The sequence below is a fragment of the Rhodococcus sp. OK519 genome (genome assembly GCF_003051005.1).
GTDB lineage: Bacteria > Actinomycetota > Actinomycetes > Mycobacteriales > Mycobacteriaceae > Prescottella.
Map to the genome: position 1 here is coordinate 57672 of NZ_QAOW01000009.1, position 57671 is coordinate 115342.

At 65.7% G+C, this 57671-nt stretch carries 47 protein-coding genes, 1 tRNA gene and 1 pseudogene (2 of these 49 cut by a window edge); 27 read left to right on the plus strand and 22 right to left on the minus strand.

The window, feature by feature from the left end:
* Positions 1–5842, minus strand: the start of a protein-coding gene (locus C8K36_RS20320) for a non-ribosomal peptide synthetase (protein WP_258195515.1). Its footprint begins 12941 nt before the window's first position; the window shows 5842 of its 18783 coding nt (coding positions 1–5842); the start codon lies at positions 5840–5842; the stop codon falls past the left edge of the window.
* 197 nt (positions 5843–6039) lie between these two features.
* Here C8K36_RS20320 and C8K36_RS20325 point away from each other — a divergent pair, with 197 nt between their 5' ends.
* Positions 6040–7887, plus strand: coding sequence for a DUF4012 domain-containing protein (locus C8K36_RS20325; protein ID WP_420910918.1), 1848 nt, complete (start codon positions 6040–6042; stop codon positions 7885–7887).
* 182 nt (positions 7888–8069) lie between these two features.
* Positions 8070–9036 (plus strand): annotated as a pseudogene (locus C8K36_RS20330) (IS481 family transposase).
* 23 nt (positions 9037–9059) lie between these two features.
* Here C8K36_RS20330 and C8K36_RS20335 read toward each other — a convergent pair.
* From C8K36_RS20335 to dcd, 9 genes are all read right to left on the minus strand, one after another.
* The gene (locus tag C8K36_RS20335) at positions 9060–10379 is read right to left on the minus strand and encodes a UDP-glucose dehydrogenase family protein (protein ID WP_107986346.1); all 1320 of its coding nucleotides are present in this window, start codon (positions 10377–10379) and stop codon (positions 9060–9062) included.
* Positions 10380–10487: 108 nt separating this feature from the next.
* The gene (locus C8K36_RS20340) at positions 10488–11726 is read right to left on the minus strand and encodes a polysaccharide pyruvyl transferase family protein (protein ID WP_146176514.1); all 1239 of its coding nucleotides are present in this window, start codon (positions 11724–11726) and stop codon (positions 10488–10490) included.
* Positions 11719–12846: a hypothetical protein gene (locus C8K36_RS20345; RefSeq protein WP_146176515.1), complete on the minus strand. Its 1128-nt coding sequence runs from the start codon at positions 12844–12846 to the stop codon at positions 11719–11721. The genes C8K36_RS20340 and C8K36_RS20345 overlap by 8 nt, the downstream gene beginning before the upstream one ends.
* A 137-nt stretch (positions 12847–12983) precedes the next feature.
* Positions 12984–14360 carry a hypothetical protein gene (locus C8K36_RS24605; RefSeq protein ID WP_146176516.1) on the minus strand — a complete coding sequence of 459 codons (1377 nt, stop codon included), beginning with the start codon at positions 14358–14360 and terminating at the stop codon, positions 12984–12986.
* A complete protein-coding gene (locus C8K36_RS20350) occupies positions 14357–15394 on the minus strand; it encodes a nitroreductase family protein (protein WP_107986350.1) in 1038 nt (345 codons plus the stop codon). Before C8K36_RS20350 ends, C8K36_RS24605 begins: the two co-directional genes overlap by 4 nt.
* Positions 15387–16247, minus strand: a complete 861-nt coding sequence (locus C8K36_RS20355; RefSeq protein WP_181319652.1) for a glycosyltransferase — start codon at positions 16245–16247, stop codon at positions 15387–15389. Before C8K36_RS20355 ends, C8K36_RS20350 begins: the two co-directional genes overlap by 8 nt.
* Before the next feature lie 127 nt (positions 16248–16374).
* Positions 16375–17292, minus strand: a complete 918-nt coding sequence (locus C8K36_RS20360) for a glycosyltransferase (RefSeq protein WP_258195517.1) — start codon at positions 17290–17292, stop codon at positions 16375–16377.
* A 194-nt stretch (positions 17293–17486) separates the two neighbouring features.
* Positions 17487–18977, minus strand: coding sequence for a sugar transferase (locus tag C8K36_RS20365; protein ID WP_420910919.1), 1491 nt, complete (start codon positions 18975–18977; stop codon positions 17487–17489).
* Between the two features lie 773 nt (positions 18978–19750).
* Entirely contained in the window at positions 19751–20338 is a 588-nt protein-coding gene (gene dcd / locus C8K36_RS20370; RefSeq protein WP_107986356.1) for a dCTP deaminase, read from the minus strand.
* Positions 20339–20484: 146 nt separating this feature from the next.
* Between dcd and C8K36_RS20375 the strand changes: the two genes are divergently transcribed.
* The 3 genes from C8K36_RS20375 (at position 20485) to C8K36_RS25265 (ending at position 21903) form a co-directional block, all read left to right on the plus strand.
* Positions 20485–20555 (plus strand) — tRNA-Gly (locus C8K36_RS20375).
* A gap of 679 nt (positions 20556–21234) precedes the next feature.
* Complete coding sequence (locus tag C8K36_RS24905; RefSeq protein ID WP_181319653.1) at positions 21235–21405, plus strand: hypothetical protein; 171 nt, start codon at positions 21235–21237, stop codon at positions 21403–21405.
* A gap of 372 nt (positions 21406–21777) precedes the next feature.
* Entirely contained in the window at positions 21778–21903 is a 126-nt protein-coding gene (locus C8K36_RS25265; RefSeq protein ID WP_258195518.1) for a hypothetical protein, read from the plus strand.
* 381 nt (positions 21904–22284) lie between these two features.
* On the opposite strand, the gene C8K36_RS25270 is transcribed toward C8K36_RS25265, so the two are convergent.
* The 3 genes from C8K36_RS25270 to C8K36_RS24910 all read right to left on the minus strand — a co-directional run bounded on the left by C8K36_RS25270 (position 22285) and on the right by C8K36_RS24910 (position 24739).
* Positions 22285–22413, minus strand: coding sequence for a hypothetical protein (locus tag C8K36_RS25270; RefSeq protein WP_258195519.1), 129 nt, complete (start codon positions 22411–22413; stop codon positions 22285–22287).
* A gap of 358 nt (positions 22414–22771) precedes the next feature.
* The gene (locus C8K36_RS20385; protein ID WP_258195520.1) at positions 22772–23896 is read right to left on the minus strand and encodes a serine hydrolase domain-containing protein; all 1125 of its coding nucleotides are present in this window, start codon (positions 23894–23896) and stop codon (positions 22772–22774) included.
* Between the two features lie 660 nt (positions 23897–24556).
* On the minus strand, positions 24557–24739 hold the full coding sequence (locus C8K36_RS24910) for a hypothetical protein (protein ID WP_181319654.1): 183 nt from the start codon (positions 24737–24739) through the stop codon (positions 24557–24559).
* A 208-nt stretch (positions 24740–24947) separates the two neighbouring features.
* Between C8K36_RS24910 and C8K36_RS20395 the strand changes: the two genes are divergently transcribed.
* On the plus strand, positions 24948–26237 hold the full coding sequence (locus tag C8K36_RS20395; RefSeq protein ID WP_146176517.1) for a PucR family transcriptional regulator: 1290 nt from the start codon (positions 24948–24950) through the stop codon (positions 26235–26237).
* 82 nt (positions 26238–26319) lie between these two features.
* On the opposite strand, the gene C8K36_RS20400 is transcribed toward C8K36_RS20395, so the two are convergent.
* The 3 genes from C8K36_RS20400 to C8K36_RS20410 all read right to left on the minus strand — a co-directional run bounded on the left by C8K36_RS20400 (position 26320) and on the right by C8K36_RS20410 (position 29327).
* Positions 26320–27120, minus strand: a complete 801-nt coding sequence (locus C8K36_RS20400) for a hypothetical protein (RefSeq protein WP_107986360.1) — start codon at positions 27118–27120, stop codon at positions 26320–26322.
* 177 nt (positions 27121–27297) lie between these two features.
* Positions 27298–28593: a S1 family peptidase gene (locus tag C8K36_RS20405; RefSeq protein ID WP_107986630.1), complete on the minus strand. Its 1296-nt coding sequence runs from the start codon at positions 28591–28593 to the stop codon at positions 27298–27300.
* Positions 28594–28727: 134 nt separating this feature from the next.
* The gene (locus tag C8K36_RS20410; RefSeq protein WP_420910915.1) at positions 28728–29327 is read right to left on the minus strand and encodes a TetR/AcrR family transcriptional regulator; all 600 of its coding nucleotides are present in this window, start codon (positions 29325–29327) and stop codon (positions 28728–28730) included.
* Positions 29328–29405: 78 nt separating this feature from the next.
* On the opposite strand from C8K36_RS20410, the gene C8K36_RS25490 reads away from it, so the two are divergent.
* From C8K36_RS25490 to C8K36_RS20455, 12 genes are all read left to right on the plus strand, one after another.
* Positions 29406–29492 (plus strand): putative leader peptide, encoded by an 87-nt coding sequence (locus tag C8K36_RS25490; protein WP_420910920.1) that lies wholly within the window; start codon positions 29406–29408, stop codon positions 29490–29492.
* A gap of 152 nt (positions 29493–29644) precedes the next feature.
* On the plus strand, positions 29645–30184 hold the full coding sequence (locus C8K36_RS20415) for a DUF4242 domain-containing protein (RefSeq protein WP_107986364.1): 540 nt from the start codon (positions 29645–29647) through the stop codon (positions 30182–30184).
* Between the two features lie 7 nt (positions 30185–30191).
* Entirely contained in the window at positions 30192–31241 is a 1050-nt protein-coding gene (locus C8K36_RS20420) for an acyl-CoA dehydrogenase family protein (protein ID WP_107986366.1), read from the plus strand.
* Positions 31217–31957: an ABC transporter ATP-binding protein gene (locus tag C8K36_RS20425; protein WP_107986368.1), complete on the plus strand. Its 741-nt coding sequence runs from the start codon at positions 31217–31219 to the stop codon at positions 31955–31957. Before C8K36_RS20420 ends, C8K36_RS20425 begins: the two co-directional genes overlap by 25 nt.
* 29 nt (positions 31958–31986) lie before the next feature.
* The gene (locus C8K36_RS20430; RefSeq protein ID WP_181319666.1) at positions 31987–33132 is read left to right on the plus strand and encodes an ABC transporter substrate-binding protein; all 1146 of its coding nucleotides are present in this window, start codon (positions 31987–31989) and stop codon (positions 33130–33132) included.
* The gene (locus tag C8K36_RS20435; protein WP_107986372.1) at positions 33129–33941 is read left to right on the plus strand and encodes an ABC transporter permease; all 813 of its coding nucleotides are present in this window, start codon (positions 33129–33131) and stop codon (positions 33939–33941) included. The genes C8K36_RS20430 and C8K36_RS20435 overlap by 4 nt, the downstream gene beginning before the upstream one ends.
* Before the next feature lie 203 nt (positions 33942–34144).
* A complete protein-coding gene (locus C8K36_RS20440; RefSeq protein ID WP_107986374.1) occupies positions 34145–34447 on the plus strand; it encodes a hypothetical protein in 303 nt (100 codons plus the stop codon).
* 57 nt (positions 34448–34504) lie between these two features.
* Positions 34505–34672: a hypothetical protein gene (locus C8K36_RS24915; RefSeq protein ID WP_181319655.1), complete on the plus strand. Its 168-nt coding sequence runs from the start codon at positions 34505–34507 to the stop codon at positions 34670–34672.
* A 201-nt stretch (positions 34673–34873) separates the two neighbouring features.
* A complete protein-coding gene (locus tag C8K36_RS20445) occupies positions 34874–36280 on the plus strand; it encodes a WS/DGAT/MGAT family O-acyltransferase (RefSeq protein ID WP_107986376.1) in 1407 nt (468 codons plus the stop codon).
* A 473-nt stretch (positions 36281–36753) separates the two neighbouring features.
* The gene (locus C8K36_RS20450; protein WP_107986378.1) at positions 36754–38940 is read left to right on the plus strand and encodes an acyltransferase family protein; all 2187 of its coding nucleotides are present in this window, start codon (positions 36754–36756) and stop codon (positions 38938–38940) included.
* A gap of 258 nt (positions 38941–39198) precedes the next feature.
* On the plus strand, positions 39199–39354 hold the full coding sequence (locus C8K36_RS24920; protein WP_181319656.1) for a hypothetical protein: 156 nt from the start codon (positions 39199–39201) through the stop codon (positions 39352–39354).
* 350 nt (positions 39355–39704) lie between these two features.
* The gene (locus C8K36_RS20455) at positions 39705–40097 is read left to right on the plus strand and encodes an acyltransferase (protein WP_107986380.1); all 393 of its coding nucleotides are present in this window, start codon (positions 39705–39707) and stop codon (positions 40095–40097) included.
* A gap of 138 nt (positions 40098–40235) precedes the next feature.
* On the opposite strand, the gene C8K36_RS20460 is transcribed toward C8K36_RS20455, so the two are convergent.
* Both C8K36_RS20460 and C8K36_RS20465 read right to left on the minus strand, forming a co-directional pair.
* Positions 40236–40661: a hypothetical protein gene (locus C8K36_RS20460; RefSeq protein WP_107986382.1), complete on the minus strand. Its 426-nt coding sequence runs from the start codon at positions 40659–40661 to the stop codon at positions 40236–40238.
* 13 nt (positions 40662–40674) lie between these two features.
* The gene (locus C8K36_RS20465; protein ID WP_181319657.1) at positions 40675–41838 is read right to left on the minus strand and encodes a CotH kinase family protein; all 1164 of its coding nucleotides are present in this window, start codon (positions 41836–41838) and stop codon (positions 40675–40677) included.
* A 922-nt stretch (positions 41839–42760) separates the two neighbouring features.
* Between C8K36_RS20465 and C8K36_RS20475 the strand changes: the two genes are divergently transcribed.
* Positions 42761–42994 (plus strand): hypothetical protein, encoded by a 234-nt coding sequence (locus C8K36_RS20475; protein WP_107986388.1) that lies wholly within the window; start codon positions 42761–42763, stop codon positions 42992–42994.
* Between the two features lie 224 nt (positions 42995–43218).
* Here the strand turns inward: C8K36_RS20475 and C8K36_RS20480 are convergent, their stop codons facing one another.
* Positions 43219–44202 (minus strand): GmrSD restriction endonuclease domain-containing protein, encoded by a 984-nt coding sequence (locus C8K36_RS20480; RefSeq protein ID WP_107986390.1) that lies wholly within the window; start codon positions 44200–44202, stop codon positions 43219–43221.
* Between the two features lie 163 nt (positions 44203–44365).
* Here C8K36_RS20480 and C8K36_RS20485 point away from each other — a divergent pair, with 163 nt between their 5' ends.
* Positions 44366–45310, plus strand: coding sequence for an aldo/keto reductase (locus C8K36_RS20485; RefSeq protein WP_107986392.1), 945 nt, complete (start codon positions 44366–44368; stop codon positions 45308–45310).
* A gap of 78 nt (positions 45311–45388) precedes the next feature.
* On the opposite strand, the gene C8K36_RS20490 is transcribed toward C8K36_RS20485, so the two are convergent.
* Entirely contained in the window at positions 45389–46405 is a 1017-nt protein-coding gene (locus tag C8K36_RS20490; RefSeq protein WP_107986394.1) for a beta-ketoacyl-ACP synthase III, read from the minus strand.
* 428 nt (positions 46406–46833) lie between these two features.
* Between C8K36_RS20490 and C8K36_RS20495 the strand changes: the two genes are divergently transcribed.
* The 7 genes from C8K36_RS20495 (at position 46834) to C8K36_RS20525 (ending at position 55252) form a co-directional block, all read left to right on the plus strand.
* Positions 46834–47913 (plus strand): DUF4185 domain-containing protein, encoded by a 1080-nt coding sequence (locus C8K36_RS20495; protein ID WP_258195521.1) that lies wholly within the window; start codon positions 46834–46836, stop codon positions 47911–47913.
* 76 nt (positions 47914–47989) lie between these two features.
* Entirely contained in the window at positions 47990–48424 is a 435-nt protein-coding gene (locus C8K36_RS20500; RefSeq protein ID WP_107986632.1) for a nuclear transport factor 2 family protein, read from the plus strand.
* A gap of 151 nt (positions 48425–48575) precedes the next feature.
* Positions 48576–49181 (plus strand): class I SAM-dependent methyltransferase, encoded by a 606-nt coding sequence (locus tag C8K36_RS20505; protein WP_107986398.1) that lies wholly within the window; start codon positions 48576–48578, stop codon positions 49179–49181.
* Between the two features lie 105 nt (positions 49182–49286).
* The gene (locus tag C8K36_RS20510) at positions 49287–51122 is read left to right on the plus strand and encodes an acyl-CoA dehydrogenase (RefSeq protein WP_107986400.1); all 1836 of its coding nucleotides are present in this window, start codon (positions 49287–49289) and stop codon (positions 51120–51122) included.
* 108 nt (positions 51123–51230) lie between these two features.
* Complete coding sequence (locus C8K36_RS20515; RefSeq protein WP_107986402.1) at positions 51231–52439, plus strand: oxygenase MpaB family protein; 1209 nt, start codon at positions 51231–51233, stop codon at positions 52437–52439.
* A gap of 213 nt (positions 52440–52652) precedes the next feature.
* Positions 52653–53357 (plus strand): hypothetical protein, encoded by a 705-nt coding sequence (locus C8K36_RS20520; protein ID WP_107986634.1) that lies wholly within the window; start codon positions 52653–52655, stop codon positions 53355–53357.
* Positions 53358–53359: 2 nt separating this feature from the next.
* Positions 53360–55252, plus strand: a complete 1893-nt coding sequence (locus tag C8K36_RS20525) for a YhgE/Pip domain-containing protein (protein WP_107986404.1) — start codon at positions 53360–53362, stop codon at positions 55250–55252.
* A gap of 36 nt (positions 55253–55288) precedes the next feature.
* Here the strand turns inward: C8K36_RS20525 and C8K36_RS20530 are convergent, their stop codons facing one another.
* A complete protein-coding gene (locus C8K36_RS20530; RefSeq protein ID WP_107986406.1) occupies positions 55289–57346 on the minus strand; it encodes a VanW family protein in 2058 nt (685 codons plus the stop codon).
* A 286-nt stretch (positions 57347–57632) separates the two neighbouring features.
* Positions 57633–57671: the 3' end of an acetyl-CoA C-acetyltransferase gene (locus C8K36_RS20535; protein ID WP_107986636.1), read on the minus strand. 1299 nt of this gene lie beyond the right edge of the window; only the last 39 of its 1338 coding nucleotides appear in the window; its start codon lies beyond the right edge, outside the window; its stop codon occupies positions 57633–57635.

Genomic DNA, 57671 nt, shown 5'->3' on the forward strand with positions numbered 1-57671 from the left:
CACGAAGCGCCGTGCCGTCGGGCGCGGGGAGAGCGGGGAGCGGCAGCGCGGACCGGTGGACCTTGCCGGCCGAGGTGAGCGGTACCTCGCCGAGCACGGTGACAGTGGCCGGAACCAGATAACGCGGTAGCCGTTCGGAGGCGTGGCGGCGTACGTCGTCGGCGTCGAGCGCGGTGCGGCCGTGGACGTAGGCGGCCAGGCCGTCACCGTGTGCGAGCACGACCGCGGTGTCCACCCCGGGATGAGTGGCGAGCACCGCCTCCACCTCGCCGGGTTCCACGCGGAATCCGCGGATCTGGACCTGATTGTCGTCCCGCGCAACGAATTCCAGTTGCCCGTCACCGCGACGACGCACCAGGTCGCCGGTGCGGTACATGCGTCCGGTTCCGAGCACCGAGGCCACGAATCGCTCCGCGGAGTGCCCGGCCCGCCCCAGGTAGCCCTGGGCCAGGCCCGGCCCGGCGAGGTACAACTCGCCCACCACCCCGTCCGCCACCGGGCGCAAGGTGGTGTCCAGGACCGCCGCGATCGTGCCGTCGACGGGGTCGCCGATCGGCAGCACCCCGGCACCGCCGAACGGACGGCTGATGGTCGCGACGACCGTCGTCTCGGTGGGGCCGTACAAGTTCAGCACCGTGCGCCCGCCCCCACCCCAGCGCTCCGCGAGGTCAGCCGACCAGGCCTCGCCGCCGAACCCGACCACCTGGAGCGCGTCGAGCCCGCTCGGGTCCAGCTGAGCCGGGACGGCGGGGGTCGAGAACCAGTGTGTGATGTGTCGGGCCCGAATGAGTTCCGCGAGTTCGTCACCGTAGGTGTCGGGCGGCGCGATCACCAGAGTGGCACCGGAACCGAGTGCCAGCAGGTACTCGAGGACCGCGCCGTCGAATGCCGGCGAGGCCGCATGCAGGACCCTGGAATCGGTGTCGACGGCGAAGCTGCGGCGCAGGGCCTGCGTGATTGCGGCCAGGCCGCGGTGCGGGACGACGACGCCCTTGGGGGTGCCGGTGGAGCCGGACGTGAAGATGACGTAGGCCGGGTTGTCCGGGTGTGGGATGGTCGGCGCCGCAACGGGTCCGGCGCCGAGCTCGGCGAGGGGATCGACACGAAGCACGCCTGGGGGGAGGTCGACGTCCGCCTCCGCCACCACGAGACGCACCCCGGCGTCGGCGAGAATCGCGTGCAACCGGGCCGCGGGCTGGCCGGGGTCCACAGGGACGAAGGCGGCGCCGGTGTACGAGACGGCCAGGACCGCCGTGACGGACTCCACCGACCGGGGCACCAGCACACCCACGAAACTCGCCGGACCGACACCGAGGGCGGTCAACCGGGCGGCCAGCGCCACGACCCGCGGACGGATGTCGATCTCCCGGCCCTGTGCGTCGACCACCCGCAGAGGTCCCGCCGTGATCTCCGGCAGCGTCATGACATCCGTGATCGCCCGTGGGCTGGGCGGTGGCGGAGTCCCGGCGACGAGGTCGGCGACGCTGGCCCCGGGATCAACACAGGCCACCTGCAGAGCACGGTGCAGGAGCGTCCGCCAGCCGGCCACGGTGGCGCGGTCGAACAGCGCCGTGTCGTACGTCAGGTGTCCGGTGAGCCCGGCGCCCGGCACCTCCCGGATCGTGAGCTCGAGCGGGAAACGAGCTTGCGCGACAGGCAGTTCCCGACCGGCCACCACGAGGTCGGGGAGCTCGACGTCGGGATCGGTGAAGCTCTCGTATCCGATCATCAGCTGTAGTGGCGACTCGCCCAGCCCCACCGCGTCGAGGATTTGCTCGAACGGTGTCTCGGCGTGTGCGAACGCGTCCACGTCGGCGGTGCGCACCGCAGCGACCAGATCGCCGAAGTTCTGTCCGCCGTGCACGGAGACACGCAGCGCGACGGTGCTGACGAACATGCCGACGAGAGCGTCGAGGGCAGGGTCGCTGCGGCCCGACGTGGCGGCACCCACGACGGTGTCGGGGTGACCGGTGACCGCGGCCACGACCGTGGCGACGGCTGCGTGCAGGACCATGAAGGTGGTCGCGTCATGGTCGCGTGCGAGGCGATCGAGCGCGTCGCGAGTGGTGGTGTCGACGTCGAAGCTCACCCGGGCCGGGATTCCCGAGGCCCGGGTCCGTGGTCGTGCGACGGGCAGTGCCGGGATGTCGGCGACTCCCGCGAGAGTGCGGCGCCAGTATCGAAGTTCGTGGTCGCCGATGGTCCCGCCGGCCGAATCCGAGGCGGGCGCGCGCAGCACCGCGTGGTGCCAGCGCGCGTAGTCGGTGTACTGCAGCGGGAGCGTTTCCCACCCGGGCGCCTGCCCCGCTCGTCGGGCGACATAGGCAGCGGTCAGATCCCGCAACAACGGGTGGAACGACAGCCCGTCCATCGCGATGTGGTGCGCGACGACGACGAGCACGTGGTGGTCGAGGGCGCGGCGGTGGAGTCTGAACCGCACCACCTGCCCGGACCCGAGATCGAACGGTGCGGCCACAAACGCGGCGGCGTCCCCGTCCGACGCATCTTCCGATTCCATGTGCACCACAGTCAGTTCGGGAAGCACATCAGCGGCGGGCAACACTACCTGGCAAGGGCCATCGCGACCATCACGGATTGCAGTGCGCAGCGCCGAATGTCGGGTCAGGGCGTCGCGCAGGGCCTCCTCCAGGGCGGCCACCGAGAGCGGGCCGCGAAGGTCGACGGCGAACGGTACGTGGTATGCCGAGCTTGCGATCCAGGCCCGGCTGTGCAGCCACAGACGGTACTGCGCGGGCGCGAGCGGTCCGTCGCCGGTTCCGGACCCGTCGAGGGCGGGGCGGACGCCGCGGCCGATCGCTACCGCGGCGAGGTCGGCGACGGTCCGCTGCATGAACACGTCCCGCACTTGCACCTGTCGGCCCAACCCGGCGGAGATCCGGGCCGCCAGCTGGGTGGCCGTGAGTGAGTTGCCGCCGAGGGCGAAGAAGTCCGCGTACGCATCGACGTGGTCGACCCCGACGACCTCGCGGACGGCATCCGCAACCAGCAATTCGACGGGACCGTGCGGAGCGCGCCCATGACCGGTGTCCTCAGACGTGGGCAGACCGGCGAGCGCGACGCGGTCGACCTTGCCGGACGGCGTCAACGGCAACACGTCGCACACCACCACCGTGTCGGGGATCATGTGGTGCGGCAGCCGCGTGGCGAGCCAGTCACGCACCGAACCCGGGGCCGGGACGGCCCCCTGCAGGTACGCGACCAGTCGATCGCCGACGAGTACTACTGCAGCCGAGTCGATTCCCGGGTGTTCGGCGAGCGTGTGCTCGATGTCCCCCAGCTCGATCCGGACGCCACGGATCTGCACCTGCCGATCCGTCCGGCCCACGTACCCGAGTTGACCGTCGAAGCCCCAGCGCGCCAGGTCGCCGGTGCGGTACATGCGGCCGGGACCGAAGACCGACGCTACGAACCGTTCCGCGGTGAGCGCCGGCCGGCCCGTGTACCCACGCGCCAATGCCGGTCCGGCGACGTACAGTTCGCCCACCACTCCGTACGGCACCGGACGCAGCCGACGGTCCAGCACCGCCACGGCCGTCCCGTCGACGGGACGGCCGATCGGTACCGCCGCGGCGCCGTCCAAGCCGGCAGCGTCGAGCGGCTCCCCAAGCGTCGCGAGGATCGTCGTCTCGGTGGGCCCGTACGCGTTGATCAGGGTGCGGCCCTGCGCCCAGCGCGCGGCCACGGCCGGCGGCAGCACGTCGCCCCCCGAGTCGAGCATCGTCAGCGCAGGCAGCGCTTCCGACGGGGTGGCCGCGAGAACGGCCGGGGCCGAGACGAAATGCGTGATCGACTCGGCTGCGAGCAGCGCGGCGAGAGCCTCGCCGGCGACGACGTCAGGCGCAGCCACGACGAGAGTCGCCCCGGCGTCGGCGGCCAGCAGGACCTCTTGCAGCGACGCGTCGAAGGTGGGCGACGCAAGGTGGATCACGCGCGCGTCCGCGGTGGCTGCATACCGCGACCGCAAGGTCGAGATCAGTGGGGCCAGGCCACGATGGCTCACCACGACACCCTTGGGCAGACCTGTGGATCCGGAGGTGTGCACCACCCAGGCCGGGTTGTCGGGATGCAGTGGTCGGGTGCGGTCGGCGTCGGTGACGGGGTCCGCGGACCACCCGTCGTGCGTGGTGTCGATCCGGATGACGTGCTGCGGCAGCGCGACGACGGCCGCGGGATCGGCGATCACGACCGCGACACCGGCGAGGTGATGAGCCAGCCGATGACTCGGAAGCGCCGGGTCGACCGGCACGTACGCGGCGCCGGTCTTGGCGATCGCCCACAGCGCGAGAACCGATTCCGCCGACCGCGGCAGCAGGACCGCCACGCGATCCTCAGGACCGCACCCGAGGGCGACCAGCCGCCGGGCCAGCGCCGACGAACTCGCGTCGAGGGCGGTGTAGGTCATCGCGACGTCGCCGCAGCGGACCGCGATGTGTCCCGACGAAGCCTGCCGCGTCAGCACGTCGGGCAGCAGCACAGGATGGGCCGCGACGGAGTCACCGACGGCGGGCGCCAGTCCGGCCAACTCGTCCGGGGCGCCCAGCGGCAGGTCCTCCACGAGACCGGCGCGGTTGGCGGTGAACGCCGCTAGGTAGTCGAGGAACCGCTGGTGGTGACGACGCAGCGAGCGGACGGTGTAGCGGACGGGGTTTGCCTCGAAGTCGACGCGCAGCCCGCCACCCGCCGATCCGGGGTACACCGTGAGCGAGAGATCGTCGATCGGGCCGGTGGACAGCACCGTCATCTCCCCGACGACGTCGCCGAAGTGCAGTTCCCGCGCGAATGCCATGACGTTGACGACGGGGCCGAAGACGCCACCGATGCTGCCGCGGCCGTCGGCATCCGGCAGATCCGCCAGCATCGCGTGGTAGCGGTAACGCTGGTGCCGCAGTGCACCGGTCAGCTCGAGCTGCACGCGGCGGATCAATGCCTCGACGGAGTCGTCGGGATCGATACGCACGACGATCGGCACCACGTTCGATACCGAGCCCGACGTGCGACGGGACGCGGCGGTGGTGCGGGCGGCCACCGGAAGACTCAGGCTCACGACGTCTGCACCCGCCGCCCGTGCCAGATACGCGGCGAAGGCCGCAGTGACGACGGGGACATCGACATCGACATCGGCTGCGAGGGTTTCCCACACACGACGCGAGGGGACCGACAGCGGCCCGGGACGATCGGCCAGTGACACCGCGGCGGGAAGAGCGGCGAGCCGCGACTGCCAGTGGGCGCGATCGATCGATTCACGGCTGCTGCCGGTGTATTCCGCGTCCTGAGCCGCCAGCTCGCGAAGCGGGATCGCGCGCAGTGGTTCGGGCTCCAGCCCGCGCATCCACGCCGAGTAGGTCTGCGCCATCCGGTCGACGAGGACGGTCGCGCCGTATCCGTCCAGCACCAGGTGGTGAGCGAAGCAGTAGAGGTAGTGGTGGCCGTCCCGTAGCCGGATCAGCGTGGTGCCGGCGAGGCGGTCCCGAAACGGGTCGATCGACCGGTTGGTCCTCTCGGTCATCCATCGAGTGGCCGCTGTTTCCGGATCATCCTCGTCCGCGAGATCGAGGAAGCCGGGGGCGTCTTCGATTTCGGGAACCACCACCTGCCGCGTCTCGTGGGCTTCCTCGACAAGAACGACGACGGCCGATTCCAGTTCGCGGGCCGCGTAGTCGCAGGCGGCGAGCAGCAGCTCTCGGTCGAGGGATCCGCGCAGTTCCACGTTGAGCGCCACGACCAGAGGCACATCTGGGGTGAGCTGTTGCGCCAGAAGGAGCGCCCGTTGGGCGGACGACAGCGAGAAGGGGTGCACGATCAACCCTCCCCCTTTTTCCATCCGATGAAACCGTACTGATTGCCCCGGTTACTCCCGCGTTCGGTGCACAGCCTCTACGATCCTATTGGTCCGGATCCGGGCACCTCACAACTTACTGTGCCCCATCGAAGCTCACCACTTGGGCGGTCGCCCAAATTGAATCCGGATACGCTGAACCATCCACCACGACCAATAGGGGGATTCGTCTCGTGGCCCAGATCGATTCCGATGGCACCGCTTCGACCTCGCCGGATGCCGGGACTCCACCCGAGAACCGTCGACGTCGGCGAAGCTCGCAACCACGCTCCGTGCGAAAGCGCCGACGCCGCATCGTGATCGGCACCTCGTGCGCGGTCGCGGTGATCGCCGCGTGGGGCGGCTTCGTGGCCTACGAGGCAATGCAAGCGAAGTCGAACCTCGAGCGGGCGCGGGACCACGCGACAACGACGAAAGATGCACTACTGGCCGGTAACTCCGCGCAGGCGGCGACCGCGGCCGGTGACGCCGCGAAGTACGCCGGCCGTGCGCAGGACGCAACCGAGTCGCTGAACTGGCGGGCCGCCGCAGCCGTTCCGTGGCTGGGCGGGCCCCTCGAGACGACACGTCAGATCACCGACGTGGTACGCGGACTCACCGACGAAGTACTCGCCCCGGCGGTGCAGGCTGGTTCGGTGATCGCTCCCGATCGACTGGTTCGCGACGGCGCCCGGATCGATCTGGCCCCGCTGCGCGAGGCGTCCCCCGCACTGGCCGATTCCGCGGCCGCGGCAGCCGCATTGGCCGCACAGGCCGACGCCGTCGACAGCACGTTCCTGGGCGCTGTCGACTCCGCTCGGATTCAACTACAGGAGCAGACCGCCGAGCTGTCCCAACTGCTTGGAAACGTCTCCACCGCAGCGCAGATCGTGCCGTCGATGATGGGCGCCGACGGGCCCCGCACCTACTTCGTGGGGTTCCAGACCAACGCGGAGGCCCGCGGCACGGGCGGGCTGTTAGGCGGCTTCGGTGAACTGCGCGCCGTGGACGGCGCGGTTCGCGTGGAGGATCTGGGCAGCAACAAGGAACTTTCGATCAACGACAAGAAGCCCATCGACCTGGGTCCGGATTTCGAGAAGCAGTACGGAATCAGCCGTCCGACCACCGATTTCCGCAACAGCAACGTCAGCTCGCACTTTCCGTACGCGGCACAGATCTGGCAGTCGCTGTGGGCGCAGGAATCGGGTGAGCAGGTGGACGGCGTCATCGCCACGGATCCGGTGGCGCTCAGCTACATCCTGGATGTGGTGGGGCCGGTGACGATGCCGGACGGCGAGAAGGTCACAGCCGACAACGTCGTGGAACTGACGGAGTCCACAGCGTATTCGCGTTTCGCGAACGACAACAATGCCCGCAAGGCGTACCTGCAGACCATTGCCGGCAAGGTTGTTGAGCGCATGACCGGCAAGATCTCGAACCCAAAGGCGCTGCTGGAGGCGTTGGGGCAGGCGGCTAGCGAACGACGGATCGCTGTATGGAGCTCGAATCCAGAGGAGCAGCGAGTTCTCGAAGGAACGGTTCTGGGCCACACAGTTCCGGATGATCCCGCACCGTACGCCGGCCTGGTGATCAACAATCTGGGTGGCAACAAGCTGGACTACTACCTGGAACGGGAAATCGACTACACGGCAGAAAGATGCGTGGGCGATACCCGACAGTCGACCGTCACCGTCCGCCTCACCAACACCCTGCCGCCCGGCGACTACACCAAATACGTTGCGGGAATGTTCGACAACCCGGCCGGTGCCCCAGCGGGTACCAATCTCACCAACCTGTCGCTCATCGCCACCCAGGGCGCCAAGCTGAACAAAGTGACCGTCGACGGCAAGCCTGCTTTTGCCTTCACCGGAGCCGAGCGCGGACACCCCGTCTTCGACATCCAGACACAGGTGCGACAGGGACAGACGATCGAAGTGAAGTACGAGCTGACTGAGCCTGTGGCCGCGGGTGAGGCGCGGGTGCCGGTCCAGGCATTGGTCGATTCGGCAAAGACCAGCATCGATGTGTCGACGTGCAGAATCGCCCCCTAGGCGAAGACACATACGACCCAGTCTCAACGCGATTGCCTGGTGCCGCACGCTAGGTGCGGCGCCAGGAAGCCGCCTAGCTGTACCCGGTCAGGACGTTGGTAGCGGGCGTGTCGACTTGATGTGAAGAGAACCTCCGAGTGGGGTGTGGCTTGTCTAAGGCCCACATCCGCTCGGAGGTTCTCGTGTCCCACCGTAATGCCCGAACCACATATCTCGGGAGAATGCTCATCGTCGAGCGCTACCGAGATGGCTGGCCGAAAGCGCATATCGCCAGCGCAATGGGGATATCCCGGAAGTGCGTGTCGACGTGGGTGGCCCGCTACGCAGCAGAAGGCGAAGCAGGTTTGCACGATCGGCCCTCCCGCCCGCACACCATGCCGACCCGAACCTCGCCCGCCATCGAGGACCAGATCGTCGAGCTACGTGTGCGTGAGCGACGCGGACCGGACTGGCTCGCAGCCGAACTCGATGTGCCGGCCCGCACTGTCTCGCGAGTCCTGCGGCGCCACCAGGTGCCACACCTGGCGGACTTGGACCCGATGACCGGTCGGGTGATCCGCACGTCGAAAACCACCGCCGTGCGCTACGAACGTGAGCGGCCCGGCGAACTGGTGCACATGGACGCCCGTAAAGCTAGGCAGAATCCCCGACGGTGGTGGATGGCGCGCGCACGGACGAGTCGCCGGATCGACAGCCCGCGACCGCAGCACCCGGACCGGTTTCGACTACGTCCACTCGCTCGTCGACGACCACTCCCGACTCGCCTACTCGGAGATCCTCCCGGACGAAAAGGGCTCCACCTGTTCGGGTTTCTTGACCAGAGCGATCGACTACTTCGCGGACCACGGAAACACGAGAATCGAGCGGTTGATGACCGACAACGCCTGGGCCTACCGATGGTCCCTACGCGCGGTCTGCGCCGAACACGGGATCAAGCAGAAGTTCATCAGACCGCACTGCCCGTGGCAGAACGGCAAGGTCGAACGCCTCAACCGGACCCTGCAAACCGAGTGGGCCTACCGTCAGGTCTTTACCAGCAACACCGATCGCGCCGACGCACTTGCACCCTGGCTCGAGTACTACAACACTCGACGACGCCACAGCGCACTCGGAGGACTCCCACCGATCAGCCGCCTGACACCAACCTGATGGCCAGGTACACCTACTGCCTTCTACGGGCGCCCGAGGCCCCTATAGGCCCACCCGGCGGACCGCCAGACCAGCGGATCCAGGCAATTGCGCCCATCAATGAGAACCTTCTTCCTCACGACCGCGGCCAAGTCCTCAGGCTGCAGCTTGCGGAACTCTGCCCACTCGGTCAATACGAGTATGACGTCTGCCTCCTCGCATGCCTCCCGAACTGATCCTGCGTAGGTCAGCGTCGGGAAGAGCGCGCGCGAGTTGTCCATCGCCTTTGGGTCATAGATGTTGACGGTCGCACCTTGAAGCTGAATCTGTCCGGCCACATTCAGGGCTGGCGAATCTCGAACATCGTCAGAATCCGGCTTGAATGCCGCACCCAGCACCGCGACTCGAGCGCCGAGTAGCGAACCACAAGCCTCCCGGGCAAGTTCCACCATGCTCGTGCGACGTCGCATATTGATGTTGTCGACTTCCCGCAGGAACGTGAGAGCCTGGTCCACTCCCAGTTCACCAGCACGCGCCATGAAGGCACGGATGTCCTTCGGCAAGCAGCCACCGCCGAAACCGACACCCGCGTTGAGGAACCGGCGCCCAATGCGCGCGTCATGTCCGATCGCGTCGGCCAGCACAGTGACGTCAGCGCCGGCAGCCTCGCACACCTCGGATATCGCGTTGATGAACGAGATCTTCGTAGCGAGGAAGGCGTTCGCGGAGGCCTTGACGAGTTCTGCGGTCGCGAGATCAGTGACGAGGAAGGGAATACTCTCGTCCAAGAGCTGCGCATACACCTCGCGGGCGACGGACTCCGCTCGGCCGGGTCGATCGCGGTCCACACCCAGCACCAGACGATCAGGGTGAATCGTGTCTTGAACGGCGAATCCCTCGCGAAGGAACTCCGGATTCCACGCGACCTCAACCCCATCGCCCGCAGGTGCCAGCTCCCTGGCGCGTGCGCCGAGGCGTTCAGCGGTGCCAACCGGAACGGTTGACTTGCCGAAGATGATCGCCGGCTCGGTTAGAAGGGGTGCCAACGTGTCAATCACCGCATCCACGTAGCGGAGATCCGCTGCATACTCGCCCTTCTTCTGTGGTGTACCAACGCCGAGGAAGTGGACGTCAGCAAAAGCGGCTGCCTCCTCGTACGAGGACGTAAACTGCAGGCGGCCGGCGTCAATGTTGCGCCGCAGCACCTCCTCGAGGCCAGGCTCGTAGAACGGCACTTCGCCCGCTTCGAGCTTCGCCAACTTGGCGGGGTCGACATCGACACCAAGCACTTCGTGGCCGAGTTCCGCCATGCAGGCAGCATGAGTGGCACCCAGGTAACCGGTTCCAAAAACTGACATCTTCATCGATACGTCCTTACGGTAAATTCACAATTGCTGACTCAGCCAAGAAAGTCGTACACCAACGAGGTCTCGCGCCATCACTCAAAGCAACACCAAGACTGCCGAGGAAAGCTACTCAAAATTCCGGAGCGCCGCTTCTCTCAGACGGTCAAGGTCCGATTCCGCGACTCCGCGTTCCGCGAGCCCTTGAAGGATGACGGCCTGCGACACCTCAAGTAGCTTTAGGCCGACCCCCTCCCCCGGACTGAGGCACATTCGCTCCTCGCTCAGAAGGCGGTACAAGCCCTCGACCTTCCCCTGACTGGCCAACGTAACCGGGTAAGTCCCCGCGAGAATTGAGAGAACCGCGAGATGCATGCGCCCAGTGACCACCAACGTAGACCGGCGAGCCAGTGCAAAAACTTGGTCTGGGGACAGCAGATCAGATAATACGAAGCAACTCGCCGGTTTATACTTGGCGAGCACCTCCGATAGGGCGACGTAATCATCATTCCCACGACGTCGCACATGCGGAATGAAAACAAACGACCACGAACCGGAATCAAATTTGCGTAGAAATTCCGCATACTCGTCCGCCTGAGAAAATTCGCTTTGCAGTAGTGCGCTGACATTCACAACCATAATGCGCCTGCCAGTCCGCTCTTCCTGCGATACCCAATCGAACACATCTGCATGCTCCGGGACGCCACCGATACGTGCGAAAACAAGGTCAGCGGCAGCTGTCGGCTCTTCCACGCCTATGCGCTGGAGTCGCTCCACGGAGACCGGGTCCCGAACAGTCAATTGAACTGAATCTTGAACCCGCCTCAACGCCGCAGTCGCTGACTCCACTGCGTGACCGTTCCAACTAAACCCGACGACCCTCGCCTGCGAGCCGAGCCGTGCCGCGATTGCAGCACACGACAGCCGAGCGACGGAGGCGCGCGGGTTATAGGCGCCATCCATGGTGTCCGCGCCGATAACCCATGTGTTCAGAGAGGACTCCGCGGTCCGCGAGAAGGCCCACACATCGCGCAGCCGCGCGACGGGATTCCCGTAAAGCAAATCCTTCAGGACCAGAACTGAAGTCCTTTCCTTAAACCTGTCGGGGATCGAAAACGCCGCGGGGTTTCGCACAATGACCACGACAGACTCTGAAGTGTTATCAAGCGCCGACTCCAGCAGTGCTTGGTCCCCGATATTCCCATCGCCTGGCGGCGCCACGATGCATACCGAATACCGCGCACCCGAGCCAGACCCGCGCCGCCGAACACCAGCAACCCTCGCAACGACATTGTCGGTTGCGATGACAGCGTGCGCATATGCCGGGTGTCGGACTGCAGCCTTGAGGGCCGCTATTATTCTAGACACTTTCAGAGCTCCTTCTTGCCTCGGGACTAAAAGACGAAAGCGAACGAGACAACAGCAGCCATGAAGAAACTGATCGGATGGAGTTTCCGATCATCAGCCCAACCTGAGAACCACCAGCGCCATAGCCTGCGGAACCGATCGCAACGAAAACAAGCGTAATAGGCGCCATGACGGCCTTGATGTACATCGAGTTCTTCACTTTTCCGATCGCACGCAAGGCCAACCCCGGCCCGACGCTGATTCCCAACAGGCACACCGCTCCCGCAGCGAACGGGAGAGTGTCAAGTCCGCCGACAGCAGACTCTCCCAGCATGGCACTCACAACCGAGGACGGCAGGAGTCCGACCGCCAGAACCCACCCCACGGACAAGGCCGTGACGCCTGCTCCATATCCCGCTGCAACCAGCTGCAATCCTCTTTTGCTTCCTTGACGAGCAAACCGAGTTACCTCAGGACTGAGCGCGAAACTCACACCAAGCGTAAATACCATAATGGGCATCAAAAGAATCTGGGCGGCGCGAAGATCGCCGGAAGCCTGGAACCCGCCAGTAATCACCAGAACAAACACTGTTAATTGGTTGATTCCACTACTAAGCATAAAGTCGACCGCGTACACAAATCCAACGCGGTAACCGTCCTTCAGCCAAGCAACACACGAGCCAATCGCGAAGCGAGCCCCAGTCCGCCACACACCGACTAGAACACTTGCTGCAGCACCCACCTCCCAACAGATAATGAATTCTGTCAGAGATCGCTGCGACGCGATAAGAATCATCAGTGGCACTTGAACCGCGAGCCATAGGACCTCAGAAGCGAATGCCCATTTCGGAGCACCCTCATCGATCATGACGTACCGCAGACCGTCCTGGATCAACACAAGCGGCATGGCGCTGGCGAAGACGACCGAGAGAAGCACATCACGGGAGAGAATGATCGCGACCAGAAATACGATAACCCCGAAAAACAGTCCCAATACCATGTTTGTGGAGAGATTCGCGGTTGATCGCATCCGCCCCTTGTGTCCGGCAACGGAACTTTCGTTGAAAATCATCGGCTCGCTCGTAAAAGCTCGGCCAATCCCGACGACGACGCTGTATATCGCCATCAGCGTGGCAAACATGCCGAGGATGCTTGTATCCAGGGCTCTGGCGATCAGAACACTAAAGATAAAATTCGACGCACTCGACGCCACTTGCGTACCTACGGACCACCCCAATCGCCGCACTACGCGAAATAGCTTCACCAATCTTCGCCCCTTCAGTTCCGCTTTGCCGCAAACCGGCGATCCTGATGGGACCGAACCAGCGAGCCGGCGCCGCGTGCCGCTGGGACGCTCTTTGCCGAAACTCCAAGCAACCCCAATATCACAAAACTCAGCTGAGAAGCCCCGGCGTCATTCATGTAGGGATGAATAAACATCAGCACCGATAGCCCTGCCAAGAAAAGCAGTAGCGCCTCCGCGATGGAAGATCGAAGCGAATCTGCGCCCGCAAACCGATATAGTCCGTAAGATGCCCGAAGCGATGAACTCATCACTAGTATGAAAGCGACAAGAGCCGGGATCCCCGCAAGTAGTAGTACAAGGATGTACATCGATTCAACGTACGCGAATGTCCTGTCCGCTGCTCCGATCGGACCATATCCAGTAAACAAGTGTCCCTTCACGAGCGGGAGGAAGTCCCTTGCCCACAGTTCGAGACGGAATGCAACGGTTTGAGGGAGAAAATCATACTGCCCGGTCGTCGATTCTTGTCTAACGGCCCGCTCTGAAGCGCTCGTGGATATACTCGTCCCAGTTACAAAAAGGTACCCGGCCGCTAGTCCGAAAAGCAGGTAGATCTTACGCCCATAGCGGACCGTAAAGTAAATCGAGATTACGCAGACGAGGACAATTACACCGATTGTGAGACTCGAAAGTAGACCGAGCCCGTTTGCGATCACAGAAAGAACAAGCAAGGACCGCCGTTTGAAAATTGGGACTTTATGCACCAGGCAAGCAATTCCAATCACCACGCATAGCCCAGCGTAGCCGGCATAAGCATGCCAGGAGTTGAACACTCCGACGCTCCGTGGAATTTTCCAAGAAATCGGATTGGCGATACTCGCGTTTCCAGTCATGTAGCTTGCAAAGTTGCGAGCACTCTGCACGCCGAGCCCCTGCAGGACCGCCAGGAGGCCCATAACGCTTGAGAAAATCAACAGATACCGGCATGCCCGTTGCAGGAGCCCAGTCACGCCGCTACACGCGCTCGCTGAAACGTAGATCAATAGTAGCGTCAGTGGCCCCAGCCCGTTGTATATAAAGTCGGAGATACCCAAGTCTGTACGGTAAATACAATTGTACGCGGTCATTACAGACACGACGCTGGCATAGCCTAGAAGCGACCAGAAGACCGCCCCTCCAATAACCATTCGCTTGTTGAAAGTAATAAAGACTATTGCCAGGACGAGGACTGCGAGCGCTTCTGATACCCGAAACACCGGGACTACGAGACCCCGACGAGTTCCTGCCAGCGTCGGGATGAGAGCAAAGCAAACCGCCAGAATCTTCAACGTCAGACCTGAGACGGGCCCGGCCACCGGCAGTACGCCAATACTGACGGGGTCTTGGGGCGCTTCTTTCGGCGTGTTCATAGGTCAGACGATGCCGGGTTTAGATAGACGCGGTTTACGGCCCGCTGCGGGGATTTGGTCACAGACGATCGCTCTGAGGCGAACCCGATAGCGATCATCATCATGACGACTTCTTCCTCGGGCAAATTTAGCAGCTTTCTCAGCTTCCGGTCCTGGCTGCGTACAGTGCTCCAATTTAGGCAGCATGAATCGACTCCGCTGTCATGCAGCGCATAGACAAGTGTCATGGCAAACATTCCGCCGTCGATGTAGGCCTGATTTCGCTCACCCGGCGTAAGGAAGGCCGTCAGGTCGGCGGTGACGAGGAGGACGTGGCTTGCCGTGTTTCCAAACCCCCGGTTCCCGTTTTGCAAGGCGAGGACTGCAGTAGCAGCCTCACCTCTCGGGTAGGAACGCACGCGCGCCGCCTGCCTGTTGCATACGCTGGGCGACGTCTGCGCAGTACCCACACACGCGTGGATCGTCGCGTTGTCGACGGTTTCAGGGCCAAAATTCCTGACGCTGCTTCGCGATCGCGCAATAGCCTCGAACTGGTGCCCCTGAGAGTCTATGTGGCGCGCGACGCGATCAAACGCTGGTTCGGTGCCTCCCAGCACGTGACGGTCTGGATCGATGCGGGCTTTAAATTCACTCACGATGTCGCCCAGGCCCGCCCACCACTGAGGAGTGGGACCAACATCATCGAAGGCCTCCTCGTACTGCAGAAGCGCTCCGACGGCCGCTGTGACCGTGCGAGGATCGTGATCGGGGCTCGCCGCATACTGCCTACAGTTTGCAACGAGCCTTTCAACCGTCTCCTGCCCGAACCATGCGCGTGGTTCGGGCAGGGTTAGCCCCTTTTCAACCCGATGGTAGTCCATGACGATATTTGCTTCGAGCACCTCAGCCCGGCTTCTCGAAACGACCCCCGAATTTCTCCGGAAGCGCTGCGCATCATAGTGGTACGAGGTGAGGAGCAGCCATTCCGTACGCACCCGTTGCACAAGCCGCACCTGCTTCGCGGCATTTCGCGCTCTTACCAACGCGTTATGCATTCTGGGCACCCCGTTCTGAGCATCGATTGGTTCCACCGTCAGCGGGCGGACATTGCGCGAGACTCCGCAGTGCCGCTAACGTCGTGGCCTGTTCTGCTATCCGGTCCATGAGGACGCGGCGGGCAGCAGTTCGATACTTATCAGCATCCGAAGCGATAGTCTGAATTTTCTCGGCAAGACTGTCCGGACTGTCAGGGCGAGCATAGAGCGCTGAATTTCCGAGATAGTCGCGCAACACCGGAAAGTCAGCCGTTACCTGAGGTTTACCGGCCATTAGTGCTTCGTAGCCAGCGCGCTGCATTGTATGGTCTCGATTGGTCATCGCGACGACGAGAAGCGAGTTGGCCATAAGATCCTCGTATTCGGCTGAGGAGACGTGGCCGGAAAACCGGACATTGTGCGGGGCTTGTGCTTGTACCGATTTCGGCGCTGTACCGGTTAGCACGAAATCGAGACCGGAACACCGGCGTGCAGCCTCAAGAATCTCGGCGACTGGTTCGTCGTTTGCGTAACTCAGTGGGCAGAGGATGACATCGTTCCGACTCGTGTCGTCATCAGCGTAGCCTCGCGTAAGGACGTCGTGCATCACTATTGCACGAACTCCTTGCGCCGCGCATTGCTCCTGGAGGGGCTGATTAGTAACGAGGACTGTTGCATTTCGCATCATTCTCAAGCCGACTTTGGTGAACCACGACCACTTGGGATCGCTGAAGTACCCTGTGTGCAAGTCCGCAACGAGGCGAGACTTTTTCGACTTGAACAAGAGCACCGCCAGGAGCGCTGGAGCCGGCGGCAACATCAAGTAAATAACGTCCGGCTTGTACCGGTTTAGGGCCTCGCGTGTTTCGAACACAGCTCGCCAATAGCGTCCGGGTAGGGACTTTTGGGATGCTTCTTCAGACAGGAAGACAGCGGGGAGTCCTAGTTCGCGAGCCAGCGACTCACTGCGTCCGTGATGTCGAATCCAGCTAATAAACATCTCAGCTCGTCTCTCGGGGCGCTACGCGTCGGCCGCTGGCTGCCACAATCATGTCGGGTGTCAGTTGGTCGACTTCGACGGCTGTGGCGACACCGTTGTGGTGCACCAAGTCGGCTATTTGACTTTGATGGTCGTCCACATGTTCATTTCGATGGCTACGTCGAGGAATTACGATTGGATGCTTGCCCATTTCTAGAATCTTTAGGATGGTGCCTACTCCGCTATGGGTTATAACCACGTCCGACTCCGCGATGAGTGCAGCAAACTCATCATCAGGAATCGACTCAGTCACGCGTCCTGGTAGTTGGTTTCGGCGCGTACAGCCTAGTTGCCACGTGGTTGACTCGTTGGCCAGCCCCGTCGCCAGCACTGCGTCAACCATCGCGTCAAAGCGATATGGCCTGATTGTTCCGAGGGTCACAAATATACGGGGGGTTCCGGTACCCGCCACCCCTGCAGACGAGGTAAAGGCATTCATCACACTACCCTGGTAACTCCATCTGCCGGTTGCCCAGCCGGGGTGCTGGGCACGCAGCTCGACGAGCCTCGAGTACTCGAGAATCCGGCCACTTACCGAGGGGCCCTGCGTCCTTGATACGCTCTCGATATAGCAGGCCTTAATTCCATTCCGCCGGGCGGCCGGCAGCGCAGCCAAAGCAAGCGCTGCTCCCGTACTGAAGGCGCCATCATAAACATCCGACTCATACTTCAATGCTTTACAAATCGCGCCATATGCGGAAAAAACGCCGCGCCAGTCGCGCGGCGCAATGTATGGAACCAAAAGCGTGTTCTTACCGGCCAACAGCGATCGGCTCTGCTCGGAATCGAAGGTAACCCAAAGCGAATCGTCAGATGCATTCAGCGTCGGGGCTAATCTCACAAGTTGAGCTAGGTGGCCACCCGTCGAGGCGGCAAGCACCAGGCGCCTCACACCTTGCTGTGGGGGGCTACCCGCATGGCCGCTATTCTCGCTCGCGGTGCCTGGTGATCGCAGCGGACCTCTTGTACTCATTCACATGCCCATTTCTTACAGGAAACGACTGCTTAGTTTTTTGATGCGCGGTCGGGTATGTCGACGTAGGATTCGACATAACTGGGAAGACCGGATACCGCCTAGTAGGCCCCACTGCCAGCGGTTACTGCGCGCACTGTCTTGCCCACGATCAGAATGTCTTGCATCATCGACCAATTTTCTACATACGAAAGGTCGAGTCGCACAGTCTCATCCCAGGACAGATCGCTGCGGCCACTGACCTGCCACAGCCCAGTGAGCCCCGGCTTGACGAGTAGCCGGCGCCGCACCTCACCGTCGTACGCCTCGACTTCGCGGCGCAGCGGAGGACGCGGTCCCACTACGCTCATCTCGCGTCGAAGGACATTCAGGAACTGCGGCAACTCGTCCAGGCTGAACTTGCGGAGGAACCTGCCAACCGGTGTGATCCGCGGGTCGTGCTTCATCTTGAACAGCACGCCCGCGCCCTCGTTTTCGCCGAGGAGCGCAGCCACCTTCTTGTCGGCGCCGTCCACCATGGTGCGGAACTTGAGCATCTGGAACGGCTTGCCGTCCAACCCGATCCGCTCCGACTTGTATAGCACCGGCCCCTTGCTGGTGGTCTTCACCGCAACAGCGATCGCGAGCATGATCGGCGACACCGCGGCCAACGCCGCGACCGAGAAGCAGAGATCAAACGCGGACTTTCCGAACCGCTTGGCACCGTGATAGCGGGGCTTCTCTACATGGATCAACGGGAAGCCCGCCACCGGTCGCATCACCAGGCGAGGCCCTGCCACGTCCACCACGCCCGGCGCCACCACCAGGTCGACGTCGTACGGCTCGAGTTCCCACACCAGGCTGCGAATGCCCTCGTGCCCCAGCTGCTCGGTGGCGGTCACCACCACGGTATCGGCGCCGCACCGCCGGAGTGCATCGACCACCGAGTGCTCGTCCCCGAGCACCGGGATCTCGCGCCCGTCCACCACCACGCTGTCGCCGTCCACGTATCCGGGCCCCGGGAGGCACACTCCCGCCACCCGGAAGCCCGCACCCACATGGCGCCCAAAGCTGCGCGTCATCGTCAGAACCGAGTGACGGCTGCCCACCACTAGTACCGACGTACTGCACTTGCCACGCGATCGCTGTCGCGCCACCACTTTCCGAATCAGCCATCGGGCTGTAAGCAGACTCAGCAAGCCGACCGGAAATGCGATGGCCAGATAACCGCGCGCGATCTCGAGCCGGAACAACAAGCTGACGATCGCGACGATCCCGAACAGCTGGAAGGTCGCGACCGCGATGCGCCGGTACTCCTCGGCGCCGTCCCCGATCACGCGGGCGGACCGCGTCCTGTGGATCGTCAGCATCGACAGCCACAACACCACCAGGGCCACCGAGGCCGCGGTGTAGCTCATGCCGGAAATCGCCGCTGTCGCCACCTCTCGGGCCTCGGTTCCGAACCGCGCCAACTGTGCCAAACCCACGGCCACCCCGACAATGAGTGCGTCGGCCAGCCACAGGCTGGCGACGTAGCGGCGCTGCCACTCACTACGTGAACTATGTTGCGAGTCAGCGGGGTCGACCAATCGAAGCCGTGAATCAGCCTCGATATTGTCCCCCGCTCCCGTTTCCAGGGAATACGTCGCCGTCACTCCTCCACCTCCATCACCCGTGCACAGACTTAGCTATGACCCCCGACGGGTCGATCACCATGAGTTGCCCCCCGAAGGCATCCCCACTACATCCACCCCTTCGATCGACCACCGCACTGAGCGCTTGATCGACCGATTGACCGTACTGGACACTTCGCTTGAACAGGACCTCCGGGTCTGATCCGCGTCCACCACTCCGGGGTGCGCTTCCGAAGCGTGAATTGACCGTTCCGGTAGCTGCAGCAATCGTTGTAGCACGGGTTGGAGGCGCTCACGACTCGGACGAACGAGGTACTTCACTCTGCTTGCTCATGCGATTTCGCAAGCTACCGTTTGCTGAACAAATGTCCAGCTCAGAAGCGGGGGCCGTGGGTCCCGATCGGTAACGCGCCAGGCTACGAAGCGCGTGACCGACACCGCTCGGCAGCACTACTCGCGGGTAACCGGCGGGACCTGCAAATACATTTCGAAGCAACCAGATGGACGGGCCGAATCATGAAGACTGGTCGGACTTCTTGAACGTTTCAGGTGTCCGATTCAGGCCAAACGACCCGAGCCGCAGGCGCCCCAGGGGACAGCCTCTCGGCCTGCTATGGCAGTGCATCCCCGCCACTTGGACCACAAAACCGACTCGTCGGTGTGATAAAAGACACAAGGCTTGACAATCGCGCAGCCGCTTCATCTTTCAACTACGCGAGGGCGAGATCATGCGGGCGCCGCGCGTTGAAAGCTCAGCCGGCGAGCCCGCCGGGATGCCTGGGGAAGTTCAGGTAGGCGCGTGACGGCGTGGGGCCCCGCTGCCCCTGATACTTCGAGCCGGCTGCGGTGCTGCCGTAAGGGTTCTCAGCGGCACTGCTGAGGCGGAACAGGCACAACTGCCCGATCTTCATCCCCGGCCACAGCGTGATCGGCAGGTTCGCGACATTGGACAGTTCGAGCGTGATGTGCCCGCTGAATCCCGGATCGATGAAGCCCGCGGTCGAGTGCGTCAGTAGCCCCAATCGGCCGAGGCTGGACTTCCCCTCGAGGCGGCCAGCGAGGTCGTCAGGCAGTGAGCACACCTCGAGAGTGGAACCCAGCACGAACTCGCCCGGATGTAGAACGAACGGCTCCCCCGCGGCCGGCTCGACGAGCGACGTCAACTCGTCCTGGCGCAGAGCAGGATCGATATGGGTGTACTTCGTGTTGTCGAAGACACGGAACAGTCCGTCGAGTCGCACATCTACGCTGGAGGGCTGTACCGCCCCGGGATCGAATGGGTCGATACCCAGTCGCCCGGCGGAACGCTCGGCACGGATGTCACGATCTGAGAGCAGCACAGCAAGAGGCTACCGGGTCGAAACTGGGCGCGACACAGGCCTCGCCGGACGACACGGCGACTACGGACGCGGCTCACGGATGCAGCCCGTCTGCTAGAGTTGCCGCCTGCAGGATAAATCCCCTCGAACAGTGGAAATCCATGCGCGCCGATGTAGTTCAATGGTAGAACATCAGCTTCCCAAGCTGAATACGCGGGTTCGATTCCCGTCATCGGCTCAACTTGTCGAATCACCGCACGTGATGGCGTCGACGACATCCCGATCGAGGATTGCTCCCCCTGGACCGCAGCACCGAGCTTGGCGCAGCCCAGGACTTTCCACTGCCGGCGGGAACGCGACGTCTTGTGGCTGTAGCGCGGCTAGCGCGACTGCATCTGAACCCAAGCGCCATACGGAAGTGCACGTCGCGCGGCTCCACACCAGTTCCGCCTCGTGATCGATTCAGAAACCAACCGATTAGCCGGTTTCACGCATCGGTAGCGATAATCCCGAGGTGACCGCACGCCGAAGGGACGCAAAGCGCTTATGCCGCCTCCCGATCCACTACCTCGCAACCGTTGCAGGCGCGAGCACCGTCGCCGCCATCTCCGTCTCCGCGGAAGGGCAGCGCGACATCGCCATCCCACTCGGGGCGGCCGCACTTCTCGCACTCGCTCTCGGCACGATGCAGATCACACTGTGCAGCGCTAATGCGAAGCCGCTTCCTGCGACAGAACAGGAACGGGCGGGCACGAGCGACGAGAACCGGTCGACCGGACCGCTCGGCGGTCGGGCGGCCAATCCAACGCCAACGCCGAAGGATTCCCACCATGGGTAGGCGTCACCGTCAACCCGTACGGCGTCTAAAAGCTCTGCCGGCAAGCGCTCGGAACGAAGTCGGATTCTGGGGACTCATCGTGGTCGGGCTGCTCACCGCCGCGGCGCTCTACGAGGCGATCGGGTACCGGGCGGAGCACGTGGACCACGACTACGTCACTCGGTATGTGCCCGTCGAAGCAGTCACCAGTATCGGGACGTCGAAACTTCCGTCCGCGACGCCCACACCGACGCTTCGGGCCAGGTCGTGACCGTCTCCCGACATTTGGGGGCATTCGTACCATTTACGGCCAACACCTCGAAGGCAACCATTCGTTCTGGTAACGTCCGGCCAATCACGAGGCTCAATCGTGAAGCGCGCGGGGGCGAATCCACGTCGTCCGCGAATCTGGTCGACGCATTCGCGTCGCCGCGATCCCCAAGGAGGCCCCATGGGCTCGTTCGAAGATATCTTCACCCACGTGACGTCGATCGACCTCGGATCGAGCACGATCAACACCCTGCTCGGGTGGTTCGGCGGACTCTTCGGCAGCACCGACTAGTCAGTTCCAACTCACCAGCGCTACAACGACGTCCGCGCTCTGCATGCGGCTCGCTGCGCTCCCCTACATCGGAGGTAAACCATGGGCTCGCTCGTTTCCATCATCCAGGTCCCCGTCATGAGCATCGACGCTCTCGGCACCGGCATCCTGAACTCGTTCCGCAACCTGATCGATTTCGGCAGCATCGCGCTCAGCGGACAGCTGTGATCATTGCCCGCTGACGCGTCCGCGTCTGCGAAACCACGTCGGCCGGGTGTACGTCTTGACCACGTACACCCGGCCGACGTGGTGTATGAGGACAGCTGTGGCCGACGTCTTCTCCCGTCCGGACGATGAATCTGCTGCTCGTCGTGGACGCCGTGGTGCCTCGCCAAGCCGGCCCGCTGCCACCTGTCTCGCCACGCTGGCGATGGCGTGGCTGTTCGGCAACGGCCCGCTCGAAGGTGAGACCCTGTGGACTTTCAGTCCACAACACGGCCACACGGTGTCCGACCTACTGTTGGTCGCAGCTGTTCTGTTCGCGGCACGCGCCTGGCGCCGGTCACACGGGGACCGGCGGCGACAGCTGGAAGTGATTGGAGCCCAGGCTCAGCCGAGGGCGGCTACCGCGCCGACGAGGGCCAGAATCGCGCCAAAGCCACCGATGAGAGTCCCCACGCCGGAGACGATCGGCTGGATCTTCTTGATGAGCGCGAGATCAGCTTCAGACGAACCCATGTTTATTCTCCCCGACTGGCAATGGATGTCCGCCGGCGCGCGGCACGGCGAACCTCACCCGGTCCGATCGCCGGGCGACGAATGTGACAGTAATCCAAATTGTGTGATCTGTCTCATCAATCCTTGAACTGTTTCGAGTTGAGCTCACCAACCGCCGGCCATCAGGCCTGCACGCCAGGGCAGATCCGACGCCACCCATTGCATCCGAACCTGGTCTCTGTCAGCGCGTTTCGATGGCAGCGCAGCGTGCGCACTGGAGTGCAGCCTCGACGCGGACAGCGGGTCGGGTGGGCTGGTTCGATAGTCAGCCCGACGATCCTGATCTACCTGGTGCCCTTCCAGCTTCCGCTGGGCCCGCTCACTCGGCTTCCTTGATCCATCGCGTCGCGTAGATCGTGCTCGGGCCGAAGAACTCGTGGACGATGCCATCGACGGCGTTCAATCCGTCTTCACTGTTGGTCATGATCACGACACTGCGCCCCGTCTCGGGGTAGGCGATGAAGAAGGCCTTGTAGGGGCCGTTGTCGCCCCAGTGCCAGATGGCGTCCCCGAGCTCGTTGCTCTGCAGCCCGATCCCGAGTCCCCATTTGATGTGCTCGATCGATTCCTTGTCGCTCCCACCGTGATCGGCGCTGCCCGTGGCGGTGAACATCATGTCGCGGGTGGCCGGCGTGAGCCCGTCCCCGTCGAGGAGCGCGCCGCGCAGGAACCTGTTGTAATCGAGCGCCGTGGTCCGCAGGGTGTACGCGATGTTCGCCCGGGGGAAGTTGCGGACGGGCTTCGGGGTGCCGTCCGCGGTGTGGCCTACCGAAGTGACCGCGCCGAAGGCCGGGTTGGTGACGAGGTCACTGCCCGTCATCCCGAATCGGTCGAAGACTCGCTCCCGGACGAGTTGTTGGAACGGCTTCCCAGTCAGCGACTCGACGGTCTTCTGCAGGTAGTAGAAGCCCTCGCCCGAATAGGACCACTGGGTTCCGGGCTCGAAAATGGTGCCCACCGGGGTGGTTTCGAACTCGGGGCTCGACGGCCCGGTGGCCCAGTTGGGCAGACCGGAGGTGTGCGTCAGCACCATTCTCCCGGTGATCCGCCCGGCTGCCGGATCTGCCGCGATCCGCGGATAGTCGAAGTAGTCGGACAGCGGCCGATCGAGGTCGAGCACACCCTCGTCCACCAGCTGGAGGACGACGTACGAGGCCACCACCTTCGTCAGTGAGGCCGCTTCGAAGACGGTGTCGGAGTCCACCGAGTCCCCCGTCGCAACGCTCGAGACACCGTAATTGAAAGCACGCTCGGTTCCGTTGTCCGCATAGACGACCTGCGCGCCGGGAATCCCCTGTTGGGCCAGGACAGCGTTGATGCGCTGCGCGACGGCCGCATACGAAGTGTCATCGGACGGCTCGCCGACAGAGCCGAGGGAGCCCAGCCAGCCAGGCGCACTCGACGTTGCCGCCAGGGCGGGTGTATCGAATGAGGTGGAGAGCACTATCGCACCTGAAAACGCCATGGCGAGAACAGGTACCAGAATCTTGCGTTGAACAGACTTCACTGGACACCTCGGGGAGATCGGCCGACGGACACTGCGATGCTAGATCGCATGCCGACCACATCGGCCTCGCGTAACAGACCTCTTACCGCCGTCAACCAGATTGAAACAAACAGCCGACCAGGCGAATCAGATTGACGTCCAACGGATCCCGAGTGCTCCGCGTCACATCATGCAGGATTCCTTCGCTTCCTCCGCCGTCGCCGGGCATCCCTACGCAGACAAAGAACGAACCCGGGACGGCGAAACGGTGGGTAGGTTCGGGTTCCATCGGTTCCCGCACCGGGTCCCTCGACTACCCGACGGACTCATCACGTCCACCGCTGTGCTCGACCTGCCCGATCCCTGGTGGGCCACGCGGCCGTCGACGTGGTCGATGTGACGCGACTGACGAGCCCGGTGTTCCACCTGACCGGGGCCGAGGATCCGGTCTCGACGGCGATACCGCAGGCCGCTAATCACGCGGTCAGCCCGGGGCCCGCCGCCCGCGGCCGGCTGCTGGGAGTGGGGCACAACTGGCCGGCGGACGGGGGTGGTTTCCGCGGCTACCTCACCGCGCGGCTGCGTTTCACCCTCACGGAGGACGCCGACGCAAATGCGTCAGATGACGACGAACGCAACAGCGACGGCGGCGGCGATGATCAGCGCGATCTGGGCCGCGAGGAGCAGCGATCCGGTGACGACGGCTGCTGGTGTCGCAGCCGAAGCGGCCGCGCCGAGCACGATCGTGTGCACGGAGGTGGGTCGGGGCGGCGGACGGTGGTCGGGCTCGTGGTGGCGCATGAGGCTCCTTCCTCGGACGAGGCCTGTGCGATGGGCGTGGACCCAGCCTAGGAACCGCAGGCGCAGCGGCCTTGGCCTCGAAGAACGAAGTTCCGGCCGAGCGCCTGCCCCGTGAGCCGAATACGCGGCAAAATTTGTCTTGCCAGAACGACGACCGCGTCTCAGAGTTGGTTACGGGGGCCAAGAAGTGCCCGACCGGGAGGCGTCGATGGCTTCCGAAACCGATGACGAGACCGTTCGACGCGCTGCGGACCTCGTCCTGCACATCGCGACGGCGCTACCCGCACGCGCGCCGGAACTGACGGCCGAATTGACGACCGCGCTGTCCGATGCCATCGCCGACGTGCGTGACGGACCGTTGATCGTCGACCTCATGCGTGCCACCGTCGAAGCCAATCTGGAGATGCTCGCGCACACCCTGCGCTACGACATCCCCGTCGACGAGGTCTCGACTCCGGCTGTGGCCAACGAGTACGCCCGGCGGCTCGCGCAGCGGGGCATCTCGTCGAACGCGTTGATGCGCGCCTACCGAATAGGCCAGCAGCACGTCGTGGAGTGGACTTTTGCCGAGATCGGACGCCTCGAGCCGGAGACCCGGGTGGCATTCGCCGCCGGCCGCCGTGTCATCGCAGTGACCCACGAATACGTCGACAGGATCTCCGAGGCGGCCGTCGAGCAGTACGAATCGGAGGTCGAACGCTGGACGACGGCCCGGAACACGGTCCGCACGGTCATCCTCGACGACCTGCTCGCCGGCAAACGACCGGACCTGCCCACCGCCGAGGCCGGCCTCCGGTACCGGCTGTGTCAGCATCACCTCGGCGTCGTTCTGTGGAGCGCCGAGGGTGGTCCGTCAGGCGCCGATCTCAGACAGCTCGAACGCGTCCTCGTGGCGATGAGCGAGGCGGCCGGCGGCGACGGAAGTCTCCTGTTCTTTGCACGAGACCAATTCACCGCGTGGGGCTGGATCGGATTGGGGCGCGACGCCACGGCGCCGCCCGTCGCGGATCTCGCTGCCGCGGTCGAGCCGGTACCGAGCGGAACGTTCGCGGCAGTCGGCACGCCCGCCGCCGATCCGGAGGGCTTCCGCGTCACCCACCTCGAGGCCGCGAACGCGCAGCAGGTCGCGCTCGTGGCCCAGGACCGTGCCCGTGCACTGACCTCGTTCGCCGATCCCGAGGTGCGTGTCGCCGCGCTGTTGGCCTGCGATGTCGAGTCTGCTCGACGCCTCGTCGACAGGGCCCTCGGCCGGCTCGCCGCTGACACCGAACCCGCCCGCAGACTGCGCGACACCTTGCTGAGCTTCCTCACTGCGAACCAGAGCTACACCGCGACATCCGAGCGCGTCCACCTTCACAAGAACACCGTCAAGTACCGCATCGGCAAGGCCATCGACGAGCGCGGGCGACCACTCGACGACGAGCGTCTCGATCTCGAACTCGCCCTCATCGCCTGCAGATGGTTGGGGCGGGGCGTGCTCAGGTCACCCGAGAGCTGACCCATCACGGGCCGGCCTCGCGTCCACACGTTCGCGGCCGAGCGTGCACGCGCACGCTCGGCCGCTTCCCATCGGACTGGCACTACCCCGCGGTCCGACGAGCGGCCCGCACCGGGAGCAGCGGCCGCCACGGCCAGTGCCGTCCGAGGCTGCCCCGCGCACGCAGGAAGCCGAGGCCGAGCACCAGTCCGAAGATGAGGTGCCCGATCAGCGACAGCGTGACCGTCCTCGCCGTCAGCGGGAACATGTCCTGCTGGCCACTGGGCGAGAGCGCGACGGTCGCGATCAGTCCGGCCCACACGGGAACCACCGCACCGGTGACGAACGCCAGGAGAACGGTCCTGCGTGACCGATGCTGGAGACCGAACGCCAAGGCGATGAGGAAGAAGGCAACGCCGATTCCCCCGCCGTCACCGAAGTAGCGCCACACGTAGCCGACGATCGCACCGGTCTGGGCATCAGATCCCGAGTGGAGCCACGTGCCCATCTTCGGAATGAAGTCGTCCCACAGGCCGAGCAGATACACGGTGTCGAGACGGAAGACGTCGTAGACCAGGCACGCGAACATCCCCCAGCCCAGCCCGTGTCCGACGATGCGGTCGATCGGGTGCGGAGCGATCACGCACAGAACGACCAGTCCCGCCGCGAGGGGGATGATGACCAGTGCACCGGTGGCGGTCATCGGCACGACGCCGAATACCTGTGCGGAGATCGCAAGGAGCGGCAGGGCCGCAAGCAGCAGGTACATCCCGATCCGGGCAAAGGTCCAGTGGTGGCGGACCGCCTTCTCGCCGACGCGCGGCGTGGCACCGGACGGTTCGTTTTCGCTTACGTCGGCAACGGTGTCGGTGGCGGGGATTGTGGTACCGAGAATTCGTGGCATGAAGGTGGTCCCTTCGGTCGCGGAGCCTCTCTCGACGAGTCGTCGAGTTCCGAGATCCAGCCTCCGTGACGAGCCCTACCTGCAGATAGTCCCCCGAGGGGTGGTGATAGCCCCCCTCGTCCGCCGCCGACTTCGGGCGGCCTTCGGACCATCACCGACCTCCCCCACGACCGAGAGCTAGCGGAGTGAACCCAGGCTGCCCGTACCGTTCCCCGCACCGTCCGAGGGGCCGGACGGAACTCCCCCGCACGCCAGGGTGGCGGACGGATCGGCTGTGGTGCGCACGGAGATCCGGGGCCCCGTCGCGCACGACGCCGCCGGGCCGTTGAGCTCAGCGAGAACATCGGCTATCCGCATCCCCAGCCCCATGGCCTCGTCAGGCGGCACCGCGCCGCAGCTGGGCGCACTCGCGGTGCTCGACCCGCTCGTAATCCCCACGGCCACAGTGCCACTGACGATCGCACCACCACTGTCGCCACCGAGCGTGCAGGCGCTGTGGGTGAAGCCGCGAACCGTCCACAGTTCGCCACCCGACCCCGACATATCGAGGGTCTCGTCAGTGTCGAGAACGACGCCGCACGTGTAGTGAGATGTCTGGCCGGACTTGCAGACCGGCGCTCCGGCAACGGGATTCCCGGTACCGGTCAGCCTCAGGACGCTGCCGTCCCTACCGCGGACTGCGGGTTGCCCGAGGGTGCCGACGGCGGCGTCCGGCGTCAGCGCGATCACCGAGTAGTCGAGTCCGCCTCCGGTGTCTCCGATACCGGACGTCGCGAAGCTGCCGACCCTGCTACTGGTACGCAGGTCCGCCGGCTCGGGTTCGTATACCTGGGCAGCGGTGGCAGTTCCGGTGGCGGCGGGGTTGGGGTCACAGTGCCCGGCGCTGAGCGCCAACGGCTGACCGGTCGCATCCGATGCAGTGAATCCGAACGAGCAGACGAGGTACCTCTCGGCCTCATCGATCGGGACGGTGGTGGTGATGTAGCCGTCGCCACCGATCGCGGCGCCGGCGGAGACCATCGCCGACGCTGCTTGGAAGTGGACGTCCGGTGGCGTCGCACGGGCCTGAGCGCCCTCCCGGAAAGATGCTCCGAACGGCGTGAACTCGGCCCGGAATCCGGCGCCCGTAACCGTCGCGGCGAGTTCGGGCCGGGTGACCGCGACGGTGGGCGTGCCGTCGGCGTCGAGCCAGGCGCCCGCGTACCCGGACGGGTCCGACCGGCGAAGCGCCTCTGCGAAACCATCGACCTCGTGCGCGGACGCCGCGCGATCCAGGTACTCCCCCGGCGACATGTCCAGGTCGCGGCGCAGCGCCGACACGAGGTCAGCGGGCAGTTCGTCCGCCGACGACTGGCCCCGGCTCGGCACGGTCGGCCCGCCGGGCGCGCCGGCGGAGATGCCGGTCATCTGCAGTGACAACGCCAGTGTCGTCGCGCCGACAATCGCGGCGCAACGCACGAACCTCTTTGCCATATCGACCCTTCGGTGGATGCCGTCGACGACCGTCAATCGGGTGAGCGCACCCGTCGGAGTTCGACGACCTACAGCGCCGAGGCGCAGGGCAAAGATACGGCACGACGGCGCGCGTGTAGGGCAGTTCGCCCGAGTCAGGTCCGTGACCGATGCAGCAGGTCCGCGACCATTCGCCGCCCCAAGTGGATCGGGTCCTCCGAGTGGCAGAACTTGGATCCGGCCAGGGCGCCGTCGTAGATCAGCTGAATCTGGGCCGCGACGGTCTCCGGATCTGGAACCTCGCCCGCGGCGAGGTTCTCCACGATCCGGTCGAACACCCACTGCCGGTGAGCCCGCACCGGGGCGAGCATCGGCATCTCGTCGCCGGGGAACTCGGTGGCGGCGTTCAGGTACTGGCAACCGCGAAAGTTGCGCACCGGAGCAGACGCCGCGGCGAGGTCGAAGAAGCCCAGGACGCGATCGAGCGGCTCCGCCACATCCGAGACGGCACCCTCCCAGCGGTTGCGGTCGCGCACGTCGAGGGCGTCCAGGTACGCCTGCACGAGCCCGTCCTTGGACCCGAACGCCGAATACAGACTGGCCTTCGCAACGCCTGACTCCGCGAGGATGCGATCGATCCCGACGGCGCGGATCCCATTGACGGCGAACAGTTCCATCGCGGTCGCGAGCAGTCGCTCCGCGGGCGATACCGGATTGTTCGACATCTGTTTCCGCAGTTGCAGGGATGGAGGCACCCGAACAGCGTAGCGACCTGCCCCGCAGCACACCGCGTCAGTAGACAGACAGGTCTGTCTACGCCTAGACTGCTGGCCGTGACCCGCAGCTTCCTGACCCGCCGCCTGCACCTTGATCTGGTGCGGGTCGCCGGCGCTGCGTGTCGTCGTCCCATGATGCGCTGATCTCAGCAGCCCCCGGACCCGCCTGTCGGCCAGAGATGTTCGCACACCTCTCTGCGCTCGACACCTCTTCCACACCTTGTTCCGCCGTCGCTCGAACTGCTCGGGCGCGGGGTACTCGGCGGTGTCCACAACCACTTCCGAAAGGTTCCGTCATGTCCTCGAAGGCCCTGTACCTGTACGAGATCGCCCCCAGCGCCGAGCGCCGGGACCAGATCGAGCAGATCATCAAGGAGTTCGACGCGTCCACCGCCGCCGCCGGCGGCGAACTGATCGAGACCCAGGTGACGAAGGGCGGCGAGCGCATCTTCGCGATCACCGAGTTCGACGGCTGCGCGGCACCGCTGCTCGACGCCGGCGCTCTGCAGGCAGCGGAACTCGATGGCCCACACGTAGTTCGGATCGTCGGCGCGGACATCGAGGACATCAAGGCCGCACGGCCCGACGCCGGATACCTGGTCGAGTGGGACATCCCCGCCGAGATCGACATGGAGACGTACCTGACCCGCAAGAAGGAGAAGTCGCCGCTCTACGCGAACATCCCCGAGGTCAGCTTCCTGCGCACCTACGTCCGCGAGGACACAGCCAAGTGCCTGTGCTTCTACGACGCCCCCGACGAGGACGCCGTCCGGCGCGCCCGCGAGGTCGTGAGCACCCCCGTCAGCCGCCTGCACGAGCTCGACACCGAACGGTAGATCACTCATGACCGCGACCATCACCACAACGAAAACCCAAGAGCGGGAACAGGCTCGCGCCTTCGTGCGTGACCGCGCCACCCTGCTCGACCGGGGCGAGACCGACATCAGGAAGGACGTGAGCCTCCTCGGCTCGCTGGGCCTGATCGACCTCGGACTCGGCGGGAGCCCCCTCACGGGGATGGTCGCGGTCATCGAGGACGTCGCCGCCGAGAGCCTGAGCGCGGGATTCGCGGTGTGGGCGCACCGCATGTGCCTCGAGTACGTCAGCCGGGGCCCCGCGGCCGTCCGCGACAGATACCGCGATCGACTCGCGTCGGGCACGACGATCGGCGTGACCGCGATGGCGGCCGGGCTGCGCCATGCGGCCGGGCTGGGCGAGGTGCCGCTGATCGCGACCCCGGTCGACGGCGGAATCGAGGTCAGCGGACCGATCCGATGGGCGTCCAACGTGTTCGAGAATGCAGTGATCGTGATTCCCGCCCGAAGCGAGGACGGCGCCACCTACGTCGCGGTGATCGATGCCGCGTCCTCGGGAGTCTGCATCAATCCCGCGCCCGAACTCCTCGCCCTGGGCGCGACAGCCTCGACATCCCTGACCTTGGACCGAGTGTTCGTTCCGGAGACGCAGATCATCAGCACCGACCTCACACGGTTCTGCCGCGACATCCGTCCCACCTTCCTGGCCCTGCAGACGTCGTTCTGCAGCGGCATCGCGGGGACGTCGTTGGCCGAGAGCGAAGGGCTCCTCACCGGACTCGGCGAGGAATTCGCCGACGAGCGCGCCGCGCTCTCAGACGAATACCGATCGCTCCGGAACCGACTGCACGACTTCGCCACCCGGATCGGCGAGGTCCCGGTGCGGGAGCTGATCCAGCTCCGCCTCGACGGCTCACACGTCGCGGTGTCGGCCACCCGCCTCGAGGCGACGCTGCGCGGCGGGGCCGGGTACGCCGCCCATCACCCGACCAACCGGCGCTTCCGGGAAGCAGCCTTCCTGCCCATCCAGTCACCATCGGAAGGACAACTGCGGTGGGAACTTTCGCAGTCTCGGTAGCGCAAGGCCGCAGATCCTTCCACGGCCGTAGGCGCCCCGTCCTCGACGGCGTGAACCTCGACGTCGAACGGGGCGAGATGCTCGCCATCGTGGGCAGCAGTGGCAGCGGCAAGTCCACGTTGCTCCGCATCATCGCGGGACTCGACGCTCTCGACTCCGGCACCATCCAGTGGGACGGCGAGACGGGTGACGGGCGTCCCCGCACCGGCGTCGTGTTCCAGAAGCCGCTGCTCCTGCCGTGGCTCACGGTGCGCGAGAACATCCATCTCGGCGGACGATTCACCGCGAACGCCGACGTCTTCGATCCCGCATACGCGGACGGCCTCCTCGACCGTTTCGGTCTCGCGGAGGTCGTCGACTCGTTCCCCGACGAACTGTCGGGCGGCCAGGCACAACGTGTCGCCGTGATCCGCGCCGTCTCGATCAAGCCACGCCTACTGCTGCTCGACGAGCCGTTCAGCGCCCTCGACCCCGCGATCCGCGGCGACCTGCAGCACTGGCTCGCCGGCGTCGCCGAAGAACTCGGGTGCACCACGATCCTGGTCACCCACGACATCGACGAGGCCGTCAATCTCGGCCACCGCATCGTGTTGATCGGCGAAGGCGGCACCGTCCGCCGCGAATGGGACTGCTCCTCGAGCGCCGCCGACACCGAGGCGCTGCGCGGCGACATCCTGTCGGCGTACCGCACCTCCGCGCTGGTCGGGGCGCCCTGACGGTGAGCGGAGCACACGTCAGCCGCCGCATGCTGCTGCAGGGCGCAGCCGGGCTGGCCGCGACCGGGGGCCTGGCCGGCATCGTCGACCTCGCCCGCACCGCGGGCACCAGTCGCGCGAACACGACCGGTCAGCTCCGAGTCGGTTATCTGCCGATCACCGACGCGGCGCCGCTACTGATCGCCCACAACACCGGCATGTTCGACGGCAATCCCGTGAGCCCGGCACAGCCGGTGATGTTTCGCAGCTGGTCGAGCCTCGCCGAGGCATTCATGAGCAGACACGTCGATGTGGTGCACCTGCTGATGCCGATGGCGGTGCAACTGCGATACTCGCTCGGCGGTGCCGCCCGGGTCCTCGGCTGGAACCACACCAACGGCTCCGCCCTCACCGTCGCACCTGATGTGACCGAACTCGGACAACTCGCCGGACGCCAGGTCGCCATCCCCTTCTGGTGGTCCATTCACAACATCGTGCTGCAGAAGCTGTTGCGCGCGAGCGGCCTGCGCCCCGTCGTGCGCACCCTGCCGTCGAGGTCCGAGGGCACCGTCGGACTGGTCGTGATGAGCCCGTCCGACATGTTGCCGGCCCTCGCGAACGGAGCAATCGGCGGATACACCGTGGCCGACCCGTTCAATGCTGCCGCGGAGATCAAGGGCGTCGGTCGGATCCACCGCTTTCTCGGCGACGTCTGGCGCGATCATGCATGCTGCGCACTGCTGGTGCACGAGGACGTGATCGACCGCAATCCCGCAGGCGTGCAACGGCTCACCGACGCCGTGACGTCGGCACAGTTGCGCATCGACGCCGACCGCAAGCGCGCGGCCGAGATGCTGAAGGCGGGACGCTACCTGCCACAGCCACTCCCGGCGATCACCAAGGCACTGACCTATCGCGCGGACCGCTATCCCGTCAGACACCACGCCTGGCAGCCACAGCGAATCGGCTACCAGCCGTTCCCGTTCCCCAGTTTCACCCAGGCACTCGTCGAGGCGATGCACGAGACGGAGGTGGACGGCGACCGCCGGTTCCTGTCCCGGCTCGATCCGGCCGCCGTGCACGCCGATCTGGTGGACGACCGTTTCGTGCGGCAGTCCCTGACGGCCGGGGACGGCCCGGCTGCCTTCGGACTACCCGCGAACCTGACCCGCACCGAGGAAGTGGATCCCACGTGAGCACTCAGCAGCCCTCCCGTTCACGGTGGTCCTCGTGGTGGCCGCCGCTCACCGCGATCGCCGTCGCCGTCACGCTGTGGTGGTTCGCGACGACGGTTCTGGCGTCGAATGATTCGCTGATCCGCGAGTTCGCCCCGCAGGAGGTGCTGCCCGCGCTCGGCGGGCTGATCGAGCGCGGCGTGCTGCTCCCGGACGCCGCCGCCAGCATGTGGCGTCTGCTCGTCGGACTGTCGATCGCCGCCGTGATCGGGATTCCGCTGGGACTACTCATCGGGCTCAATGCCACCGTGGACCGGGCCGTCCGGCCGGTGACCCAGTTTCTCCGGATGATCTCGCCCCTGTCGTGGGCGCCGATCGCGGTGGCACTGTTCGGAATCGGACATCGCCCCGTGTTCTTCCTCATCGCCGCGGCGGCGGTGTGGCCGATCGTCATCAACACCGCGGCGGGCGTGCACGCCATCGATCCCGGGCACCTGCTGGTGGCCCGGTCCATGGGCGCGACCCGCACCGAGCGGCTCACGACCGTCATCCTGCCCGCGATCCGGGGGCACCTGCAGACCGGTTTGCGCGTCGCGCTCGGCATCGCCTGGGTGGTGCTGGTGCCCGCCGAGATGCTGGGGGTCCAGTCGGGGCTGGGCTACCAGATCCTCAATGCCCGCGATCAACTCGCCTACGATCAGGTGATGGCCGTGATCCTGGTGATCGGGCTTCTCGGGTTCCTTCTCGACTCCGCGGCCCAGCGCGTCCTCACGACGCGACGCCGACGCCGGCAACCGGCCGTCGCCCCCGAACCGATCCCGGCCCGCTGACTCGCCGTCCCACCGTCGATCCGTCGAGGGACCGGTCCGCGACCGGCACACTTGACCGGTGCAGTGCACCGCGAACGAGCGAACACCGGCTCGGCGACCTACCATTCGAAAGCCTCGCGATCTGCGAGACGGTCTCCCGTCGAGCACGCACCCGATGCTCGAAACCGGCACCGCGCCGGCCACAAGTCGCCCCAAGGAGTCACATGAACCACGTACTCGACGATCAGGCCACAACCTCGATCAAGGGCGACGTCGTTTTCGTCGGCAGGTCGGCGGCGCTGGACGAGGCCCGCACGCTGGCACTCGCCGTCGGCTACGGCCGGACCGACACGGTGGACAGCACCGTCGACTACGCGGTGGTCGACGACGATGCCCTCGACGGCATCTGCACGGCGGCGGACGCCTCCTTGCTCGCACAGGTCCGCATCCTCGGAATCCCGGTGCTGACCGTCAACGATGCCCGGACCCGCTTCCGCATCGTCCCGGGGACGTTCTCGATCGCGTGAGCTACCTCTCAGCTCATACTTCATCTTTTCACAGGTCCCGATGCTAAAAAAATAAACATGTCTTGGCTGTGGATCGTATTGGGAGCGTGGCTCGTCCTCGCGCTCGGTGCAGCCGTGGTGATCGGACGCGGCATTCGCCGTGCCGACCGCGAAGAAATCGGTTCCACGCTCGACTGGGATGCAACGAAACTCGACATCGAGGACACCCGCCAGCCCCGCGACTGATGGCACCGGGGTGTCGGACCTTCGGACCAAACGGACGAACATTCAGGCACTCGCGACAAACACCCGAAAACACCTATCTGCCTGGACATTCGCACAGGTAGCGCGCCCGTCGTGGATCCCGTACAACTGACAGCACACCGTGATCCACGACACAGCGGGCGCCGTCGGGCGAACCGCCATTCCCCCCGAAGGGCGACCCGTATGCCGCTCCCCATGTCACCGACCGACTCGGTATTCCTGATCGGTGAATCCCGGGAGCATCCCCTGCACGTCGGCGGACTGGTACTGCTCCAACCACCGGACGGCGCCGACGCCCACGACGTCCGCCGCATGCTCGACACCTCGATGACCGAGAACAAGGTGACCCCACTGCTGAGGAAGCGGCCGCGGCGATCGGCATCGTCACTCGGACAGTGGTTTTGGGAGACCGATAATCAGTTCGACATCGGTCACCACATCCGGCACGACGCCCTGGCGCGGCCCGGCGGAATGACGGAGCTGTCCGCCCTCGTCTCGCGCCTGCACGGCAGCCTGCTCGACCGCAACCGCCCGCTGTGGGAGATGCACCTGATCGAGGGCCTCACTGACGGCCGCTTCGCCGTGTACACAAAAATCCACCACAGCCTGGCCGACGGCATCGGCGCGATGCGACTGCTGCGACGGTCGCTGACCATCGACGCCGACAAGCGGGACATGACGGCGCCGTGGGAGCCTCGCCACCGGATCCTGCAGCCCCGCAACACGACCGGACTTCTCGACCTCCCGCTCTCCGCCGTCCGCACCGCGATCGACTTCGCCGGCGAGGCGACCGGGCTGGTTCCCGCCCTCACCGGATCGGTGCTGCGTGCGCTCCGCAACCAGGGCGGCCCCATGTCGTTCGCAGCGCCACACTCCGCCCTCAATGTCCCGATCACGGGCGCACGCCAATTCGTCGCCCGCAGTTGGGCACTCGACCGCTTGCGGCTGGTGGCGAAGTATGCCGACGGCACCATCAACGACGTCGTCCTGGCGATGTCGTCCGGCGCGCTGCGGCGCTACCTCGTCGAGCGCGGCGCCCTCCCCGAGCGGCCGCTGGTGGCCATGGTCCCGGTGTCGCTGCGCAACGAAAGGTCGCGCCCCGAGCCTCTCGGGGAGCCGAGCGACACCGGCGGCAACGAAATCGGCATGCTCATGTGCAATCTCGGCACCCACCACGCCGACCCCGGCGACCGTCTCGAGTCGGTGCGCCGGTCGATGGTCGAGGGGAAGACAGCCCTGCGTGGCATGAGTCCCACCCAGGTGATCGCCCTCAGTGCCCTCGGCGCGGCACCCCTGGCGCTCGACATGCTCTTCGGTCGCCACGGACCGGTGCGCCCGCCGTTCAACATCGTCATCTCCAACGTGCCGGGTCCGGCCGCCCCGCTTTACTGGAACGGCGCCCGCCTCGACGCCCTGTACCCGCTGTCGGTGACGCTCGACGGGCAGGCCCTCAACATCACCTGCACCACTACCGACAACTCGATCGCGTTCGGGCTCACCGGGTGCCGTCGGGCCGTCCCACAGCTCGAGCCGATCCTCGACCATCTCGACGACGAACTGGCCGCCCTCGAGTCCGCAGTCGGGATCTGACCCCTCTGCCGCCGGAATAACCCGAACATAGCGCCGGCCGACGCCGACGAGAGATGAGTCTGAAGCAGAACTCGTGCGGAGAGGGCTGAGGAAGTCCATGGTGATGACGATTGGTCGCGCCGGTCGGATCGGATGCGCCCGCTGCTGACCGGGCGATATCGCCGACCTGGGCTGTGACGACCACGCCCGCCGGTAGTGAGCGATTACGGGCGGGGCCGTGACGTACAACACAAACTCGGTCGCGTGCCAAGCCGGAACCGACCGGTCTGATTACTGTCACATTCGCGGCGCTCGATCCACCCCCGACAGGATCGGGCGCCGCACCCTTTCCCTAGGTCGCCATTCGTGTGCGACGCAGCTGTAGGTGTGGCCGGATTCGGATCGGGGCCGAGGCCCAACGCGTTCGAGGCGCCGGTAGGTCCGACTGTCCGTTATGTTCTTCCGGTTACGCATGCGCTAATCGAGGGGAAGCCATGAGATCCGTCCTTGTCTCGTCCACCGGCGTGCGGCCAGAGCCCAGTAAGTCTGGCCGCCGCAGCAAGTCGACACCAGTGCCCGTCCATACCCAGCGCCTGGACATTCAGGGCCTGCGGATGGTCGCGGTCATGTTGGTGGTGCTCTCTCACCTGTTCCACTGGCCTCAGGGCGGATTCATCGGCGTCGATGTCTTCTTCGTGATCTCAGGGTTTCTGATCACCGGATCCCTGCTGCATACCTTGGAGAAGACCGGACGCATCTCCTTCTCCAGCTTCTACCGGCGCCGTGTCCGCCGTATCGTGCCGGCCGCGACGCTGGTACTCGTCATGACAATGGTCGCTGCCTACTTCATCTTTACTGGCAGCAGGTTCAAATCGACTGTCTGGGACGCTGTCGCCGCGTTCTTCTTCGTGTCGAACTGGCGGTTCGGCGTCGAGGGTACCGACTACTTCAACTCATCCGGGCCGGTCTCCGCGCTCCAGCACTACTGGTCGCTGAGTGTCGAGGAGCAGTTCTACTTCGTCTGGCCTGCCGTCATCCTCGCGATTGGCGTCGTCGCGACCCGCAAGGCGTGGTCGAAACGAACGCGCGTTGGAATCTCCGCGGGTGTGATGGGCGTAGTCGTCCTCGCTTCGTTTATCTACTCGGTGCTCGACACCGCGAGCAACCCAACATGGGCGTACTTCTCGACTCTCACCCGCGTCTGGGAGTTGGGTGTCGGGGCGCTGCTCGCGATCACGATCAGTTGGTTCGAACGCATCCCGAGCGTGGCTCGCCCGTTCATTGCGTGGGCCGGTCTCGGTTTGATCGCCGTCGGAGCCTTCGCGATCACTGAGACGGGTGGCGGCTTCCCGGCCCCGTGGGCAGCAGTTCCAGTCCTCGGTTCGGCGCTAGTGATTGGTGCCGGCGTTGCTGGCAACCACCGATTCCTCGGCCTGCTCACCAATCGGTATAGCACTTACGTTGGCGACATCTCCTACTCGCTGTACCTGTGGCACTGGCCGGTCATCATCCTGCTGAGCGCGCTTATGGACCGGGACGGCTACTACTTTGCCGCCTCCTTGTTCCTGATGTTCGGCTTGTCGATCGCTGCTTACCACTTCTTCGAGGACCCGATCCGTCAGTCGGACTGGCTACTGACGGGCGCCGAGAGGAGGGACCGCAGGTTCCTCGACATCTCCCGGTGGCGGCTGCGCCCAATCAAGATGAGCGACCGTAACAAGTCGATCGGCATCGGCTCGCTCGCGCTGGTGACTGCTGGTGTTTCCGCCTACGCCTTCGTCCCGACGACCGTTGTGGTGCCGCCCACACCGAGTTCGACGACCACCTTTGCGCAAGCTTCGAGTGTCCAGCAGATAGGGCCCGCCCAGACCGCCCTCGTTGAGCAAATCAAGTCGGCCGTACAAGCCACCGAATGGCCGGACCTGTCGCCGACGATGGACGAGGCGATCGCCGGTCCGCAAGCGCCCTCGGACATTCTCCCCTGCGGCTCAGTGGATCGGCCCGACCCGAACCAGTGCACGTGGGGTAGCCCCACCGCGCCTCACACAATGCTCCTGGCTGGCGACTCGATCGCCATGACTTATGCGGGACCACTGCGCAAGTTCGCCGAGGGCAGCAACGGCCAGTGGAAACTCCGCGTAGAGGGCATGTTTGGCTGCTCCTTCGTCGACATCACGATGCGGGAGGCGGGGGACAAGATTGGAAACGCTTGCCCCGACCACAAGAAGGCCGTGGTTGAAACCATCAATGAGGTGCGCCCAGATGTTGTCGTGATTTCCAACCGGGCCAGCACGCACAAGGCCACCGAGTGGAACTCCGCGATGACTCGACTTACGTCGCAGTTCGCGGCGAACACCAAACGGATTATTTACGTAGCCGCGCCACCGAATGACATCAACATCGCCGACTGTTACACCCGAGTGAGCCGTCCATCTAATTGCGTTGGCGGCGTAACAGATACATGGCAAGCACGCTCGGACGCTGAGAGTTCACTAGTCGCGTCCAGCAAGGACAAGTTCATCGATTCGCGGAATTGGTTCTGTACACCCGATGGGCGATGCCCGAGCTTCGTCGGCACTACCCCTGTCAAGCGAGACGGCTCACACATGACACCCGCATATGGCGACCTGATGGCTCCAGCGATCGCAGAGGCATTCGCGCCACAGCTCGAGGGGCTGTAGGCCGAAATGATTTCGCGACCCCCGTCTGTGAAGACGCATAGACAGGGGTCGCGACCCACGGCCCGGGCCACACTTCCCATTGACTAGACGCTCAAGTCGCCGAGAACTGCATCCGCGGAAAGAGGCTTTAGCCCTAATTCTTGGACTTCCTCCGCGAGTCTGGCTGTTCGAAGTGAGCGATTACGGGCGGATGAAGACTCGGGTGAAATCCGGGTCCACCGGTTACGTCAGGAGCGTCGAGCGACTGTAGTTGGCGGTGTGCACTGGATCGTCTGGCTGGCCGTCGGCTGGATTGCGCTGGCTGTAGCGGTCGCTCTGATCGCCGGGCGAGGGATCCGTATGCGTGACGAGCGGGACACCTTCCCGCCGCCGAGTGAAGGGCGTGACAGCGGCGACGCGACCGAAGACGACTGACAGGCAACCCGTGACTCTGGGCACAATGCCTGAGTTTCCGAGTACGGCCCGGGCGCGCTCACTACCGTCAGTGGTGCGGCGCCCGATCACACCCCGACAGGGATCGGGCGCCGCACCCCGGATCGGGCACGCAACCGAGGCGGCAGTCGTCAAGTTGCGCAAACCGCCCGGTACGGGAAAATGCCTGCCATGACGATTGACATGGCAGGCAGCCACCTCCGCGAGTGGGACCAGCAGTGAGTGTCCGCGGGTGGATAGCGAACGGTTTCGCTGGATCAGCGCTCCTCCACCCCCGCCTCAGACTCTCCCTCCTCCGTGCAGCTGGAGCCCACATCGGAAAGGCGCGGATCATGCACGGCGGCACGTTCGCCGGCGACATCACCAAACTGTCGATCGGGAACGGAGTATTCATCAACACTGGGGTTTCGCTGCACCCAACGGGCGGCATCACGATCGGGGACAACGTCTCGTTCGGCCCGCGATGCGTCATCATGACCGGCACCCACGAGATCGGACCGTCGGAGAAGCGGGCATCCGATCCGACGCAGTTCAAGCCTGTCACGATCGGCCCCGGTACATGGCTTGGCGCCGGTGTCATCGTCTACCCGGGCGTCACAATCGGAGAAGGCTGCGTCATCGCCCCTGGATCCGTTGTAACGTCCGACTGCGAACCCGACCATCTTTACGCGGGCGTTCCAGCAGTCCGGAAGCGGGAACTGCCCAGGAACAACAAGGCGGCATAGCCGATTAGGGGCGGAATGACGCTAGGCACAGAGTCCCAATCTTCAGGATGCGGGCCGATGGCGGTCGCCAGCGTCTGATTCGCGACGTCCGGCCTGCCCCCGATTCAGGTCGGGCGTCGCGCCCTGGTTGCTGTTGAGTCATGCGGGCCAGGCGGCGTCGTCGTCCACTAGCCACGTGAACATCTGGTTGTCGCTATGAAGGATGGCTGACTGGTTCAACGCAATGCCGGCAGGTTGCACCTTGAACTGGGTCATCGTCCCCCCTGATTCCCCAAACGCGGGGAAGCAGAGGTTGTTCGGCGCCCAGTATCCGGTCTGGGCGGGCATCACCTGCGTGGCGGTAGCTGCGGCCCCCGTCAATCCGGAGACCCTCAACGACACCACCTTTCCGACGCGTCGGATGAAGATGTTGTTCGCCGTCCAGCCGTTGGCGAGCTTCGACTTGATGTCGACCCAACCGGTGTCGTTGGCGACTGTGTTGATCCGGGTTCGCTCCTCGTTGTGGAGGTTGGCGTGTCCGGCGGTGCCGTCGGTGATGTTCGCGGCGAGGGGCGTTTTTGCCATGACGTGTTCCTGTCTAGACGAGGGATTCGACTGAGGCGGTCACCGGGTCGATGGGGGCGTTGATCTGCGAGCCGAGCCATTCGATTCGCGCGAGGATGTACCGCTTCCGAGCGTCGGCCTCGAATGGGGTGAACACCCGTTGTTCCCACACGGTGTTATCGTCGCGGAGGGCACGGGTGCGCTTGTCGACGGCTGAGTCGATCAGCTCGGCGACGCCTCCCAGCTCGTCGATCGCGTCCATGAGGACCGTCCACCGCTGCTGGAGCAGAGCACGGAAGGCTGCGTCCTGCCACATCCGCGACCACCAGTTCCCGACGCGGGTGGCGAAAACGTTGTACGACGGGGGGCTGTTGTTCCAGCCGGTTCCCCAGCCGAGGTCGAAGTCCCACAGCGGTCCCATGGAGAACTTGCCGCCGGCGGCGTCCGCGGCCTTCCAGATCTTGCAGGAGGTGCCCAGGGCGGAGTCGGTACCGGGTGCAAACAACTCGTAGATGAGGTACCAGTCGGCGAACGACATCGCGTCTGCGTGGCCCTTCCACGCCGCCCATCTGCCCTCGGCGAGGGGCTGCTCGAATGCCCTGAACGCCGCGGTGATGTATGCCAGCTGCGGCGCGGTGGGCGCTTCCGGGGTGTCGTAGGCGGCCCAGTTTCCGTAGACGGGCGTCGCGACGCCCGGCACCAGCGGCCGGTCCCCGTTGGGGCCTTCCTTGTTCGCGATCTCCATCAGCCACACGCCGTCGGATCCGTCGCCCGCCTCGGTGGGAGCGTCGCCCGTGAGGCGGCCGGCTTCCAGGCGGACGAGGTCGGCGAGGTCGTAGAGGCCGCGGTAGGTGCCGTTGAGGACGAGCTCGACGGTCCGCACCTGCGGTGTCCATTCGAAGCTCAGCCGCCGCCCGATCTCGTAGGTCAGGACGTTCGAGATCTTGAGCGCGTCATAGTACTCGGCCAGTAGGCCCCAGTTCTTCTGCTTCACGGTCATCCCCAGCGGCGCTGTCGACGCATCGAAGTTGATGCGCCACGGCTTCTTCGGTGCCGCCCAAGTGGAGTTGCCGCGGCCGCGGAGCTTGATGCCACCGGAGTGGATCACGCCGCCGTCGGTATCGGTGATCGTGTAGGTGCCGGGGATGTAGGTGTCTTTCGTGGTCGGATCGGCCCCGCCGGTCAGGGTGATCGCCATGACCGGAAAGCGGCCACGGTCGAGCTCGGCGATGGCCGAGCGCGTGGCATAAGTGGCGTTAGTGACACAGAGGACGTCCCTGCGAGTGGCTGCACGACCGAGGTGAACCTGCGCCGCAAACGTCGTCAAACGACATGCCGGGAGCAAAAACTCCTTGCGCGGCATGCGTTGTCTCTAGCGGCAAGACCGGAAATCGGTTCTGGCGCCGAGTGGGAGGAGCCACCCAATGTTGGCTATCGCCACGGTTTGACATCACCCGTTGCGACGCTCCCCGCTGGGGAGGTCCTCGACGAGGGCGCGGCCATGCTGACTGCTCCAATCGTCCGCGCTGGCGACGACCCTGGGCAGTGCGCGCGTTCAGTAGCAAATGGATGGGGACCGTCTCCACTCAGAGATTGCCGCGGATCAGCCGCTTCCGCGGCCGGGCGAGTCGAAGCCTTTCGACTCGCAGATCGGGCGGCGCTCGGCGGCGAAGCCGGACGCCTTGTCTCTCGGGCGTGGCGTCAAGCACACCGGACGATGACACGCTCCACGCCATGGAGGCCGCCTCCCGGTATAGCTCTGCCCCACTTGACGGCATATTGGTGCGAAAACGTTGTTATGCAACATGTTTCGTGTGGCCGGGTGGATCCCGGCCGCGGCGTCACCGGTAAGACGATCCGATTCGTCCGTGGTGTTGGCACGGGCTGGCCAGTGGGTGCGGGCGCTCCGTCCGGTGAGGTGTTCTATGCGAGTTGCAAAGCGGCGCCTGCGAGTAGCGGCTGAGCGCGGTTAGGTGGCGACCCTCTATCTGGCGGAGCATGCACCGGTCTCGGTGAACCCTCAGCAACGGACAGGTTCGGCTTCCGCCCATTTTGGACCGGTTGGTCGGCTTTTTGTGTACGCTCGCCCCGACTTGGGGTGCCGAGACGGAGGGGGCGCGGTGCGCAAGGACAGGGCGTACTACTCGATGGCGCCTGGCGCCGAGAGCGCCTACCACGTCTTCACAGATTGCTCGATCGGCGCCCGCATCGAGGCGCCCCATCGCATGGCGGGTATCGGACCGGCAGATACCGCCTACCCCCGGTGTGCACTGTGCGAGGAGCTGGACCGCATGATCCTCGGCGGCCGCCTCTGGTTCCACCCGAGATCGGGGCGTGCGCGCCGGAGCCTTTAACGTAGCACAGAACGCGATCCATCCCCCGACGCGGATCGGGTGTCGCGTCGCCTGCCCAGAAGTCCGGGAGAAACCGCCGAGCAGGCCGACAGCGGAGCCTCGTAGTCTCCGAACCAGTCGACGCAGAATCGGAAGATGTTCCAGGGCAGATAATTTCGATCCACGATCCATCTCGACGACGAACTGGCCGCCCTCGAGGCCGCGGTCGGGATCTGACGGGAGAACTACTCGCAGGCCACACCGTCGCCGTCGCTGTCCATCGCCGCTCGGTATCCGGGCTCGCCACGGTGCAGAGGCGCGGCGCCCGCGGAGCGTACCGCCTTGCAGTTCGGATAGAACACCTCACCGGACGGGGCGCCTGCACCCGCCGGCGAGACAGCAGCCGGCGCGGGCGCGGGTGCCGGAGCAGGTGCGGGCGCCGGTGCCGGTGCTGCGGATCCGGTTGCGCCGCAGGACGCGAGTTCCCGTGCCATCGCGTCGTGCTCGGACTGCGTCACCCACAGCCCGTACGCCGCCTTCACCTCGATCTGGCGGTTCACGTACACACACCGGTAGGCGAGGTTCGGCGGCAGCCAGGCCGAGGCGTCGGAGTCGCTCTTGCCCTGATTGGTGGGTCCGTCGACCGCCTGCAGGTTGCGCGGATCGTTCGCGAGGTTGCGCCGGGTGGCCTCGTCCAGCTGCTGAGCGCCCTTCTGCCACGCGTCGGACAGCGCCACGACGTGATCGATCTGCACGGCACTCGACGTGTCGACGCCACGCACGAATCGGATCGTCTTGCCGGTGTAGACGTCGTCGAGCGTGCCCGAGAGCACCGTGCAGTCGCGGGTCATCGGATCGGTGGTGATGTAGACGAGGTCGCGCGCGAGAATGTCGTTGCGGGTGTCGCAGCCGTTGTGTCCGCCCGCGATCGTGACGTTGTCGGTCCATGCCTGACCGAACTGAGCCCGGTCGTAGCCGCTCTTGGGTGCGCGATCGCGGATCGGCAACGCAGCCAACCCGGTCATCGCCCCGTCCGCGGCCACTGGATCGACGGCGGTTTCACCGACCGTTTGTTCGTTCGTCGCCGGCGTCGCGGTGCCGACGACCTGTTCGGGGTCCGATGCCGACCCCACCGTCGGCGCAGCGGCAGCCGTGCACCCCCCGGCGAACAACACGGCGACGGTGGCGAATCCGGCCACCCAGGACTTGTCGATCTTCACAGCACTCACGGGCGGCGCGATTCCTCATCTCTCGTACATATGTTCGCAGGGCGAATCCTAGCCGGGTGTTACCACACACCGGAATTCGCTCTCGCGAGCAGTGAGGAGTAAGGCGTAATGTCCGAAACCGGGCAGCTCACCGGCCCACCCGAGTGCCAGCGTCAGGAGTCCGATGTCCACACCCATGCAGTACACGACCCTCCCCGGGACAGATCTCGCCGTCTCGACGGTGTCCCTGGGCTGCAACAACTTCGGCTCCCGGATCGACGCCGCCGAGTCGCATGCGGTGGTCGACGCCGCATTCGAGCACGGCATCACGTTCTTCGACACCGCCGACGTCTACAGCTCCGGCGAATCGGAGAAGATCCTCGGCGCGGCGCTGGCGGGTCGGCGCGACGAGGCCGTCATCGCGACTAAGTTCGGTGCACCGATGAGCGAGACCGAGCGGGGATCGGCACCCGACTACGTGCGACAGGCGTGCGAGGCCAGCCTGCGCCGCCTCGGCGTCGACCACATCGACCTCTACTACCAGCACATGCCGGACCCGACGGTGCCGATCGAGGACACGCTCGGGGCGCTCGACGAGCTGGTGCAGGCCGGCAAGGTGCGCCAAGTCGCGTGCTCCAACGTTTCGGCCCAGCAGATCGACCACGCCGTCCGGACCGCATCCGAACGGAATCTGCCGAGGTTCGTCGCCGCGCAGATCGAGTGGAACATGCTCGAGCGTGCGGTCGAGGCCGAGATCGTGCCGGCTTGCGAGCGCAGCGATCTCGCAGTGATCCCCTACTACCCGCTGGCGGCGGGGCTGCTCACCGGCAAGTACCGCCGGAACAGCGAGTTTCCCAAGGGCTCTCGCTTCGACAAGTCCGAGTACTTCGCGGCCACCGCCACCGACGACGCCCTCACCCGCGTCGAGGCGCTGCTGCCGCTCGCGAGCAAGCTGGACCGGCAGTTGTCCGAACTGGCCGTCGCGTGGCTCGACGCCAAGCCTCAGGTCGCGTCCGTCCTGATCGGCTCGTCCTCATCGGCGCAGGTGGCACGCAACACCTCACACCTGCGTCGACCCCTCGACGAGGACGAACTGGCGATGATCGACGACGTCCTCGCTCAACTCTGAGCCGGAAGACCCGAAAGAAACGGAAACGGCGGGCCCGCACGTAGCGGGCCCGCCGTTGCTGCTTTCCGAGGAGAGGGGTCAGTCCTGCGCGAGCGGCGGCAGGGTGACGACCTGACCGGCGTACGACAGACCGGCGCCGAAGCCGACCAGCAGAGCCAGCTCGCCCGGCTTCGCCTTGCCCGTGCGGATCACTTCCTCCATCGCCAGCGGGATCGACGCCGCCGACGTGTTGCCGGTCTCGGCGATGTCGTCGGACACCGGCACCGACTCGGGGAGCTTGATGCTGCGGGCGATGACCTCGTTGATGCGGCCGTTCGCCTGGTGCGGGATGAACGCGCCGAGATCCTCCATCGCGACACCCGCACGCTCGAGCGCCTGCGTGGCGACCTTGCCCATCTCGAAGGCCGCCCAGCGGAACACCGCGGTGCCCTCCATCTTGATCCACGGGCGCTGCGAGGGATCCTTCGCGAACGTCAGCCAGTCCGGCTCCTGGCGGATGGCCTGCGACTGCGAGCCGTCCGAGCCCCACACGACGGGGCCGATGCCGGTGACATCGCTCGGGCCGACGACGACGGCGCCCGCGCCGTCACCGAAGATGAAGCGCACGGCGCGATCGGTCGGCTCGGTGCTGTCGCTCATCCGCTCGACGCCGATGACGAGGATGTAATCCTCGGTGCCGAGACGAACCATGTCCGACGCGATCGACAGGGCGTAGCAGAAGCCCGCGCAACCGGCCGTGACGTCGAACGCGGCCGGACCGCCCGTGCCGAGGGCATCGGCGACCACAGCGGAACACTGCGGCGTCTGCGACGGGTAGGTGGACGTCGCGACGACGACGGCACCGATCTGCTCGGCACTGATGCCGCTGGCCTCGAGAGCCTTGCGGCCCGAGGCGATCGCCATCGCCAGGACCGATTCGTCCTCGCCCGCGAAGCGACGGTTCTTGATGCCCGAGCGCGACTGGATCCACTCGTCGGTGGAGTCGATCGTCTCGCAGATCTCGTCGTTGCTCACGACCCGCTGCGGGCGGTACACGCCCAAACCGAGGATGGCGGACTGCCGGACCTCGGTGGAGTTCGAGATCTGCGCACCCATGTTTGGTCTCCTCTACTGCATTGACTCGCGGCCCGAGCCGCCACGTGGCGGGGCCCAGTGGCCCCGTCTTCCCACGACACGGTACTTCGCGAGGTGAGACCTCGGTGTTACTCGGGTACCCGGTAGCGCCGCGGCGCGCTGCACCGAAACACCCCCGCCCACGGCGGCCCCGGCCGGGCAAATCGCCCCGAATAGCCGAATCGATCACCCTTACGCGGGCCACGCACCAATTCGGACAATGGATTAGAAGAAATGCGACAATTACGTTAACACCGGAACCCACACTGCTCGAATCGACATTCCTGCTAGCGTATTACGCGCCGGAGAAGCCACCGCAGCGACCCCATAACGCCAGCACCGGGGCGCTTTCACCGCAAATGGGGACTTCCGTGAGAAAGAATCGAACTCGCACCGTCGTCGGATCACTGATGTGCACTGGAGCTGCATTTCTCACGCTCGTCGTTCCCGCTGCCGCAAATCCCAATACCGTAAATCCGATTCCGGTACTGAACGGCACCAACGGCGTGCCCGCGCTCCAGGGGCGAAGCCGAGCAATAGCGCAGGCGACGGGCCTGCTCAGCGCGAACCGGACCCAGGACTCCAACGTTCTCGGCACCGACCTCGGCATCATGTGGGACAACGGAAACGGACAGGTTCTCACCGCGTTCGGCGACACCGCCGGATTGGGTCTCCCGAACCTGCTCGTGGGAAGTCTCTGGTCGTGGCGCAGCAATGTTCTCTTCCGCAGTGCCGACCGCAATCTCACGGATGGAATGACCTTCGACAGCAGCCCTCGCGACATCGTCGGCCAGTCGAAGGAACTCGTACCGAGCCCCAAGGTCCCGTTCGTCGAGATCAGCCGGATCCCCACCGCCGGCGTCGCGGCCGACGGAATGCAGTTCATGAGCATGATGTCGGTCAAGGACTGGGGCGAGCCCGGCAAGTGGGTCACCAACCACGCGAGCCTGGTGTTCTCCACCGACAACGGCGAGAACTGGATCGAGGCGCCCGAGACCCGACGCCCTCCCGTCGGCGGCAACAGCAACTTCCAGATGGGCGCGTTCGTCAAGGACGGCGGCTACGTCTACCAGTACGGCACACCTGCCGGACGCGGTGGACTGGTCTTCCTGGCCCGGGTCCCGGAACAGAAGATGCGAGACCTGGGCGCGTACGAGTATTGGGACGGCGGCAAGTGGGTGCCGAAGAACCCCGACGTCGCGCTGCCGATCGTCTTCGGTGGCGTCGGCGAGATCTCCGTCCAGTACAACGACTACCTGGGCCAGTACCTGATGCTCACCACCGACGACCGCAACTCGGTGGTGATGCGGCGCGCGCCCGCACCGACCGGGCCGTGGGGCCCGCCGGAAGTCCTGATCGACGGCCCCGAACTGCCGTCGATGTACGGCGCATACATCCACCCGTGGTCGTCGGGACCGGACCTCTACTTCCTGACCACGGTGCACTCCAACTACAACGTGCTGCTGATGCACACGACGCTGCAGCGCTGAGAACGGCAGCACGCACCGACCGAACCGCTGCTAGCGTCCCGAGCAAACACTTGGTTTGCATCAGCAAGGAGACGACGTGGCACCGCAGAACAGCACCGATCCCCGTGGCGAGATCCAGGACCTCCTCTCCCGCATCGCGCAGTTGGCCGACGACGGCACAGTCGAGGAGTACCTGGAGCACTTCACCGCCGACGCGATCTGGGAGTCGCAGCCCAACCCGGTGACCGGCATGGCCGCGCAGATGCGCAGGGGTGTCGCCCTGATCGAGGAGGGCGTGCGGGAGCGTCGCGCAGGCAGCGTCCAGGGACCGGGCACGTCGAGCCGGCACGTCATCACCACCGTCTCCGTGTCGCTGGACTCGGACGTCGAGGCGTCGTCGACGGCGTACTGGTTGTTCTTCCGCGACACCACCACCGAGCCGCGCCTGGCCGGTGTCGGCCGCTACGACGACACGCACCGGTTCGAGGACGGGCGCTGGAAGCTGGCCCACCGCCGGATCACCGTCGGCTGAGCCGACAATCCAGCCTCGTCGGCTGAGCCGACATCCAGCCCCGTCGGCTGAGCCCCCCGCGTTTTGCGCACTTGTCGCGGATTCCAGGCCCTCGAAAGCGCGACAAGTGCGCAAAACGCGGGAGGGGACGGGCGGGGATACGGTCGTAGCCATGAAGGCTGAGGACTGGGACGCACGGTATTCGCAGGCGGAGATGGTGTGGGGCACGCCGCCGAATCCGGTGGTGGTGGAGTTCGCGACGTCGCTGCCCGCGGGCCGGGCGCTCGACCTGGCGTGCGGCGAGGGCCGGCACGCACTGTGGCTCGCGACGCGCGGGTGGGAGACGACGGGCGCCGACTATTCGCGGGTGGCGATCGAGAAGGCCCGCGAGGTTGCGTCGCAGGCTCCGCGCCGGGTGCGCGAGCGGCTCACCTACACCGTCGACGACATCACGACGGCCGACGTCTCGGACTATGACCTGGTCCTCATGATCTTCATTCATCTCGATCCGGCACAGCGCCGGGCACTTGTGAGGCGTGTCATCGAGGGCCTGAAACCCGAGGGAATCCTCATGATTCTCGGGCACGACACGATCAATGCGACCGAGGGCGTCGGCGGCCCGCCCGACCCCGAAATCCTCTATACACCAGACGATTTGAAGAACGATCTTGATGGCAGGCTCGACGTCGTGACCGCGGAAAGGCGCTTTCGCGACACCGAGGCCGGCACCGCGATCGACGCGCTCCTCGTCGCCCGCAAGCCCACCCTTGGCAGCTAACTTAATCGCGAGTAATATCGGCTAAGTTACCGACGAGTAGCTACTTGGGCGGTACTTGACGGAAAGACAGACCGCACCAACGCAGTGCCACTTCAGGGAGAGAACATGGGCCACTACAAGAGCAACGTCCGCGACCTCGAATTCAACCTCTTCGAGGTTCTGGGTCTGGACAAGCTACTGGGTGAGGGCGCCTGGAGCGATCTGGACGCCGACACCGTCAAGGAGATGCTGTCCGAGGTCGCGCGCCTCGCCGAGGGCCCGCTGGCCGAGGCGTTCGCCGACACCGACCGCAATCCGCCGGTGTTCGATCCGGAGAAGCACGAGGCGACCCTGCCTGAACCCTTCAAGAAGTCGTTCAAGGCGATGTGGGACGCCGAGTGGTACCGGATGGGCCTGAGCGAAGAGATCGGCGGCGTTCCCGTTCCCCGCGCACTCGTGTGGGCGATCTCCGAGATGCTGCTGGGCGCACAGCCCGCCGCGTTCATGTACCAGGCCGGTCCGTCGTTCGCGGACGTGCTGTTCCACAACGGCACCGACGAGCAGAAGCAGTGGGCGGCAACCTGTGTCGAGCGTGGCTGGGGCGCCACCATGGTGCTGACGGAGCCGGATGCCGGTTCCGACGTGGGCGCCGGGCGCACCAAGGCCATCAAGCAGGACGACGGCTCCTGGCACATCGAGGGCGTCAAGCGGTTCATCACCTCCGCCACCTCCGACGACCTGTTCGAGAACATCTTCCACCTGGTGCTGGCCCGCCCCGAGGGCGCCGGACCGGGCACCAAGGGTCTGAGCCTGTTCTTCGTCCCGAAGTTCCACTTCGACTTCGAGAAGAACGAGCTCGGCGATCGCAACGGCGTCTTCGTCACCAACGTCGAGCACAAGATGGGTCTCAAGGCGTCCACGACGTGCGAGCTCACCTTCGGCGGCCACGGCGTTCCGGCCCAGGGCTGGCTCGTGGGCGAGGTCCACAACGGCATCGCCCAGATGTTCGACGTCATCGAGCACGCCCGGATGATGGTGGGCACCAAGGCCATCTCCACCCTGTCCACCGGCTACCTCAACGCGCGCGATTACGCCAAGGAGCGCGTCCAGGGTTCCGATCTGACGCAGATGACGGACAAGACCGCACCGCGCGTCACCATCACGCATCACCCCGACGTCCGCCGCAGCCTCGCGATGCAGAAGGCATACGCCGAGGGCATGCGCGCGGTGTACCTGTACACCGCCGCCCACCAGGACGACGTCGTCGCCGAGATGGTGTCCGGTGCCGACAAGGAGACCGCGTTCCGCGTCAATGATCTGCTGCTGCCCATCGTCAAGGGCGTCGGATCGGAGCGGGCCTACCAGTACCTGACCGAGAGCCTGCAGACTCTCGGCGGCTCCGGCTTCCTTCAGGACTACCCGATCGAGCAGTACATCCGCGACTCCAAGATCGACTCGCTGTACGAGGGCACCACCGCCATCCAGGCGCAGGACTTCTTCTTCCGCAAGATCGCCCGCGACCGCGGTGTCGCGCTGGCCCACGTGGCCGGCGAGATCAAGAAGTTCATCGACAGCGAGGCGGGCAACGGCCGCCTCAAGGCGGAGCGCGCGCTGCTGTCCACCGCCCTCGAGGACGTGCAGGGCATGGCCGCCACGCTCACCGGTCACCTCATGGGCGCACAGGAGCAGCCCACCGAGCTGTACAAGGTGGGTCTCGGCTCGGTCCGCTTCCTGATGTCGGTCGGCGACCTGCTCATCGGCTGGCAGCTGCTGCGTCAGTCCGAGATCGCGATCAAGGCGCTCGACGAGGGTCCTGCCGCGAAGGACAAGGCCTTCTACGAGGGCAAGGTTGCAACCGCGTCCTTCTTCGCGAAGAACGTGCTGCCCGAGCTGACCGCGACCCGCACCATCCTGTCTCACCTCGACAACGACATCATGGAGTTGGACGAGGCCGCGTTCTAGACCCCGAGACGCATCCCGCCGCTGCCGCACGACGAGCTTCGTTGTGCGGCAGCGGCATTTTTCCGACCAGGCATTGACAACATGCGTTGTCAGAATCAGGCTGGGAGTGTGACTCCCGCCACGGAAGCCCCGACCCGGTACATGCGCGACCGAGCACACGCCGCCCGGATCACCGCGCCGCTCCGGCCCTTCGCCTGGCCGTCCCCCGACGCCACCGTGCAGGAAGCGGACGCGCTGCGGCGCGCGCTGCTCGAGCGCGACGAGCCCAGCGCCGCGCTGGTGCGGGCCATCCGGCAGGACCGCACGGTAACCCTCGCGCAGTTCCGCCAGGCCCTTGCCGAGGGCATCGAGGCGGTCCCGGACGCGCCGACGCCGCTGCGCGAGTACTTCGCTCTCCTCGAGGACACCCCCGACTGGGTGGACCGCGACCTCATCGCGCTCGGTGCACGCACGCTGCGCCGCGTCGGGTCGGACGCAGGCGACGTGCTCGCCTACGGCTCGCTGCTGGGTGGCTACAACAATTCGGGGCCACTGCCGGTACTGACGGCGTCGGGCCGGCTGACCGGGGAACGCACCCGCCGCCGGATCGCCGAGACCGGCACCTGGTGGAACGGATGCGTCGCCGACGACGGCCTGGACCGCTTCGGCGACGGCTTCATGCTGTCGGTGCACGTCCGCCTGATGCACGCGTTCGTCGACTACCACCACGAGCACGAGACCGACTGGGACAGCAGCGCGCGTGGACTGCCCGTCAACCAGTTCGACCAGGCCGGCACGCTGGGCCTGTTCTCGATCACGTTCCTGCTGCACACCCGCGTGCTCGGCGTCCGCTACACCCGGCGGGAAGCCGACGCCGTGCTGCACCTGTGGTGCTACGTCGGCTGGCTGATGGGCGTCGACCCGAGGTGGCTGCCGTTCGCCGAACGGCCCGGGCTGCGCATGATGTACCAGATCGGATCTTCCTCCCCCGCGGCCGACGAGCACAGCTACGCGCTGGCCGAGTCGCTCGTCGAACTCCCCCTGCGCACCCGATACGCCCACTTCGACCGGTTGCGGCGGCGCTACGAATACGAGCGTGGCCTGTCCCTGGCCACCATGCTCCTCGGGCCGGCCGGCGTGCGGGCCCTGAAGGTCCCGATGCGGCCACCGTGGTACCCGGTCGGCAGGCTGGGCGTCAACGTCGTCAAACACCATGTGGTGGGCCGTTTCCCGGCCGGAAATCGGTGGTTGCAGCGCCGCGGTGAGCGGCAGTTGCAGGACGTCCGGCTACGCATCCTCGACGGCGAGATCCCCGACGTCGTGGCACTGCCGGACTGACGGACCTCCCAGGCTGACCCACCCCGCGTTTTGCGCACTTATCGCGCGTCCGGGACCCGTCGGGCCGCGATAAGTGCGCAAAACGCGAGTGGACCGGAGTCCCGCGGGTGCGCCCCGATTCGCGCCATTGCCGGCACGGACCACTCGGTTGTGTTTGGCTTGTCGATGTCGATCCCGCCACCGAACCGAGGTTGGTGATCAGCTGTGACCAGCATGGACGAGCGCACCGGATTCTCCGAGCCCGCCGGTCCCACACTTGCCGTGCGTGCGGACGGACTCACCCGCAGCGGATCCCTGGGGCCGGTGTTCGGCCCGGTTGACCTGCGCATCCCGTTCGGGGGGCTGGCGGTGATCCAGGGCTTCGCCGGATCGGGCCGGACGTCGCTGCTGCTGACGCTGAGCGGACGGATGAAGCCGTCGTCGGGAAAATTGCGGGTGCTGGGGCGCACCAAGCCGGGAGGGATCCGCGCAATCTCGGCGATCGCGGGGTTCGAGGGCATCGACACCATCTCCGAGTCGGTGACGGTGCGCGACCTCATCACGGAGCAGATCCGTTGGGATGCAACGTGGTATCTCCTGATTCGCCGCGCTGGTCAGCGCGAACTCGAGCAGGTGTGCGCGCCGGTGTTCGGAAACCGCCCGATGCCGCGGCTCACCGACTACGTCAGCGATCTCGGCGAACTCGACAGCATGCTGCTGCGCATCGCCGTCGCGAACACGAAGATGCCGCCACTGCTGCTGATCGACGACCTCGAACAGGTCCGTGAGGAACACGACCGGACTCGCCTCGTCGAGCATCTGGCGATGCTCGGGGCACGGCAGACGGTGATCGCGTCCGCGGTCAATCCGCTGCCGCCGAATTCGCCCGCCCACGAATTCCATCCGATGTCGGACGCCGAATGGGAAGGCGAGGAGTAGCCATGCTCGCAGGGATGTCGCTCGGCACCGAACTCAAGCGGTTCTCGCGCGGACTGATGCCGCGGGTCGCGCTCGTGACGATCGTGCTGATGCCGCTGCTGTACGGGGCGCTGTATCTGTGGGCGTTCTGGGATCCGTTCAGTGCCGCGAACAAGATTCCGGTGGCGCTGGTCAACCGCGATCACGGCACCGTCGTCGACGGCAAACCGCTGAATGCCGGCGACGAAGTGGCCAAGGGCCTGGTCGATTCCGGCGAACTCGACTTCCACGAGGTGACCGAATACGAGGCGTCGACGGGCGTCGCGGACGGGCGCTACTACTTCTCGGTGACGCTGCCCGGCGACTTCAGCCAGTCCGTGGCCTCCCCCACCGGGCCGGATCCGCAGAAGGCCCGAATCATCTTCACCTACAACGACGCCAACAACTACCTGGCCACGATCATCGGACAGAACGCCGCGCAGCAGATCCTCAACGCGGTGAGCGCCCAGATCGGCGAGCAGTCCGTCGACCAGGTGCTCGTCGGGCTCGGTGCCGCCGGTGACGGGCTCCGTAAGGCAGCCGACGGCGCCGGACAGCTCGCGACCGGAGCGCAGGCCGCCGACGCGGGTGCCCAGCAACTCGCGGGCGGCTCCCGCACTCTCGCCGACGGGCTGGGCACCGCGAAGGCCGGCTCCACAGCCCTCGCCGACGGCACCTCCCAACTGTCGGCGGGCATCGACACCGCGTCCGGCGGGGCGGGCGCACTCGCCGGTGGCCTGGACCAGCTGTCGGGCGCGACGACCCAGCTGGGCGACGGCGCGGGGCAGGTCAGCGCCGGGGTGAATCAGCTCGTCGACCAGGTCACCGGCGCCCTCGGCGCGGTGCTCGACCCGGCCACCCGGGCGCAGCTGACGCAACTCCGAGACGGCGCACAGCAACTCGCGTTCCAGCTCGGCGATCCCTCGAGCCCCTACCGCGCGGGCATGTCGCAGGCTGTCGGCGGTGCCGGACAGCTACGCGACGGCCTGACACAGCTGCAGAGTGGCGGGCAGCAGGCTGCGTCGGGCGCTCGCACCCTGGACGACGGCCTGTCCCAATTGTCCAGCGGCAGCGAGACCCTGGCGCAGGGCGCCGGACAGCTGGCCACCGGCACTACCCAATTGAAGGACGGCTCGGGAGAACTCTCGTCGCAGCTGAAGGAGGGCAGCGAGCAGGTGCCGCAATGGGATCCGCAGCAGCGGACCGTCGTCGCGCAGACGCTCTCCGCCCCGGTCGCTCTCGATCAGCAACACGACAACCGCGCCAAGACATTCGGCACCGGCTTCGCGCCGTTCTTCCTGCCGCTGGCCCTGTTCGTCGGCGGCATCATCACCTGGATGCTCCTGCGGCCCATCCAGAACCGTCCTATCTCCACCGGGCTGGGCGCGATGCGGGTGGTGCTGGCGTCGTACTGGCCGGCCGCCCTCATCGCGATCGCACAGGTGCTGGTGATGTACGTCGTCGTGCACTTCGGGGTGGGACTGGTGCCGGTGTACGTGTTCGGGACCATCGCGTTCCTGGGCCTCGTCGGGCTCACGTACATGGCGCTGATCCAGGCGTTCAACGCGATCTTCGGGCCCGCCGTGGGCCGCGTGGTGACCCTCGCGTTCCTGATGCTGCAACTGGTGTCGGCGGGCGGCATCTACCCCGTCGAAACCACCGCGAAACCCTTCCAGATCCTGCACCCGTTCGACCCGATGACCTACGCCGTCAACGGCCTGCGACAGCTCACCGTCGGCGGCATCGACTCCCGGCTGTGGGTGTCGATCGCGGTGCTCCTGGGCCTGCTGCTCGCATCGCTCGGGGCGAGTGCCCTGTCGGTGCGGCGGGACCGGGCATGGACGCTGATGCGGCTGCACCCGCCGATCGAGGTGTGACCGTCCCCCCGCAGCTGTGGAGGGGGACGAACCCGACTAACCGCCCGGGGTCGGCGACGGTGACGTACTGGTGTCCTCGGACGGCTTCGGCGCCGGCTCGTTCGACACGCACTTCACGATCGGCACCGGGTCGTAGCGGACGGTCCGGGTGTTGCGGGAGATCTCCGCGCCGGTGTTCGCGTCCGTGATGATCCGGGTGTCACTCGTGGTGAATCCCGGTGCGCCGCTGGACGGCACGCAGTGCGGGCCGGCCGGAAGCGTGATGGTGTTCGGCGACGTCTGGTTCGTCCGGCCACCGGTGACCGATTCGACGTCGACGGTCTTGGTGCCCCAGATCCGCACCGTGATGTTGGAGTTGGTGCCGATCGTCTGGACCATGACGCCCGTCTTCGACGGATTGCGGAACTTCAGGTCGATCGCACCCTCGAACACCGTCGCCTCGCGCGCCGCCGGATACCGCGAGATGTAGTAGCTGTGCTCGGTGTGGTCGATGTCTTCCATGCCCGCGAAGTACGAGGCGTTGTAGAGGGTGGTCGCGAGCTGGCTGATGCCACCACCGACCGCCTTGTCCGGGCGACCGTTGTTGATGATGCCCGAGTCGACGTAGCCCTGCGCCGAGCCGCGGGGTCCGGTCTCGGCGTCGAACGAGAACGTCTCGCCCGGCTTGACGATGACACCGTTGATCGCACTCGCCGCGAGGCGGATGTTCACGCCCGACGCGTATTCGAAGCCGCCGGTGGTGTACTCGCCGATCACCTCGCGGATCCCGAGCGCCTTCGCGCCGTCGGTGGTGAGCGCGGGTTCGGCCGGCTCGTACACCGCGGGGGTGGTGCGCGGACCCGGCGCCGTCAGCAGCGCGGGCAGCGGTTCGAGCGTCTTGGCCCACTGCACGAGCTCGCCGGTGACCGACGGCACCACGACGGGCGAGCCGCTGGACAGGCTGATGGACGCGTCCTTCGGCTTGGTCTCGGTGCTCGCGAGCTGCGGCGACAGGATCGCGGTGGCCGCCTCGACGTTGTACTGCGGCGACAGCCCGCCACCACCGTCGGGTGCGAAGCTCAGGACCTTGCCGACCTGGTCGCGCGGCAGCGTTGCCACCGCACCGTTCTTGCCGGTCACCTCGACGTCGGCGGACACCGCGGGGTTCGCGACGTCGCGCACGGCCGCGTCGACGCCGGCCTGTGTGACCGTGACGTCGACGGTCTCGACCGGCAGGTCGACGGTGGTGCCGTTCGCCCAGTCCGCGACGAAAGTGTCCTTCGCGGGCTCCACCTGCAGGTTCTGCCCGGGCAGCGGCGCGACGGGCACCACCGAGGTCCCCTCGAACACGATGTTGCCCTCACGCGGCGCGCGGTCGGACTGTTGCTGCACGCCGACGATCGCGCCGGTCAGCGCGGCGTCGTCGACCGTGGAGACCACACCGATCTCCTGGTTGGTGAACAGCGACGCCAGACGAGTGAACGGGTTGATCGGCTGCTCGCCCGCACGGTCGACCGTCGCCGTCCAGTCGATGCCCACCCCGGCTTGCGCCGGAACGATCTCGCTGTCGGTGCTGCCGGCACGCACCGGGACCGGACGATCCACGCGGGGGCCGAGCGCCGCGCGCAGCGTCGCCTCGGCAGTCTGCGGATCTTGCCCACCGATCTCGACGCCGGCGACGGTGACACCGCGGGGCACCCGGTCGGCCGACACGACCCAGTCGACCGCGTATGCGATCACCGCGACGGCGACGACACCGCCCGCAGCCGCGACATACTTCACCCAACGCCGCCGACCGGGGGCTTCTGCAACCGGTTCAGCGGCCGGTTCCGGATCGGTCGGGGTGGCCGCGAACACCTCGGTCGGCGCATCCGCGGAATGGTCGGAAGCGGAATTGCCCGAGGGTTCGTCCGCCGGTTCGTCCGGGGAGGGCTCGCCCGAGGGTCCGGCCGCCGGTTCGTCCGGGGACGCGTCGTTCAGGGACGCGCCGTCCGCATCTTCGGCAGGGACCACCGGAAGGATCTCGGTGGGGTTGTCGTCGGGCCGGGGGCCGTCCACGCCGTCATCCCCGTCATGGACATCCCCGTCATGGACGCGGTCGCGCTCGTCACTCATGGAAAGGCCCCTCCTGCCGAATCGACACCGTGCTGGGCCGTCGCATTGCGTGTTCTCCCGTGAGGATAGTCGCGGTCACACACACGACTGTTCAAGAATCCCGCCAGACGGCGTCCGACGAATCATTCCACGCGGTCTGTCGCGACGCGAAACGCAGAGTGGCTCCGCGCCGTTGCCAGGTCGGGGGTCAGGCAACAACGCGGAGCCAACTGGATTATCGAGGCCGCCCCGGGAGCGTTACAACCCGCTGTGCGGGTTGTTCGGTTTCCTGGACGAAGCCGCCGTGTCAGACCTCGACGATGGCCGTGACGCCCTGGCCACCGGC

Coding starts and splice junctions, on each gene's coding strand:
- C8K36_RS20495 (WP_258195521.1), top strand. CDS start 46,834: ATGTGCACTGGAGCTGCATTTCTCACGCTCGTCGTTCCCGCTGCCGCA.
- C8K36_RS20395 (WP_146176517.1), top strand. CDS start 24,948: ATGGCTTCCGAAACCGATGACGAGACCGTTCGACGCGCTGCGGACCTC.
- C8K36_RS20505 (WP_107986398.1), top strand. CDS start 48,576: ATGAAGGCTGAGGACTGGGACGCACGGTATTCGCAGGCGGAGATGGTG.
- C8K36_RS25265 (WP_258195518.1), top strand. CDS start 21,778: ATGGGCTCGCTCGTTTCCATCATCCAGGTCCCCGTCATGAGCATCGAC.
- C8K36_RS20465 (WP_181319657.1), bottom strand. CDS start 41,838: ATGGCGATCACCCTGACCGGCGGGGCCGATCCGACCACGAAAGACACC.
- C8K36_RS20530 (WP_107986406.1), bottom strand. CDS start 57,346: ATGAGTGACGAGCGCGACCGCGTCCATGACGGGGATGTCCATGACGGG.
- C8K36_RS20415 (WP_107986364.1), top strand. CDS start 29,645: ATGTCCTCGAAGGCCCTGTACCTGTACGAGATCGCCCCCAGCGCCGAG.
- C8K36_RS24915 (WP_181319655.1), top strand. CDS start 34,505: ATGTCTTGGCTGTGGATCGTATTGGGAGCGTGGCTCGTCCTCGCGCTC.
- C8K36_RS25270 (WP_258195519.1), bottom strand. CDS start 22,413: ATGGGTTCGTCTGAAGCTGATCTCGCGCTCATCAAGAAGATCCAGCCG.
- C8K36_RS20450 (WP_107986378.1), top strand. CDS start 36,754: ATGAGATCCGTCCTTGTCTCGTCCACCGGCGTGCGGCCAGAGCCCAGT.
- C8K36_RS20460 (WP_107986382.1), bottom strand. CDS start 40,661: ATGGCAAAAACGCCCCTCGCCGCGAACATCACCGACGGCACCGCCGGA.
- C8K36_RS20485 (WP_107986392.1), top strand. CDS start 44,366: ATGTCCACACCCATGCAGTACACGACCCTCCCCGGGACAGATCTCGCC.
- C8K36_RS20420 (WP_107986366.1), top strand. CDS start 30,192: ATGACCGCGACCATCACCACAACGAAAACCCAAGAGCGGGAACAGGCT.
- C8K36_RS20430 (WP_181319666.1), top strand. CDS start 31,987: ATGCTGCTGCAGGGCGCAGCCGGGCTGGCCGCGACCGGGGGCCTGGCC.
- C8K36_RS24910 (WP_181319654.1), bottom strand. CDS start 24,739: ATGCGCCACCACGAGCCCGACCACCGTCCGCCGCCCCGACCCACCTCC.
- C8K36_RS20445 (WP_107986376.1), top strand. CDS start 34,874: ATGCCGCTCCCCATGTCACCGACCGACTCGGTATTCCTGATCGGTGAA.
- C8K36_RS20510 (WP_107986400.1), top strand. CDS start 49,287: ATGGGCCACTACAAGAGCAACGTCCGCGACCTCGAATTCAACCTCTTC.
- C8K36_RS20525 (WP_107986404.1), top strand. CDS start 53,360: ATGCTCGCAGGGATGTCGCTCGGCACCGAACTCAAGCGGTTCTCGCGC.
- C8K36_RS20455 (WP_107986380.1), top strand. CDS start 39,705: ATGCACGGCGGCACGTTCGCCGGCGACATCACCAAACTGTCGATCGGG.
- C8K36_RS20520 (WP_107986634.1), top strand. CDS start 52,653: ATGGACGAGCGCACCGGATTCTCCGAGCCCGCCGGTCCCACACTTGCC.
- C8K36_RS20400 (WP_107986360.1), bottom strand. CDS start 27,120: ATGCCACGAATTCTCGGTACCACAATCCCCGCCACCGACACCGTTGCC.
- C8K36_RS20405 (WP_107986630.1), bottom strand. CDS start 28,593: ATGGCAAAGAGGTTCGTGCGTTGCGCCGCGATTGTCGGCGCGACGACA.
- C8K36_RS20335 (WP_107986346.1), bottom strand. CDS start 10,379: ATGAAGATGTCAGTTTTTGGAACCGGTTACCTGGGTGCCACTCATGCT.
- C8K36_RS20440 (WP_107986374.1), top strand. CDS start 34,145: ATGAACCACGTACTCGACGATCAGGCCACAACCTCGATCAAGGGCGAC.
- C8K36_RS20490 (WP_107986394.1), bottom strand. CDS start 46,405: ATGGGTGCGCAGATCTCGAACTCCACCGAGGTCCGGCAGTCCGCCATC.
- C8K36_RS20345 (WP_146176515.1), bottom strand. CDS start 12,846: ATGTTTGCCACGCTGATGGCGATATACAGCGTCGTCGTCGGGATTGGC.
- C8K36_RS24605 (WP_146176516.1), bottom strand. CDS start 14,360: ATGAACACGCCGAAAGAAGCGCCCCAAGACCCCGTCAGTATTGGCGTA.
- C8K36_RS20350 (WP_107986350.1), bottom strand. CDS start 15,394: ATGCATAACGCGTTGGTAAGAGCGCGAAATGCCGCGAAGCAGGTGCGG.